The 57,671-nt window shown below is 65.4% G+C and carries 39 protein-coding genes and 2 pseudogenes (2 of these 41 running past the window's edge); 20 read left to right on the top strand and 21 right to left on the bottom strand.

Features of this window, described 5'->3' with window-relative positions; translation table 11 throughout:
* Both H7A87_RS10545 and H7A87_RS10540 read left to right on the top strand, forming a co-directional pair.
* Nucleotides 1–180 carry the 3' end of an NmrA/HSCARG family protein gene (locus tag H7A87_RS10545; protein ID WP_119128745.1) on the top strand. Its footprint begins 690 nt before the window's first position, so the window shows 180 of its 870 coding nt (coding positions 691–870); the start codon falls outside the window, past its left edge; the stop codon is at nucleotides 178–180.
* A gap of 135 nt (nucleotides 181–315) precedes the next feature.
* Nucleotides 316–473: pseudogene (locus tag H7A87_RS10540) on the top strand (AraC family transcriptional regulator); the annotation flags it as partial.
* A gap of 167 nt (nucleotides 474–640) precedes the next feature.
* On the opposite strand, the pseudogene H7A87_RS10535 reads toward H7A87_RS10540, so the two are convergent.
* Nucleotides 641–2,730: pseudogene (locus H7A87_RS10535) on the bottom strand (M13 family metallopeptidase).
* Nucleotides 2,731–2,921: 191 nt separating this feature from the next.
* Between H7A87_RS10535 and H7A87_RS10530 the strand changes: the two are divergent.
* Nucleotides 2,922–3,443: a GNAT family N-acetyltransferase gene (locus H7A87_RS10530; protein WP_232087842.1), complete on the top strand. Its 522-nt coding sequence runs from the start codon at nucleotides 2,922–2,924 to the stop codon at nucleotides 3,441–3,443.
* Between the two features lie 108 nt (nucleotides 3,444–3,551).
* On the opposite strand, the gene H7A87_RS10525 is transcribed toward H7A87_RS10530, so the two are convergent.
* The 3 genes from H7A87_RS10525 to H7A87_RS10515 all read right to left on the bottom strand — a co-directional run bounded on the left by H7A87_RS10525 (nucleotide 3,552) and on the right by H7A87_RS10515 (nucleotide 5,546).
* Nucleotides 3,552–3,860 (bottom strand): hypothetical protein, encoded by a 309-nt coding sequence (locus tag H7A87_RS10525; RefSeq protein WP_119128871.1) that lies wholly within the window; start codon nucleotides 3,858–3,860, stop codon nucleotides 3,552–3,554.
* Between the two features lie 205 nt (nucleotides 3,861–4,065).
* Nucleotides 4,066–5,274, bottom strand: coding sequence for an MFS transporter (locus H7A87_RS10520; RefSeq protein ID WP_104648757.1), 1,209 nt, complete (start codon nucleotides 5,272–5,274; stop codon nucleotides 4,066–4,068).
* On the bottom strand, nucleotides 5,271–5,546 hold the full coding sequence (locus H7A87_RS10515) for a hypothetical protein (protein ID WP_197942514.1): 276 nt from the start codon (nucleotides 5,544–5,546) through the stop codon (nucleotides 5,271–5,273). Before H7A87_RS10515 ends, H7A87_RS10520 begins: the two co-directional genes overlap by 4 nt.
* A gap of 210 nt (nucleotides 5,547–5,756) precedes the next feature.
* On the opposite strand from H7A87_RS10515, the gene H7A87_RS10510 reads away from it, so the two are divergent.
* Nucleotides 5,757–6,698, top strand: coding sequence for a LysR family transcriptional regulator (locus H7A87_RS10510; protein WP_197942513.1), 942 nt, complete (start codon nucleotides 5,757–5,759; stop codon nucleotides 6,696–6,698).
* Between the two features lie 365 nt (nucleotides 6,699–7,063).
* On the top strand, nucleotides 7,064–9,325 hold the full coding sequence (locus tag H7A87_RS10505; RefSeq protein ID WP_180497012.1) for a methyl-accepting chemotaxis protein: 2,262 nt from the start codon (nucleotides 7,064–7,066) through the stop codon (nucleotides 9,323–9,325).
* Nucleotides 9,326–9,448: 123 nt separating this feature from the next.
* Here H7A87_RS10505 and H7A87_RS10500 read toward each other — a convergent pair whose 3' ends face one another.
* The 3 genes from H7A87_RS10500 to H7A87_RS10490 all read right to left on the bottom strand — a co-directional run bounded on the left by H7A87_RS10500 (nucleotide 9,449) and on the right by H7A87_RS10490 (nucleotide 12,785).
* On the bottom strand, nucleotides 9,449–10,477 hold the full coding sequence (locus H7A87_RS10500; protein ID WP_119128747.1) for a Gfo/Idh/MocA family oxidoreductase: 1,029 nt from the start codon (nucleotides 10,475–10,477) through the stop codon (nucleotides 9,449–9,451).
* Nucleotides 10,478–10,587: 110 nt separating this feature from the next.
* Nucleotides 10,588–12,282, bottom strand: coding sequence for an FAD-dependent monooxygenase (locus H7A87_RS10495; protein WP_119128748.1), 1,695 nt, complete (start codon nucleotides 12,280–12,282; stop codon nucleotides 10,588–10,590).
* On the bottom strand, nucleotides 12,279–12,785 hold the full coding sequence (locus H7A87_RS10490) for a helix-turn-helix domain-containing protein (RefSeq protein WP_104582727.1): 507 nt from the start codon (nucleotides 12,783–12,785) through the stop codon (nucleotides 12,279–12,281). The genes H7A87_RS10495 and H7A87_RS10490 overlap by 4 nt, the downstream gene beginning before the upstream one ends.
* Before the next feature lie 410 nt (nucleotides 12,786–13,195).
* Between H7A87_RS10490 and H7A87_RS10485 the strand changes: the two genes are divergently transcribed.
* The 5 genes from H7A87_RS10485 to H7A87_RS10465 all read left to right on the top strand — a co-directional run bounded on the left by H7A87_RS10485 (nucleotide 13,196) and on the right by H7A87_RS10465 (nucleotide 17,905).
* A complete protein-coding gene (locus H7A87_RS10485) occupies nucleotides 13,196–14,191 on the top strand; it encodes an acyl-CoA dehydrogenase (protein WP_180496623.1) in 996 nt (331 codons plus the stop codon).
* Nucleotides 14,179–14,940, top strand: a complete 762-nt coding sequence (locus H7A87_RS10480) for a PIG-L deacetylase family protein (protein ID WP_119128749.1) — start codon at nucleotides 14,179–14,181, stop codon at nucleotides 14,938–14,940. Before H7A87_RS10485 ends, H7A87_RS10480 begins: the two co-directional genes overlap by 13 nt.
* The gene (locus tag H7A87_RS10475) at nucleotides 14,937–15,533 is read left to right on the top strand and encodes a class I SAM-dependent methyltransferase (RefSeq protein WP_119128750.1); all 597 of its coding nucleotides are present in this window, start codon (nucleotides 14,937–14,939) and stop codon (nucleotides 15,531–15,533) included. The genes H7A87_RS10480 and H7A87_RS10475 overlap by 4 nt, the downstream gene beginning before the upstream one ends.
* The gene (locus H7A87_RS10470) at nucleotides 15,530–16,210 is read left to right on the top strand and encodes a glycosyltransferase family 2 protein (protein ID WP_119128751.1); all 681 of its coding nucleotides are present in this window, start codon (nucleotides 15,530–15,532) and stop codon (nucleotides 16,208–16,210) included. Before H7A87_RS10475 ends, H7A87_RS10470 begins: the two co-directional genes overlap by 4 nt.
* 1,326 nt (nucleotides 16,211–17,536) lie before the next feature.
* Nucleotides 17,537–17,905, top strand: coding sequence for a response regulator (locus tag H7A87_RS10465; RefSeq protein WP_104582620.1), 369 nt, complete (start codon nucleotides 17,537–17,539; stop codon nucleotides 17,903–17,905).
* Nucleotides 17,906–18,073: 168 nt separating this feature from the next.
* On the opposite strand, the gene H7A87_RS10460 is transcribed toward H7A87_RS10465, so the two are convergent.
* The 3 genes from H7A87_RS10460 to H7A87_RS10450 form a co-directional block, all read right to left on the bottom strand.
* Nucleotides 18,074–18,760 carry a thermonuclease family protein gene (locus tag H7A87_RS10460; RefSeq protein WP_119128752.1) on the bottom strand — a complete coding sequence of 229 codons (687 nt, stop codon included), beginning with the start codon at nucleotides 18,758–18,760 and terminating at the stop codon, nucleotides 18,074–18,076.
* A 412-nt stretch (nucleotides 18,761–19,172) separates the two neighbouring features.
* Entirely contained in the window at nucleotides 19,173–20,498 is a 1,326-nt protein-coding gene (locus H7A87_RS10455; RefSeq protein WP_119128753.1) for a sorbosone dehydrogenase family protein, read from the bottom strand.
* On the bottom strand, nucleotides 20,495–20,911 hold the full coding sequence (locus tag H7A87_RS10450) for a hypothetical protein (RefSeq protein WP_119128754.1): 417 nt from the start codon (nucleotides 20,909–20,911) through the stop codon (nucleotides 20,495–20,497). The genes H7A87_RS10455 and H7A87_RS10450 overlap by 4 nt, the downstream gene beginning before the upstream one ends.
* Before the next feature lie 267 nt (nucleotides 20,912–21,178).
* Here H7A87_RS10450 and H7A87_RS10445 point away from each other — a divergent pair, with 267 nt between their 5' ends.
* Together H7A87_RS10445 and H7A87_RS10440 are read left to right on the top strand one after the other, a co-directional pair.
* Nucleotides 21,179–21,448, top strand: coding sequence for a hypothetical protein (locus H7A87_RS10445; protein WP_119128755.1), 270 nt, complete (start codon nucleotides 21,179–21,181; stop codon nucleotides 21,446–21,448).
* A 541-nt stretch (nucleotides 21,449–21,989) separates the two neighbouring features.
* Nucleotides 21,990–22,628 (top strand): carboxymuconolactone decarboxylase family protein, encoded by a 639-nt coding sequence (locus H7A87_RS10440; protein ID WP_119128756.1) that lies wholly within the window; start codon nucleotides 21,990–21,992, stop codon nucleotides 22,626–22,628.
* Between the two features lie 90 nt (nucleotides 22,629–22,718).
* Here the strand turns inward: H7A87_RS10440 and H7A87_RS10435 are convergent, their stop codons facing one another.
* Complete coding sequence (locus H7A87_RS10435; RefSeq protein ID WP_104648747.1) at nucleotides 22,719–22,994, bottom strand: hypothetical protein; 276 nt, start codon at nucleotides 22,992–22,994, stop codon at nucleotides 22,719–22,721.
* Between the two features lie 1,011 nt (nucleotides 22,995–24,005).
* On the opposite strand from H7A87_RS10435, the gene H7A87_RS10430 reads away from it, so the two are divergent.
* A complete protein-coding gene (locus H7A87_RS10430; RefSeq protein ID WP_119128757.1) occupies nucleotides 24,006–26,804 on the top strand; it encodes a S8 family serine peptidase in 2,799 nt (932 codons plus the stop codon).
* A gap of 192 nt (nucleotides 26,805–26,996) precedes the next feature.
* Here the strand turns inward: H7A87_RS10430 and H7A87_RS10425 are convergent, their stop codons facing one another.
* Nucleotides 26,997–38,027 (bottom strand): autotransporter-associated beta strand repeat-containing protein, encoded by an 11,031-nt coding sequence (locus H7A87_RS10425; RefSeq protein ID WP_119128758.1) that lies wholly within the window; start codon nucleotides 38,025–38,027, stop codon nucleotides 26,997–26,999.
* A gap of 729 nt (nucleotides 38,028–38,756) precedes the next feature.
* Between H7A87_RS10425 and H7A87_RS10420 the strand changes: the two genes are divergently transcribed.
* Nucleotides 38,757–40,568: an EAL domain-containing protein gene (locus H7A87_RS10420; protein ID WP_104648744.1), complete on the top strand. Its 1,812-nt coding sequence runs from the start codon at nucleotides 38,757–38,759 to the stop codon at nucleotides 40,566–40,568.
* A gap of 124 nt (nucleotides 40,569–40,692) precedes the next feature.
* On the opposite strand, the gene H7A87_RS10415 is transcribed toward H7A87_RS10420, so the two are convergent.
* From H7A87_RS10415 to H7A87_RS10400, 4 genes are all read right to left on the bottom strand, one after another.
* Nucleotides 40,693–41,391: a DUF1349 domain-containing protein gene (locus tag H7A87_RS10415; protein WP_104648743.1), complete on the bottom strand. Its 699-nt coding sequence runs from the start codon at nucleotides 41,389–41,391 to the stop codon at nucleotides 40,693–40,695.
* Nucleotides 41,392–41,524: 133 nt separating this feature from the next.
* Nucleotides 41,525–42,445 carry a M14 family metallocarboxypeptidase gene (locus H7A87_RS10410; RefSeq protein WP_119128759.1) on the bottom strand — a complete coding sequence of 307 codons (921 nt, stop codon included), beginning with the start codon at nucleotides 42,443–42,445 and terminating at the stop codon, nucleotides 41,525–41,527.
* 461 nt (nucleotides 42,446–42,906) lie between these two features.
* Nucleotides 42,907–43,164 (bottom strand): KGG domain-containing protein, encoded by a 258-nt coding sequence (locus H7A87_RS10405; protein ID WP_024940389.1) that lies wholly within the window; start codon nucleotides 43,162–43,164, stop codon nucleotides 42,907–42,909.
* Nucleotides 43,165–43,492: 328 nt separating this feature from the next.
* On the bottom strand, nucleotides 43,493–44,623 hold the full coding sequence (locus H7A87_RS10400; RefSeq protein ID WP_119128760.1) for an NAD(P)/FAD-dependent oxidoreductase: 1,131 nt from the start codon (nucleotides 44,621–44,623) through the stop codon (nucleotides 43,493–43,495).
* Nucleotides 44,624–44,857: 234 nt separating this feature from the next.
* On the opposite strand from H7A87_RS10400, the gene H7A87_RS10395 reads away from it, so the two are divergent.
* The 6 genes from H7A87_RS10395 to H7A87_RS10370 are packed head-to-tail and all read left to right on the top strand — an operon-like array spanning nucleotide 44,858 to nucleotide 50,871.
* Nucleotides 44,858–46,042, top strand: coding sequence for a glycosyltransferase (locus H7A87_RS10395; protein WP_119128761.1), 1,185 nt, complete (start codon nucleotides 44,858–44,860; stop codon nucleotides 46,040–46,042).
* A 52-nt stretch (nucleotides 46,043–46,094) separates the two neighbouring features.
* Nucleotides 46,095–46,868, top strand: coding sequence for a glucose-1-phosphate cytidylyltransferase (gene rfbF, locus H7A87_RS10390; protein ID WP_047125361.1), 774 nt, complete (start codon nucleotides 46,095–46,097; stop codon nucleotides 46,866–46,868).
* 4 nt (nucleotides 46,869–46,872) lie between these two features.
* On the top strand, nucleotides 46,873–47,922 hold the full coding sequence (locus H7A87_RS10385) for an SDR family oxidoreductase (protein WP_119128762.1): 1,050 nt from the start codon (nucleotides 46,873–46,875) through the stop codon (nucleotides 47,920–47,922).
* Nucleotides 47,919–48,500, top strand: coding sequence for a dTDP-4-dehydrorhamnose 3,5-epimerase (gene rfbC / locus H7A87_RS10380; RefSeq protein ID WP_119128763.1), 582 nt, complete (start codon nucleotides 47,919–47,921; stop codon nucleotides 48,498–48,500). Before H7A87_RS10385 ends, rfbC begins: the two co-directional genes overlap by 4 nt.
* A complete protein-coding gene (locus H7A87_RS10375) occupies nucleotides 48,497–49,798 on the top strand; it encodes an SAF domain-containing protein (protein WP_119128764.1) in 1,302 nt (433 codons plus the stop codon). The genes rfbC and H7A87_RS10375 overlap by 4 nt, the downstream gene beginning before the upstream one ends.
* A 50-nt stretch (nucleotides 49,799–49,848) precedes the next feature.
* Nucleotides 49,849–50,871 carry an acyltransferase gene (locus H7A87_RS10370; protein ID WP_232087960.1) on the top strand — a complete coding sequence of 341 codons (1,023 nt, stop codon included), beginning with the start codon at nucleotides 49,849–49,851 and terminating at the stop codon, nucleotides 50,869–50,871.
* A gap of 56 nt (nucleotides 50,872–50,927) precedes the next feature.
* Here the strand turns inward: H7A87_RS10370 and cobA are convergent, their stop codons facing one another.
* The 5 genes from cobA to H7A87_RS10345 all read right to left on the bottom strand — a co-directional run.
* Nucleotides 50,928–51,674 carry a uroporphyrinogen-III C-methyltransferase gene (gene cobA / locus H7A87_RS10365; protein ID WP_180497011.1) on the bottom strand — a complete coding sequence of 249 codons (747 nt, stop codon included), beginning with the start codon at nucleotides 51,672–51,674 and terminating at the stop codon, nucleotides 50,928–50,930.
* A gap of 67 nt (nucleotides 51,675–51,741) precedes the next feature.
* Nucleotides 51,742–54,540, bottom strand: a complete 2,799-nt coding sequence (locus H7A87_RS10360; RefSeq protein WP_180496973.1) for a nitrate reductase — start codon at nucleotides 54,538–54,540, stop codon at nucleotides 51,742–51,744.
* A complete protein-coding gene (nirD, locus tag H7A87_RS10355) occupies nucleotides 54,537–54,902 on the bottom strand; it encodes a nitrite reductase small subunit NirD (protein ID WP_180496972.1) in 366 nt (121 codons plus the stop codon). The genes H7A87_RS10360 and nirD overlap by 4 nt, the downstream gene beginning before the upstream one ends.
* Nucleotides 54,899–57,316 (bottom strand): nitrite reductase large subunit NirB, encoded by a 2,418-nt coding sequence (gene nirB / locus H7A87_RS10350; RefSeq protein ID WP_232087976.1) that lies wholly within the window; start codon nucleotides 57,314–57,316, stop codon nucleotides 54,899–54,901. Before nirB ends, nirD begins: the two co-directional genes overlap by 4 nt.
* 58 nt (nucleotides 57,317–57,374) lie before the next feature.
* Nucleotides 57,375–57,671: the 3' portion of a nitrate/nitrite transporter gene (locus H7A87_RS10345; RefSeq protein WP_180497010.1), read on the bottom strand. Its footprint extends 873 nt past the window's final position; only the last 297 of its 1,170 coding nucleotides appear in the window; its start codon lies off the right edge, out of view; its stop codon occupies nucleotides 57,375–57,377.

Below are 57,671 nucleotides of genomic sequence, written 5' to 3'. Positions count from 1 at the left end.
GCGCAGCTGGCTGCCTATGGCCCATCGTGGCTGGCCTACGACATGCGCCTGATGATGGCCGGCATCCAGATCCACGGCATGCAGGCGGCCGACGGCACGGTGGAACAACTGCAGGCCATCCTGGGGCGACCGCTGCGCAGCTATGCAGACTTCGTGCGCGAGGCGACGGCTCAGGCATGAGCATAGGCGGCGCAACAAACGCGGGGGATTCCTCCGCTTGTTGCGCACCGCAGAACGCGTCGTCTGCAAGACGTGCACAAGTGGCCCGCGTCCCTCCACAACGACGCCACCGGTTACGCGAGCTGCGCATCGATGCGCGTGATCCGCCAGGCACGTCGGCTATTGATCAGGCATGGTGCCAGCGTCACTACCGCGGCAATGGAGGTGGGCGACGAAAGCGCCACGCAATTCAGCCGCGAATATGCGTGCGGCTTCGTGTGCCACCATCACAGGACACGGCACGCGTCGTAAGCGGCTTCCACGCAATCCAGCCATCGTCCGCGACAGGCCCTGCGCGCCAAGCTTCTCCAGCAACACGATTCTGGAAGACACCGGCAGCGTGGCCTTGATCAAAACCTGGACAGGTGTGCCGTGCTACGGGCCTGTCCGGCTGCCAGGTACTGGACGTTGGTGCAGGCGGCTACCAGATCACCACGCGGTCCTTTACTGGGCGCGCCATCTTGTCGTCGGGCTTGCAGGAGAAGGCGGTCGCGAACTGCGGCATATTGGATGGCGCGGCAATGGCGCGCAGCGCGTAAGGTGCATGCAAGTCGCTCACCAGCTCGACCAGCGTTGCCTGCTAACGCACCTGCCCGCGCCAGAAGCGTGCGAATCCCAGGAAGAAGCGTTGCTCCGGAGCATAGCCATCAATGCTGACGGCGCGCTCGGGATGCGCGCGCAGGTCCGCCTGCAATGCATCGTAAGCGACATTCAACCCGCCCAGATCGGCGATGTTTTCGCCCAGGGTGAGTCGACCATTGACGTGGACAGCAGGATGATTCGGCAGCGGCGTATACGCGTCGAACTGTTTGACAAGCTGATCGGCGCGTCGATCGAAGGCCTTGCGATCCTGCGGCGTCCACCAATTGACATTGTTGCCCGCGCCGTCGAATTGGCTGCCCTGATCATCGAAACCGTGCGTGGCCTCATGACCGATCAGTGCGCCGATCGCGCCGTAGTTCAATGCATCGTCTGCGTTGGCATCGAAGAATGGCGGTTGCAGGATTGCGGCAGGAAAGTTGATCGTGTTGGTATTGGTATCGTAGTAGGCATTGACGGTTTGCGGCGTCATCGTCCAGCGCTTGCGATCGGTCGGCTTGCCGATCTGCGCGATGTCGTAGTGATAGTTGAACTTGGATGTCGCCTGGATGTTCCTGTAATAGGCACCCGGAACGATCTCCAGCCCGGTCCAGTCGCGCCACGTGTCCGGATAGCCGATTTTCGGGAGGAACAGGTTCCATTTGGCAAGTGCCTTTGCCTTGGTCTGGGCACTCATCCAGTCGACGTTCTAGATGCGGACCTTGAGCGCGGCATGGATCTTTTCGACCATCTCTTTGGCGCGTTGCTTGCTTTCGGCCGTCAGCACCTTCTGCACGTACAGTTGGCCAAGACCATCGCCCATTTCGTCGTCGATCGTGCGCAATACGCGCTTCCACAGCGGCCGTTGTTCTGTCTACCCTGCCAGGGTTTTGCCGTAGAACTCGAAGCTGTTGTCGACGAATGCTTTGCTGAGATATCTGGAGGCATTGTCAATTGCGCTGAAACGCAGGTAGGCGCGCCATTGTTCTATGGGCGCGGTGGCCAGTTGCCGGTCCAATGCAGCAAAGTAGCGCGGCTGCGAAAGCGAGAAGCCGGACCCGAAATCCACGCCCTGCGTTTCGAAGAACTTGTTCCATGGAAAATGCGGGGTGATTTTATTGGCTTCGGCAATCGTGACGAAGTGGAACTGGTTGTGCGGTTCGCGCGCCTCTACCGGTGTGAGCCTGGCGGCAGCCAATCGGGAATCGAACGCCAGGACATCGCGGGCCTGTGCCGCGGCCACGTCATGAGGACTGCCGGTCAGCTCAAATGACCTGGTGATATAGGCCAGATAGGCCTGACGGATGGGGGCATACTCGGCGGCGGTGTAGTAGTCCTGGGTCGGCAACCTCGAGTCGGCTTCATCGGCGGATGCAACCTGCATGTCGGCGCTGCGGAAGTCTGCAACCGCCCCGAAGACGAACAGTTGCCCGTCGCCTTCGGCATGCCGACGACGGATGTAGTCGGCAACTTCCTGCCCGGACTTCAATGCAGCGATCTCGTCCAGCGTTGCCTGGATGGGCGTGTAGCCTGCGGCCTCTCTTGCGGCTTCATCCATTCCCGCGGCATAGAGCATGCCGATCTTTCGCGCAACCGGATCGGCCTGCTTGTCGGCCAGCATTGCCGCGTTTTCGACGATGTGATGCTGCAGCGTCAGACTCTGCTCGCCCAGTATTTCCCATGTCCCCCAGCTTGTGCGGTCGGGCGGAATCGGGTTTGCCTCAGCCAGCGCCGGTTGACGAACGCGTTCAAGTCCTGGCAAGCATCCGCTGTGCGATCAAGCTCGCCGACATCGAACGCGGGTTTGGCATTGGTGACAACCGGCGCCGCTGCTGCGGCAGGCGCAGGTGGGGCCGCGTCAGGCGTGCGCTTGCAGCCAGGCAGGACCACCAATAGAGCCAGAGCGAGTGTGGACGTCTTCAACGGCGGCATGACCGGACTTCCAATGAGGAAACACGAGCATAAGCGAACACTACCGGGTGGCCCTTCGCCTTGAGCATTGTTGAGGTTCGGCCCTTGTTCCCTAGGCGGTTACGAGAACGGCGGCGCCGGATTGCGATCGATCGGCGACTTGAATGTCATGCCGGTCCATGGCGCCTGCGGGTCTGAGGCAGACTAGGCACATGGACAAGATTCGGCCGTATCAACCGTGGGACTTCGATGCGTGCATGGCGCTCTTCGACGCGAACGTGCCGGCGTTCTTCAGCGCCGGGGAGCGCGTCGACTTCGCCGGCTTCCTGATCCAGCACGCCACGGCATGGCATTACCAACTGCTCGAGCGCGGTAACGAGATCGCTGGCGGTGCCGGTTATGCGATCAATGCCGATGGCATCACGGCAAGCTTGTGCTGGGGCATGGTCCATCCGAGCCTGCACCGCCGCGGCGTGGGCACGCAGTTACTGCTGGCCCGACTCGACGCATTGCGCCAGATGCCGCACGTTCGGCGCGTGGTACTGGATACGAGTCAACATACCCAGCAGTTCTATGCCCGCTTCGGCTTCGTCGTGCATCAGGTGACAGTAGATGGCTATGCGCCCGGACTGGAGCGGTGGGACATGACACTCGACCTGCAGTCCTGTGCAAGGTCTACAAGTGGCGTCCGGTCTGCACCGCCACCAGATTGTTTACCGCTCAGGGAAGCTTGAGCGGCGTGTAGACACGTAAATTCGCCGTCGTGCCGCTTTTTCAGGCTGGTCACCAATTGATCCAGCGAGTACGGCTTTTAAGTAGTTCTTCCGGGCAACCCAGCCCGGTTACCGCGCCGCGTCCTTGTTCACCTGGGCACGCGCGAGCGCAGCGGTTGATACCAGCAGATCCGGCAACTCTTGGCGAAAGGCCTCGGCTCGCCCGGCCTGCAAGACACCGTGAAAGCTCGCGTTGTCGAATACCGGCCTGCCCTGCAGGAAGAAACCATCGCGGCCTTGCACGACGAAATTGAAACATGCCTGCCAGCGCGGGTCCGGGCTGGCCGACAACTGCACCACGACCTCGCTGCCAGCCGATGCTGTGCCTGCCGGGGTGACCGTGATCGTTCGGGCGGTGATCTGAGTACTGCTGTTCATGGCGAGCATGATCAGCCTTGGGGCGTCGTGGCGGAGTGAGTCGGTGATGGCGCGCGAGCCGACACCCGGAGCGGCCCGCGTCCGGTAGCGGTTCAGCGGCCGCAGCGCCATCGCGTGGAAGCCTGCCGTGCGCCGCTACGGGTCAGGAGCCTGTGGCCGCTTCAACCACCTCAACCACATCAGCACCATCCACGCGGCCGCTTGCTCAGGCTTGCCTGCCGACCGCAGGCCGCACCGATGCACGGGCGTGCGGCGCGGCAAAGCCCTGCCGCCTGGCGGCCCATGCCACCGCCAGCGTGGCGCCAAGCAGCACCAACAGCACGGGCGAAAACGCGCGTACGCCGAACTGGTCGAGCAGGACGCCGCCGACCAGACCGCCGCCGGCGATGGCGGTATTCCAGGCGGTGACCAGCATCGACTGGGCGACATCGGCATCGGCGCCCGCCGAGGTGGCCAGCGCCGTCTGAAACAGGGTCGCGCTGCCGCCGAAGGCAAGGCCCCACGCCCCGACTGCCGCGTAGACGGTGGCCGGCATGTCGCCAGCCAGGCCCAACGCCAATGCCGCAGCGCCGAACAGCCCGATGCTGATCAGCGTCAGCACGCGCAGATGGCGGTCGATCAGAACGCCCACGATCCAGATGCCGACTACGGACGCGCCGCCGAACACCAGCAGCACCAGGTCGATGCGCTCGGCCATGCCGGCCTGCGCCAGAAACGCAGCGATATAGGTGTAGAGGATGTTGTGCGCCAGCACGAAGGCCAGCACCACCAGCAGCACCGACCGAATGCCGGGCAGCATCAGCACGCTCCCGAGCCGTTGCTGCCTGTCCCTGGCCTGCCCTGCAAAATCCGCCAGCTGCAGGCGCACCCAGACCATCAATAGCAAGGCCAGCACACTCATGATGCCGAAGCAGACACGCCAGCTCACCAAGGTGCCGAGAAACGCGCCAGCCGGCACGCCCAGCGACAGTGCCAATGGCGTGCCGACCATCGCCACCGCAATGGCACGGCCTTTCTGATGGGCAGGCACCAGGCGCGCGGCATAGCCCGCCAGCAGCGCCCACAGCAGCCCGGCCGAGACGCCGGCCAGAAAGCGCGCCAGCATCGTCAGTGCATAGATGGTGGACACGGTCGTGACCGTATTGGCGATGGCGAAGCCGGCGATGGCAGCCAACAGCAGCGAACGGCGAGCAATCCCCTGCGTGGCGATGGTCAAGGGAATCGCCGCCATCAACGAGCCGATCGCATAGATCGTCACGGTCTGCCCCACCCAGGCTTCGGAGACCTGCAAGCCGTTTGCCATCTGCGGCAGCAAGCCTGCGGGCAGCGCTTCGGTGAGGATGGTGATGAACGCCGCCATGGCCAGTGCCAGCAGCGATGCCAGCGGCAGGCGGTCGTTGCGAGACGACCTCACTGCCCTGCTCCCACTGCCGCACATACCGCATCACGCAGATCGGTGACGAAGCGGCCCGACATGCCTTCGTAGAGATTGGTGAAGGCGACCACGCTCAATCCTGCCGCCCGGTCCACGCACCAGGAATGACCAAAGGCTCCTTCACACCGCCAGCTACCTGCGGACTCGGGCGACGCGGCAAGCACAGGGTCACGCAAGACCGAGAAGCCCAGTCCAAAGCCAACGCCTGGTAGATCCGGCAGTGCAGCGCCATCTGTCTGATCGCGTGCCATCTAACCGCTCCGACCAGGCGCTGAGCGTCCAGTGCCTGTTGCACGACAGCTTCGATGCGAATGGATGACACGGCAGCGCCGAGGTCCGGATACCGTGGAGATGGGGGGAGTGGTCATGAGGAAACGGGTTGTCAGTGACGGGTGCGTGCAGGTTAGACAGCCCTTGATTGCAGAAAAACTGGGGTAGAGTTCCTGAGTGTGCGGACGTGGATGTCCGTAATCAGGAATGCAGTGGAAAGTCTCAGCGGATTCGTGGTGTTCGTGCAGGTCGCCGAAACGCGTAGCTTCGTGGCGGCGGGCCGGCTATTGGGCGTCTCCGCCTCGGCGGTCGGCAAGCGCGTGGTGCGGCTGGAGGACAAGCTCGGCGTACGTCTGTTCCATCGCAGCACGCGCAGCGTCACGCTGACCGCCGAAGGCGCGCTGTTTCTGGAGCGCAGCCGCCGCATCCTTGCCGAGATCGAGGCTGCGGAGCTGGAACTGTCGCAGGCGGTCGCGACACCGCGCGGGCGCCTGCGCGTCAGCCTGCCGCTGGTCAGTTCGCTGATGCTGCCGGTGCTCGCTGAATTCATGCGGCAGTATCCCGAGATCGAACTGGACCTGGATTTCAGCGAACGGATGGTGGACGTGATCGAAGACGGCTTCGATGCGGTGGTGCGCACCGGCGAGCCGAGTGATTCGCGTCTGTCGGCCAGGCGCCTTGGCCGCTTCCAGATGATGTTGGTCGCCTCACCCGATTATCTCGCACAGCGCGGGATGCCACGTCTGCCAGGCGATCTGCTGCAGCATGCCTGCCTGCACTACCGCTCCCCGAACTCGGGAAAGCTGGAAACCTGGCCGCTGCGCCTGCGACGGCATGACACCGAGCTGGTGCTGCCCACTGCGATGATCTGCAACAACATCGAAACGCGCGTGCATTTCGCAGCACGGGGGCTGGGGATCGCCTGCCTGCCGGACTTTGCTATCGGCGATCTGCTTGCAGACGGACGCCTGCTGCCAGTGCTGGCGGATCACGTCGAGCGGACCGGCGTATTCAACGTGCTGTGGCCCGCAAACAAGCATCCATCGCCGAAGGTACGCGCGTTTGTCGACTTTCTCAGTGCCCGCGTGTTCCCCAACGACACAGGCAAGCCGCGCAAGCGAGCCAGGCGATGAGGCGGCACGATTCGCGGCGTATCGGTACTGCAACGTGGCTCGCTCTGCACGCGGTACAAAGCGCTTTGAAGCAGACGACGCGATCTCCCGCACAGGGCTGTCTGCCGTGGTAGTCGTCTGATAAGACTATACAGAAGACAGAGCGCGGTATCGAGGCAAGCAACGTCAGCATTGTCATCTGGATATTCGCGGCGCCGCCAGTCGGTTTTTCCCTGACCTGCGTGAACGAAAATATCAGCTAAATGCGGGCTGGAGCGGAAGGTTTAAGTTTGCCTTTGTCGCGTCGTTATCACGTTGCCGAGGCATTCACGCGAACATCACGCGGTGCCGGCCGGTGCCACCCACTGGACATCAGGACGACCCGCATGACTGCTTATTTGCAACGCTATAACGTCGGCCACCGTCTCGGCATCGCCTTCGGTGCCCTGATCCTGCTGTCGAGCCTGCTGGTGGCAACCGGCCTGGTCACCCTGGCCAACGCAAGACAGCAATTCGATTTCATCGTGCTCGACCGCATGGCCAAGATCCAGATCGGCAACGGCATGCTGGATGCCAACTCATCGATCCTGATTGCGCTTGGCACCTATGCCATGGCCACCAGCGATGAACTCAACAACGAAGCGCTCACCACCATCAAGGCGCAGCGCCAGCGCTACAACGAGTTGCGGGCCAAGCTCGATACGCTGCCCAGCTCCGAGGAAGGTCGCAAGATTCGCACCGAGATGGACGAACGACGCGCGATCTCGGGCAAGATCAACGATCAGGTCATGGCGCTGGCCGCGCAAAACGACAATGCGCCCGCGCAGGCCTTGCTGAGCGAAAAAGCGCGCCCGGCGACGATGGCATGGCAGGACAAGATCCGCGAGCTGGTGACGCGACAGGAAGGCCAGAGCCAGCAAGCCTACGCCGACGCCGTGGCGTCGATGAATCGCGGCAAGCTGCTGATCATCTGCGGTGGCATTGCCGTGGTGGTGATCAGCAGCCTGCTCGCCTGGCTCATCACCCGCAGCCTGACCCAGCCGCTGGCACGCGCAACCCGGGCCGCAGAGGCAATTGCCAACGGCCAGTTGGACAACGACGTGGACAGTGACGCCAGGGATGAAGCCGGCCGGCTGCTGCGCGCCATGCGTGGCATGCAGACGCAGCTGCAATCCTTGCTCAGCGCGCAGAGCGACATGGCCAGGCGCCACGATGATGGCCAGACCAGTTTCCGCATCGACGCCACGGCGTTTCCTGGCGACTACGGCCGCATGGCCGGTGACACCAATACGCTGGTGGCTTCGCACCTGGCGGTGCAGGCGAACCTGGCACGCATCATGGGGCGCTATGCGATCGGCGACCTCAGCGAGAGCATGGAGCGCCTGCCCGGCGAAAAAGCCGTGCTGACGCAGACCATGGACGAGGTGAAGGCCAACCTGTCTGCGATGAACCACGAGATCAAGCAGCTGGCGCAATCTGCGGCCAATGGCGACTTCAGCGCACGTGGCGATGCCGAGCGTTTTCAATACGACTTCCATGTGATGGTCGATAGCCTCAACCAGCTCATGGCCACTGCCGACGGCAACCTGCAATCGCTGTCGTCGCTGCTGCAATCCATCGCCGCAGGCGATCTCACCGCACGGATGACCGGTGACTTCAAGGGCGTGTTCGCGCAGATGCGTGACGACGCCAACGCCACTGCCGCGCAGCTGGCGGAGATTGTCGGCCGCATCCAGCACTCTGCCGTGTCGATCAATGCCGCCGCCAGCGAAATCGCCGCCGGCAATCAGGACCTGTCGCAGCGGACCGAGCAGCAGGCCGCCAACCTGGAAGAAACCGCCGCCTCGATGGAAGAGCTGACCTCCACCGTGCGCCAGAATGCCGAACACGCCCGCCAGGCCAATCAGCTGGCGATCGGTGCGGCGGGCGTGGCGTCGCAAGGCGGCGAGATCGTGAGCAAGGTCGTGGGGACCATGGCCGGTATCGAGGCCTCGTCCAGGAAGATTGCCGACATCATCTCCGTCATCGACGGCATCTCGTTCCAGACCAACATCCTGGCCCTGAATGCGGCGGTGGAAGCAGCACGTGCCGGCGAGCAAGGCCGCGGCTTTGCCGTGGTGGCATCGGAAGTGCGGACGCTGGCCCAGCGCTCCACCGCGGCGGCGAAGGAGATCAAGAGCCTGATCGACGATTCGGTCGAGCGGGTCGCCGAAGGCTCGACGCTGGTGCATACGGCGGGCTCCACGATGGCCGAGATCGTGGCCAGCGTGCAGCGCGTGACCGACATCATGGGCGAGATCTCCGCGGCATCGCAGGAGCAGTCGGCCGGCATCGAACAGGTCAACACCACCGTGACGCAGATGGACGAAACCACGCAGCAGAACGCCGCGCTGGTGGAAGAAGCCACCGCGGCGGCACGCTCGATGGAAGAACAGGCCGTGCAGCTGACCCAGGCAGTGTCGGTGTTCAAGATCAGCGACGACGGCACACGCACCACGCGTCCGGCAACGCCGGTTGCGACACCGCCCCGCGTGATTGCTGGCCGCCCCGCCGTTGCTGTCAAAAACCCGCTACGCCAGGCACCTGCAGTCAACCGGCCGGTGGCCGCAGGCGCTGCGCACGATGCAAACGACTGGCAGGAGTTCTGATCGCGCACGTTGCAAGCGGCCCGGCTCGTCCGGGCCGTTTGCGTTTGGGGATCGAACCTGCGGCCCAACGCGCCAGGCGATGCAATCCAGACGAGAGGATGTGCCCAGGCAGAACGCTGCCTGTCATCCCAGCTGCGCGCGCGCCGCATCCAGGGTGGTCATGATCTGGATCACTTCGTCCAGTGGATGGAGCGGCGATTCCGTGCGCCCTTCCCCGATGTAGCGCGCGGCGGCTGTCGCTTGCCACGACAGGCCTGCGTAGCCGGTGATTCCGGTTGGATCCCTCCACACCGCCGGCGTGCTGGCGTGGTCGTTGCCGACCAGGCTCAGCGGGGTCGGGTTATGGAACTCGCCGGCAAGATCGATGCGGCCTCGGCCGCCGGTGACATAGGCGCTGGAGCTGCTGCGGGCCACGATGGAACTGATCAGCGTGGATTGCGCGGTGCCGCCATGCGACAGCACCATGGTCGAAAAGGCATCCACGCCGGTGTCGGTCAGCGCGCCGGTCGTCGCGATCGCGGTCGGTGCGCCCAGAATCATCGAGGAGAGCTGCACCGCATACACGCCCAGGTCCAGCAGCGCGCCGCCGCCGAGCGCAGGATTGCGCTGTCGATGCGCGGCATCGCCGGGGCCGCGCTGGCTCAGGTCGGCAAACACATGCCGAAGCTCGCCCAGCGCTCCATCGGCCAGCAGTTGTCGCAGCACCGCGGTGTGCGGCAGGTAGCGGCTCCACATGGCTTCCATCAGGAACAGACCGCGCTGCCGCGCCTCCTGCACCAGCACGCGCGCATCGTCGGCGCGCGTGGTGATGGGCTTTTCGATCAACACATGTTTGCCCGCGCGCAGCGCCAGCAAGCCATGTTGCAGATGTTCGCTGTGCGGGGTGGCGATATAGACGATATCGACATCGCGGTCCTCGACCAGCGCTGCGTAGCTGTCATAGGCGCGCTGCATCGCCCACGTTCTTGCAAAGGCCTCGGCATGCGCACGCGTACGCGAGGCCACCGCGAATGGCTGCTGCCTGGTATGGCTGCGCAGCGCGCTCACGAACGCGGAGGCGATTGCTCCAGGTCCCAGCACACCCCATCGCAACGACGGCTCGCCGCGCTCCGGCAGGAACAGCTCGGGCTCGGGAAACACGGTTGGCGGCATGCGCTTGGCTCCTGGGTCGCAGGTGCGCATCCTAACAAAGCGGGATCAGCGTTCCTGGTGGTGCCAGCTTGCGCGCCGGCATCGGCCGGTTCGGACGGGACGCGGCAGGCTCAGCCTGCAGCGCCCTGCACCGCCGTGACAAAGATGCGTTCGCAGTAGGCGCGCAGCAGTTCCGGCGCATCGGCACGGCCGCGGAAGGCGATGTGGCCGTCCGGCCGCACCAGGATCAGCGCGCTGGTGTCCGCGATGCCGTAGGCGGCATGCGCGGCACCATCCAGGTCCGACAATGCGGTGGCATCGTCGGGCTGTGGTACGGCTGCGGCCAGGATGAGCCTGGGCCGCACCCACGGCCATGTGTCCAGCTCGGCAAGCGCCAGGCGCAGCCGTGGCATGGCATCGGGCTGCCGCCCGTCGAAGGCAAGCAGCGACCATCCCCAGCTCCATCCATCCGGGTTGTAGAGATGTGCGAACAGCGTTGTCGAGCTGCCATCGGCAGCGACGATTGCCGCATCGGGTGCGCGGTCGCCGCAGTGCGGGACGCGGCGCTGAAGCAGTTCGCGCAGGCCGCCGAGATGATCGTCGTTGAGCGGGCTTTGCGGATAGGCCACCGACAACTGCTGCAGATCGTCCGAGCCCTGAATCAGCGTGCCGATGGTGGGAATGAGCTTGGCGGCGATGCCCATGGCTGCATCGGTAACCGGGCCGCGGTAGACGCTGGTGTGGAAGCCACGCGCTTGTCGCGCGTCGAGCGCACGGTGCTCGCCGCCGCGCTCCCCATCGTAGGAGTCGAGCACCACCGGCGCGGCCTTGCCTTGCAAGGTCATCGCCAGCCGCCATGCCAGGCCGATCGCATCGTGCAGGCCTGCATTCATGCCCTGCCCGCCGATCGGCAAGGTGCGATGGCCGGCGTCGCCGACCAGCAGCACGCGCCCCTTGGCGTACTGCGCTGCAGTGCCATGCTGGAAGCGGCTGTGCGTCAGCCAGATCGGATCGCTCAACGTCAGTGTCGGGTCCTCGGTCACCTCGCGCGCGATGGCCTGCATTTCCTCCAGCGTCGGGTCGCGTTCCGGGATGCCGGCGTCATCGGCCAGGAAAAACAGGCGGTGGTAGCCGCCCCAGACCGGCAAGACACCACAAAAACCCTTGGGGTAATAGAAAAACCAGAGTTGATCGAAATCGGTGGAGCGCCGCCAGCGCAGCTTGGCATCCACCTGCCGGTTCATGCGGTTGGGCAACTTTTTGGGCTCGAAATCCAGCCCGAGCTGTTTGCGCACGACACTGTCGCCGCCATCGGCGCCGATCAGGTAACGGCAGCGTAGTTGCTCGGTCGGGCCATCGACGTGATCGTCGCTGCATGTTGCCAGCGTGACGGTGACACCGTCGGCATCCTGTTCGAAGCCGACCATCCTGCGGCCGCGCTCGACGCTGCCACCTTTCGCCGCGAGCTGCTCGGCCAGGACGGTTTCGATGACGTCCTGGCCGCTGTAGAGCACCTGCGCGTACGGGCTGGGGACATCGGCAATGTCGACCGGGTCGACGGTCTGCCCATTGAGCAAGGTGCTGACCTTGGTGATCCGATACGACTTTTCCGCCAACGCATCGCGGATGCCAATGCTGTGAAGCAGCTCCTGCGGCCGCGCCCAGAGATTGTTGGCGCGCGAATGCGGCCTGGCATGCACGCGTTGTTCGACGATACGGAAGTCGACGCCGTGATGGGCGAGCGCGCAGGCGGTGGTCAGGCCGATCGGGCCACCGCCGACGATGATGACGTCGGTGTCGACATCGCGGTGCACGGCAGTGTTCATGGCTTGCCCTTTCTTCGGGAAATGCGTGCTGCCTCGGCGCGCGCGGTCGGCGCAGCGAGGTCCTGCGCCATCACCTGGTTCATTTCGCCAAGCACCGCGAGCGCGGTTGCCACGCGCCTGGCTCCGATGCGATCCAGCATCCGCTGGTCGAGCGGAGCGGCGGCGGCTTCGGCGGCGTCCAGCGCAGCGCGGCCCATGCGCGTGAGCACCACCAGCTTTGCGCGCTGGTGATGAGGGTTGGGTTGGAGCGCGACAAATCCCTGCTCCAGCAATAGATCGACGACGCGCTGCACCGCCTGCCGCGTGATGCCCATGTTGCGCGCGATATGCGCCACCGGCAGCGGCATCGGCGAATAGCCCAGGGCGCCCAGCACCTGCCACCACGCGGTTGTCAGCCCGGCCGAACGCACCAGTGCATTACCGGTCTCGACCAGGCGGCCGTTGGTTTCGAAGATCTTGATGACCAGGTTGCGGACAGCCAGTAAATCGTCTTGGGTGCTCATCCGCAGCATGCTGCTCAGTTGACAGGATGTTGTCAATTATCGAATGGAGTCCGCCGCCGGTTGCTGCGGCTGTTCTGCACACGTGGACGCTTCCTGCATCCCGAACCCGAGCGACATTGCAGGGTGCTGGTGTCGAGCACGCAGGCAGGCACGTGCGTCACAGTGTCGCCCTATGGCCTGCGACGCGACTCAGATGGACAAACACTGCACTGGACAGCGCTGCTGAGCCTGGCTGGTCATGCATACAGACGCGTCAGCGGCGCCACGTTCGGCCACAACGAAACGGTCTCCAGCGTATCGATCCGCCCGGCAAGGTGTGACGATCTGCCTGCACTTCTGCTCGCTTCGCTGGTCCAGAACCCGCATCACGCGTCACACCCCTTGCACCGTGTGCTGCTTAGCTTGTTTGAATGAGCGCACGTATTTCATCGAACACCCTTGCCTTCACGGCGAGCACGGATTCAGCCGTCAATGACGGGCTCAAGCATTCGGTTGCGGACAGGTGGCTCCGCACACATCCCACGCTGCCGCTTCCCGGACGCGGCCACACCCTGGAGCGCTGGCAGACGCTGGCCGATATCGCGGCAGAAGACCTGTGCATGGCCAAGTTGCTGGAAGCCCATTACGACGCACAGGCCATCTGCGCCGACCTGGGCGTGGATATCATGACGCCGACACAGCGCTGGGCGGTGTGGGCGGCCGAGCCGCCGGGGTCCGATATGCGTTTTTCCGGGCAGACGCTCAGCGGTACCAAGGCGTGGTGTTCCGGCGCCGCGCAGGTGACGCATGCGCTGGTGACCACGTCCCATGCAGGCAGCAGTTGCTTGTTTGCGGTGGCACTGGATCAGCCCGGTATACAGATCGACAGCAGTGCGTGGCAGGCAGTGGGGATGCAAGGCATCGAGACGGCCAATGTCCGCTTCTCCGATACGCCGGCGCGGCAGATCGGCGCGGCCGACGCGTATCTGACCCGACCTGGCTTCTGGCATGGAGGCGCCGGCATCGCTGCGTGCTGGTTCGGCGCCACCGCCGCAGTTGCCGATGTGCTGCGCGCCTCTGCACGCCTGAGCAAGGACCCGCACGCGGCCGCGCATCTGGGCGCCATCGATGCAGGCCTGGCATCTGCCGCTGCGTTGCTGCGTCAGCTTGCCTCGCGCATCGATGCGCAGCCGCAGCAGGCACATCTGCGTGGCGTCCTGCAGGTCCGCAGCGTGGTCGAAGCGGTCGCACGCGATACGCTGGACCGGGTCGCTCGCGCATTGGGGCCAGGGCCGTTGTGCAACAACCGCGCACATGCGCAGCGCTGCGCCGACGTGTCGGTATTCATTCGGCAACATCATGCCGAACGCGACCTGCAGGCCTTGGGCGAGCTGTGCCAGCAGGAGGCATCGCCATGGAAGATCTAGCCGGGCGGCCCATCGAAGGCGCAGGCACGCCGGAAGCGGCATGGCGCGCCGCGCCGTTTCTGAGTGCGCTGCCACGCGTCACCCTGCCGCAGCTGCTGCAAGGCAGCCAGCGCCTGGTGGTGGTCGCGCCACATCCGGACGATGAAGTGCTCGGCTGTGGCGGATTGATTGCTGCCGCGCGTGCCGCCGGCATGCCGGTGTTGATCATCGCGTTGACCGACGGCGAGCAGGCCTATCCGGATGAACCCGGTTGGCGTCCGCAGGTGCTGGGCCCGGCGCGGCGCCTAGAACTGGATGCAGCGGCGCAGCAGCTGGGCGTATTGCCGAGCGCACTGATCCACCTCGCCTTGGGCGATGGTGCGCTGGCAGCGTCCGAAGCGCGCATGGCAGAAACCATCGGCAGTCTGATCACTGCGCAGGACACGGTGCTGGTGACCTGGGAGCGCGATGGCCATCCCGATCATGAGGCGGCGTCGCGTGCGACCCGTGCCGCGTGCAAGGCGCAGTCTGCCCGGCGTCTGCAATACCCGGTCTGGGCGTGGCATTGGGCGCGTCCGGAAGACGCCGTATTTGGCGATGGCTCTGCGGTGCGCCTGGATCTGGCGCCTGCAGTGCTGCGTGCCAAGCAGGATGCCATCGCCTGCTTTGCCACCCAGTTGGGCCATTGCACGCCGGCGGTTGCAGACCCGATTCTGCCGCCGTCGGTGCTGGAGCGCTTTGCGCGGCCGTTTGAGGTATTCATCCGATGACGGTGCTGAGCGTTGAGCACTTCGAGCAGATGTATGCCGATGAAGACCCGTTCGGCTATCGCTCGCGCTGGTACGAGCAGCGCAAGCGCGACATCCTGCTCGGTGCCCTGCCCTACGCAAGGTTCGCGCGTGGCTGGGAATTTGGATGTTCCAACGGCGAGCTGACCGCGCAACTGGCACCGCGCTGCGACACGCTGCTGGCCACGGATCTGTCGCAGCAGGCGGTCGAGCTGGCGAGCGCGCGCGTGCAGGGGCTGCCTGCGGTCACGCTGCAACAGGCGGCGCACCCGTCGGACTGGCCGGAGGGTCTGTTCGACCTGATTGTCTTCAGTGAGGTGGGCTATTACCTCGAAGCTCCGGCGTTCGAAAAAACCATCGCGCTGTTCGCCCGCTCGCTCACCGCCCGGGGCTGCCTTGTGGCGTGTCACTGGCGGCATGCCTTCGAGGGTGCGTTGCGCAGCGCCGAGCAGGTCCACGGCGCGCTGAATCAGGCACTGGCAATGGACACGTTGTGCGTCTATCAGGACGCGGACTTCGTGCTGCAGGCCTGGATGTCGGGCCCATCGATTGCGCAACAGGAGCAACTGCGATGATCGCGGTCACCATCCCGGCGCATAACGAAGCAGATCTGATCGGCGACTGCCTGCAGTCCATTCTGGTGGCAGCCGCGCACCCGCACCTGTGTGGAGAGCGCGTGGAAATCCACGTCGCGCTTGATCGCTGCACCGACGGCACCGGCGCGATCGCCCGCGCGCATGGCGCAAGAACCGTTACTACCTGCGGGGGCGTCGGCATTGCGCGTGCAGCGGCGGCCTCGGCCGCGATCGCGCGCGGGGCGCGCTGGCTTGCGTTTACCGATGCCGATACCTGCGTGCCGCCGGATTGGCTCTCGGCGCAGCTCGATTGCGCCGCCGATGTGTTCTGTGGCGTGGTGGAAGTGACCGATTGGCACGATTTCCGCCCCGAAACACGGCAAGCCTTCCTGGTCAAGGAAATTCGTCGCGACGGTCACCCGCATGTGCATGGCGCCAATCTGGGCATGAGTGTGGCCGCTTACGTAGCAGCCGGTGGCTTCTCTGCGCTGAAGTGCAGCGAAGACGTGGCGCTGGTGTCGGCATTGGAGCGTGCGGGCATGCAGATTGCCCGCCTGGTCAAGCCGGTCGTCAATACCAGCGCACGCCGTATCGCCCGCGCGACCGGCGGATTCAGCGATCATCTGGCGCGCCTGGAGATGGCGGTGCTGGCAGGCGAGCCGGTGCTGGGTAATTAGTATCGTCGCCGAGTGCCGGACCACGTCATGCGACAGCAAGCAGCCGAACCGCCAGCCCGTATCGATCGCTTGCCCACGTTGGAAGCGATCGCGTTTGCAGGCAGCGTAGATAAATCAGTTTATCCCGCTGATCGCTAGTTCGATCACCGCCAGCTGCCGCTCCACAAGACACTATGTTTATCTGTATAAGCGGGCTGTGCATATACTATTGCGGTCGCGTTCTTTTGATTCCATTGCCGCCTGCAGATTATTCTCCATATCGCTTGCATATTGAAAAAATAGCGATCAAGGTGCAACTGCGTATTGACTGACTGCAACCGGCAAGGCGGCCACTGCCGCTACCGAGGTTATGATGGCCCCCACGATGTTTCGGCAAATCGGTCGTTACCGATTGACTGCACATACGTTTCCGGTGGACGGCGTTTTCTCCCCGGAGATCCTGGTGTCGTTCGATGATGGAATCACCTTGTACGGCCAACGACATGCAGTGCGATTCGACACGCAGCTTGCCGCGCACCATTACGCCAGACAATGGATGGACCGATGCACGGTGACGCCGCTGGGCATTCTCGAGAGCGTCTAGCTGTTTCCGGCATGTCTGATGTCGTCAACCAGGCAGCGTTGCTGCCGGCCAGCACGTTGTTTCAGGGTAAGGACGACACCGACCAACGGTTAAGCAACCGCCTCGCCGTGCTACGCACGTTCGCTTGGTCAGACCCTGCGTGGCCATGCAATCTCCAGCTCGACCTTGATGCCTGGAAGCCAGGCGGCTGTACCCACACGCGCTGGTTCGTGCGTAGCGACCGCAAGGTGTGCATCGTGCCTGGTTGCAGACGCGGCCCGCGTCTGCATGTCGCTGCGTGGGCGTAGCGCCTGCTGTGGTTGCCGGTGGATGATGCTGCGATTGACTGCCCGTACGCCCTTGATCCGGCCATCAGCGTTGCACAACGTGGCTTGCGCCACTACTCAACACTGCCACTGCCGTCTGCACTTGTAGATCCGGCCCAGAATTGCGGCAACGCGCCGCGCTCGGCGGCAGCGACTGCTTGCTGCACGTGTCGCCTGAACCGCGTTGGCCATCATGCTGCCCGGAGCCGCCCCACTACAGGCGCCATCGACACGCGCCAGATATGCCAATGCATGCACGTTGACGTCGCTGACGCGTCCATCCAGGGCACTTCCCTGGTGGAATCCAGCAACGGCTCGACGACTCGCCCAGAGCGATGGACGGGAAAATCCTGCGCGCTGTTCAGTGTGGCCGAATCGATCACGCGTTTTTCGCGTGGGAAACGTAGTGTGGTGCATGCATTTTCGGAAAACTGCGTTATGGGCTCTCACAACGAAAAACTGATCCTGATTGTCGAGGACGATGCCGATACCCTCGAGATCGCCACCTTGTTGCTGACCGAAAGTGGCTATGCGGTCGTGACTGCCAGCGATGCCCAAGGTGCGCTGGAGCAAATCGATCATTGTCCTGCGATAGCGCTCGTGTTCACCGACCTTCAGATGCCGGGGCTCCTGGATGGATACGGCCTGATTTCGTATCTGCGTGCCGACGGCAACAATCTGCCGGCAATCCTGACATCGGGGTTAGGGCATTCTCCCAAGGGATTGCCCAGCCGGACGATGTTTTTAAGCAAGCCTTACAATCGCCGCAGCCTGGTCCAGAATATCGAGGCATTCGTCGGCCACTAGCGTGGGCGGCTGGCGAGGCAACCCTACCCTCGTCCTGATCGAGCATGCGCAGGTTTCAAGGCAGGGGCATTGCGCAGACCGGATCGATCGATCGCGACAACCCGGTGAAACCATCGCCGTCGTCGTGGAATCCGTGGATCACGATCGGTCCCCGATCGCTGCCCGGCATCATCTTGCCGCACGTCGCCAGCCTGCATTGATGGCTTCCTGGCTGGTGCAGAAAAAGCGCTCGCCCTTCGCAGGCGAGATGCTGGTCCGCTGGTAGTCGCGTTGCCCGGGCATGTGGAAGATCTTGCTGCCCTTGCTCGAGATATTGCCCTTGATGGCGCAGTGCGAAGGCAGCTGCGTCTGTGCTGCCGCCTGAGCCCGCCGTGCCGATTGGTTGCGTTTGCCGCGACGGTAGTCGGCTGGCATCTGGAAGGTGCCGGCCCAGAGGTTGCGCCGCTGTTGCTGCGCGGTGCGTTCGTCGGCGACAAACGCGGTGGCGTATTCGCGGTAGGCCACCGCCCAACCGGACTGCACCATCCAGCGGTTGACCGATTGTCCCTGCACGTAGCACTCGGCAACGACCCGTCCGTAGCGATCGGTATCCTTGGGTTGGCAGCGAACCGTCTTGTCACGCAGATAGCCATCCAGGGCAGCGGCGGAACGCCGGCCGCAAGGCCACGCGCTGCCGGTATCGCTGGTGCATTGCTGCGCGCTTTCGGGGGCATCGACGCCCCACAGGCGGATACGCTTCTGCGCGAGCGTGATGGTGTCACCATCGGTGACGGTTGCCCGGCCAACCAGCTCTGCTGCGATAACGGGTGAGGCGAACAGCGCAACAACAACAACCACCGAACATCTGGACAACATCAACAACAAGCCTCGGGTGATCGGCAGAGCGTGGTCCGTCTGTTCTTGCCTGGGTGACAGCGTCTAGCCGATTGGCTCACCGGCTTCCATCGCGCTGGTGCCCGCATCGACCAAGCGACGCGGGGCGGCACTGTATGCCAATGGGAAGGCGCTGCCTATCCCTTGCCGCGGCCTGCGAGAAGGCCATGGCATGGGGCGTTCATCGAATCACGTTCAAACCGCCGCATTCAAGGCCGGGCACACGCGGTGTGCCCGAGGTAACGGACAAGGTGTCATTCCTTGTAGATGTGTATCTCTGGACGGTTGTTTCGCCATTGCCGAGAGACAGGTCATCCCTGCCCCAGTGCGCCGTTGGCGCGCGCAAGCACCACGCGGCGCCCGGTCCCTTGCGGAACCGGGCATGCAGGCAGACTTATTGCGCTGCCGGTTGTGGCGACACAGGCGCCGCATCCGGCGTCACGCGCCAGATCGTATTGGCCAGATCGTCCGCAACGATCAGCGCACCCCGCGGGTCGAGCGTCACGCCGACCGGACGGCCGCGGGTCAGGCCATCGTCGCCATGGAAGCCGGAGACGAAGTCGATCGGGTTGCCCGCGGGGCGGCCATCGCGGAACGGTACGAACACCACCTTGTAGCCCACTGGCGGGTCGCGATTCCAGCTGCCGTGTTCGCCGACGAACACGCCGTCGGCAAACTGCGTCCCCATCGCGGTCGACGAGAACGCCACACCGAGTGCGGCGACATGCGAGCCCAGCGCGTAGTCGGGCACGATGGCCGACGCAACCTTCTGCGGATCCTGCGGCATGACCCGCGTGTCCACATTCTTGCCCCAGTAGCTGTAGGGCCAGCCGTAGAAACCGCCTTCGCGCACCGAGGTGAGGTAGTCGGGCACCAGATTCGGACCGATCTCGTCACGCTCGTTGACCACGGCCCACAGTGCGCCGCTACCTGGCTGTATTGCCAATGCGGTGGGATTGCGCAAGCCGGTCGCATAACTCTTGTGGGCGCCGGTTGCCGGATCCACCTGCCAGACCTGGGCGCGGTCGACCTCGGCAATCATGCCGCGCTCGGTGATGTTGCTGTTGGAGCCGATCGCAACATACAGATAGCGTCCATCCGCACTGGCGGTCAGGGCCTTGGTCCAGTGGTGGTTGATGGCCGACGGCAAGTCGGTGACCTTGCTGGGCGCAGTGCTGGCCTTGGTCTGCCCCTGCTGATAGTCGAAACGTACCAGTGCGTCCTGATTTGCCACATAAAGTGCGTTGCCGATCAGTGCCAGCCCATAGGGTGCATTGAGCTTGTCGGCAAAGACGGTCTTCAGTTCATACGTGCCGTCACCATCGGCATCGCGCAGCAAGGTCAGGCGGTTGCCGCTCTTGACCGAGGTGTTGCCCTTGGCCTTGATCGCTCCGGCAATCACGTCCTTGGGCTTGAGGTTGGGTGCGCTGCCGCCGCGGCCTTCGGCAACCAGGATATCGCCGTTGGGCAACACCAGCGTCTGGCGTGGAATGCCCAGCCCGGTGGCGATCGCAGCGATGCGGTAACCCGCAGGCACGGTGGGCTTGCGATCGCCCCAGGCAGTCGGCTTGGCGATGGTCATGTCGGGCAACAGGCCACGATCCGGTGCTGGCAGTTCGGGGCTGGCGCCATGTTGCGCGAGCTCGGGGGCCTTGCCGCAGGATGCAAGCGCGGCAGCAAGCACGGAAATCGACAGGATGGTCAGGGTATGACGTTTCATCGGGCACCTCCCACGCGCAGGCTGGACAGCCCCGACCAGGTTGCAACCAGCGCGAACGCGGTCGCGATCAACGAAAACGCCAACGCCGCCGGCATGGTCGCCCAGGCGTCACGCGCATGATGCAAGGCGTCGAAGAAGCCGACGATCCATGCGGCGCCGAGCGCGATCACATAGATCACGTTGCGGCTTCCGCGAACGAAGCCGACGATCGCACACAGGAGCGCGATGGTCGTCAACACCATCGCACCGATCAGCAGCCATGCGGCGAAATTGGCCCACTGGATCTGATGGCTGCTCCAGTACGCGTAGTCGCTCAGCAAGGTACCGAGAAACAGCGGCCACACACCGCCGAGCACGGCTGCGTGGAACGGATGGATGGCCCAGGATCGGGCAGGCATGGCAGTGGAATTCATGGCGGACTCATTGGGAGCGTTGGTGAAACGTGCCCCGATGCTGCCAGCTGCCACGTGATGAGCGCGGTGATGCTGGGTCTTTTCTGTGCGATGGACCGCACCGACAAAAGTCGGAAGCCTAGACCACTCATCCCGCCGAGCAACTCCTGGATCGCCGGCGCGACCGTAGGTCGTAGAACGTAGGTCATGGAACCCTATGTGTGCTCCAGGCCGCTCCCTACGCTGGGCTCCATCCACTGAAGGAGCAGGCAGAGGAAAGCAGTCGCAATGATGTTGCCGGCAACCGCGTCGACCATGGACGGCACGGCCAGCGCGACCGACACCGCGGCCACGACGCGTACGGTCGCCGCACTGGCGCGTGAGGCCGTTACCTTCTTCGACGGCCATCGGCCCGGCGATGTCGTGCTGGTCACCCCCGGGAACGAGGTCGTAGTGCGCCAGACCTCCGCAATGACCGATGTCGGGAATCGGGAGGCGATGCAGCCCGATGCCGCACTACCTCGCGTGCGGCACGAGGGGAAGACACCGACGCGCTGAGCCTGACAAACGACTTCAAGGATCTGCCACCGGGAGTCGATCCGGGCACGCAATTTCGCTACAGCGATTCCAACTAAAGCGTGCTGACCCACCCGATCGAGCGCGCATCCGGCCAGCCCTATGCCGCCTACATGCAGTATCGGCAGCAGGCTTTCAGGATGGTTTGAAGTCCGATGCGGGTCTGCAGTGATGAGCACCGCTCATAGGACCATGCAAGCTGGATGGATGGCGCGGCGTTGCATCTGCCTCATGCTGGCTGCCGGCATCCATGGCAAGGCAACAGCGATAAAAAAGCGCAACCGTGATGCGTTCGATTCGGCGTGATGTGTGCATCGCCAAGGCGCTCTCTACGCCGGACGGTTTGGCGTCGGATGCTTGGATTCGCGCTGCCTTGCCCCTAGATCGGTGGAGGGATGCGATGCCATGTGCGAGCGCGCTGCGTCGCTCTCTCCTGTCCACGGCTGCGCTGGTGTGGAGCGCAGCTGCCTCAGTTCTCTGTTGCCCCTCCCCCACGGCAGCACATCCTTCGGAGATTACGTCCATGACGACCCACGCCACCTTGTCGCCAAGGCAGCAGGCCATTGCACCGATTGCCGCGTTTGCGGCCACTGGCGACATCGAGCGCTTGAACACTGCATTGGAGGCGGGCCTTGATGCAGGCATGAGCATCGGCGACTGCAAGGAACTCTTGGTCCAGCTGTATGCCTACGCCGGCTTTCCACGCAGCCTCAATGCACTGGCCGCGTTGATGCAGGTCACCGATGCACGCAAGCTGCGCGGCATCGCCGATGCGCCGGGACACGACCCTGGCCCGGTACCGAGCGGCGATGCGCTGCTCGCACTGGGCACCGCCAACCAGACCCGCCTGACCGGCGCGCCAGTGACCGGGCCGTTGTTCGTGTTTGCGCCGGCAATCGACCAATACCTCAAGACGCATCTGTTCGGCGACATCTTTGCCCGCGACAACCTGGACTGGGTGAGCCGTGAACTGGCCACGATCAGCGTGCTCGCCGCCCTGGAAGGCGTGGAGGCGCAACTGCAATCGCATTTGAAGATCGGCTTGAACATCGGTGTGACCGAGGCGCAGCTGCACGCGCTGGCCCAGGTGCTGGACAAGCGCGTCGGTGCGGCCGCGGGCACGCGCGCCAAGGCGGCACTGGCCAAAGCCAGGGCGCAGTGAGCCTGCGGCACGCTGCGATGACCGCAGCGCCTGCTGCCGCTGCGCACGCAGCTGCCGATGGCGGCGCCGGGTCGACTCGGTCGCACGCTGCTAACGCGGCGCCGGGCCCGCTGCCAGCGCAGACCTTGCGCCGGCCTGCTTGACGATCAACTGGCCGATGTACTGCTCGGCCAGCCTGGTGCCGATCTCCAGCGCGGTTTGCAGCGAGCCGAACGTGGGCGCGGTCGGCAGCGGCACCGGATGTCCACAGACCTGCAAGGTCTCCAGGACGATGCGCCGGTGCCCGAGCTGTCGAGCGACCACGCGGTACGGCAGGCCCTGGTCGGTGCCTTCGGCTGACATGCTTTCGGTGCTGTGGGTACTCATCGGACTCGAGCATAGCTGCCATGCCCAAATTCGGTGGCAGCGGAACTTGAACCATTTATGCAGACGCTAGCGCTGCGACAGCGGCTTACTGCCAACGTGGGCATGCGCCCAGACCGGCCAGCCCGTGCCGGGATGGCACTGTAGCCACGCCCCACTCGTGGATGCGCCCCCTCTCGACGAGCTGAAGACCGCTGAAAACCTGGTGTAGGGGAATGCAGAATTTCGCGTACGAACCCCGAAATACCGGCTTGAATATTCCCCCTGTATTCAGCTTGACGGTTTCAGAACGACACGTACCAGCGCCGGAGGAACGCCGCATATCCATTGCTTCATCGATTGCGGCCCCCGCGTTTTTTCGCGGAATATGCGCGGAATCAAGCACAATGGCCGGGGCCGCTCGCTTTCGGTCAGTATAAATCGAGCGGATATAATGATTCTTCGGCAATAAGTGAATATAACGCCGAGGCGATTTTCGATAGGCCAAAATCCTGCGAACGCATTACGGAAGAGTCTGCCAGAATTGCTAACTTACAGTCGAATTCGCTACAACGTGTGGGTCATTCACCGACATCTTCGACGGATTTCCTGATTACTTGCGATATGCATCGCATCTAGGATTGCCGCCCCCGGAGATTCGTGACCATTTATTGTTGTGTTCGCTCCGACATTTCTTTGCGGTTGGGCTTGGTAGCGGGATTTTAATCCAATTTAGCTATGGATTGGATCGTTGAATCCTATGCGTAGCGTTTTTCTCTGAATAGCAACTGTCCGTTCAGGTTTTAGAGTTTATCGCTAGCGCCGTTAAACAATCTCGCAAGCACACGGTCGAATGCATTGGCGCATTACCGTGTTATCCGGAGCGCTTATCTGAGGGGACAGATTCGCGGCGGATAAAGTGAATAACGCGTGAAACCAATATGCCACGCCGGCGATCGCCGGTGCTGGAATCGTCTGCGCCAAATTTTAGGTTTTTTGCAGTTGCGGCGCGCCACTACCGGAATCGACCAACCCATGAATCGCTCGCTACTCGCAACCACCATCGCCTCCTGCCTTGTCCTGACCGCCTGTGGCGGCGGTGGCGGTGGCGGCAATGTCCGCAGTGATCCGCCACAGACCACGGTGGTCGCTCCGACCCCGTCGACGCCTGCACCCACCACGCCGACGACGCCGACCGCGCCAACGCCCCCCACGACCCCGACGCCGTCGGAAACGCCTACAGCCGATCCGCTGCCCAAGGCCGCCCCGGCGCCTGCACCTGCGCCCGCCCGCTACCAGGGCCTGGGCAGCAACCTGCTGGTGCCGACCAACGCAGATCTGGCGCAGCAGGCCGGTGCCAAGGGTCAGGGCGTCAAGCTGGCCGTGCTGGACGACAATCTCTACGGCAGCTACGCGCCGGTCAGCGGCAAGGTCGATGCGTTCACCGATTACACCGCCAGCCCCGGCACACCGGAATCGGCGTCGAACGCGCTGCGCGGCCACGGCACCGTCATCTCGGCATTGGTGCTGGGCAATGCGCAGGACGGCTTCGCCGGCGGCATCGCCCCGGATGCGGACCTGCTCTATGCGCGTATCTGCGCCGAAAATTCCTGCGGCACCCAGCAGACCCGCAACGCTGCGGTGGACCTGGCTGCTGCCGGCGTGCGCATCGCCAACCTGTCGATTGGTGCCTCGTATGCGGATGCGGCCAGCAGCGCGAATGCTGCATTGGCCTGGAAGTACGCGCTGGCCCCGCTGGTGCAGGCCGATGCGTTGATCGTGGCCGCCACCGGCAACGACGGCGCGGCAGAAGCCTCCTACCCGGCCGCGACGCCGGTGCAGGAAGCCAGCCTGCGCAACAACTGGCTGGCCGTGGGCGCGGTCAACATCGACAGCGCCGGCAATGCCGCCGGCCTGACCAGCTATTCCAACCATTGCGGCGCCGCGGCGCAGTGGTGCCTGGTGGCGCCGGGCAGCTACTTCGCACCGGCGCTGGCCGGTACCGAACTGCAGGGCCAGATCGCCGGCACCTCGTTCTCCACTGCCGCAGTGAGTGGCATCGCGGCCCAGGTGCTCGGTGTGTATCCGTGGATGAGCGCCTCCAACCTGCAGCAGACCTTGCTGACCACCGCCACCGACCTGGGCGACCCCGGCGTGGACGCCTTATACGGCTTCGGCCTGGTCAATGCGGCCAAGGCGATCAAGGGCCCGGCGCAGTTCATCAACAACTGGTCGGCCAACGTGACGTCCGGCTACGACAGCACCTTCAGCAACGACATCTCCGGCGCCGGCAACCTGACCAAGAACGGCGCCGGCAAGCTCACGCTCAGCGGCAACAACAGCTACACCGGCGGCACCAGCGTCAGCGACGGCGTGCTCGCCCTGTCCGGCAGCCTGCGCTCGGACGTCATCGTGCTCAACTCGGCCACGTTCGAATCGCGCGGCGGGGTCATCAACGGTGGCTACAGCCTGGCCAATACCACCGGCACCACCGCCATCGAATTGGGCAAGGGGCTGACCGTCACCGGCCAGGCCAGCTTGAAGGGCAACCTGCTGTTGCTGCCGGAAGCGGCTGGCTACAGCGTCGGCAGCAGCGAAAGGATCGTCAAGGCCGGCGCGCTGCAAGGCAGCTTCGACCGCGTGCAGTACGCCAACAACTTCTTCTGGACCGCCTCGCTCGCCTACGACCCCACCACCGTCACCGCCACGCTGACCCGCAATGCCTCCGCTGCCAGCGCGCAGGCGGCCGGTGCGCCGCAGTCGGTGGTCAACGGTGCCACCCAGGCCGATACGCTGGTCAAGGTGCTGGACACGCGTGTGGCCGCCGGCGATACCGATAACCTGGGTGGCCTGATCAGCGCCACCGGCGCGCTGCTGGCCGCCAATGATGCGCAGGTGGCCGCATCGCTGCCGACCCTGGCCGGTCAGGTGCACGGCATCGAGCGCACGCTGGGCTTCCAGTCCGCGCTCAACGATGCGCGCGTGGCAGCCGATCGCCTGCCCTATCTGGCCGACACCAGGTCACTGACCACCTGGATGCAGGGCAGCTATCTGGACGGCGAATTGGGCGGCAAGGGGTTCGACTCGGCCGATTACACCCAGCAGGCCACCACCGTCGGTGTGGATCTGCCGATGGGCAGCGCCGGCACCATCGTGGGTGCGGCGCTCAGTTCGGGTCAGGATCGTGCGCATATCGACGCATCGGCCAGCCGCCTGCGCTCGGACCGCTATGCGATGACCGCGTACCTGTATCAGCCGATCGGCCAGGCATATGTGTCCGGGATCGGTTCCTACGGCATGAGCAACGTGGACACCGAACGCACGGTGCAGGCCGGCAGCATCGGCGAGCGCCTGCAGGATCGCCGCCACGACACCAACTGGTCGCTACGCGCCGAAGTCGGCCTGATGCCGCAGGCTGGGCTGTCGCCGTTCATCGCCGCAGGCGTGGTCAGCCAGACCCAGGATGCCTTCAGCGAGGCATCGGCCACCGGCCTGGGGTTGAGCGCCAACAGCGATATGCTGCGCGCCGGCTACGGCGAGGTGGGCGTACGCGGCCATCTGGTGCGCGGCAAGTGGGGCTTCGATGGCTTGATCGCCTACCGTTCGCTGCTCGGCAACCCGAACTCTGATTTCACCGCGTGGTTCACCGGCCTGCCGGAAGCGCGCTTCAACGTGGCCGGTGAGCCGCTGTCCAAGCAGTCGGCACGTGCCTCGGTCGGCGTGCGTTACCAGCTCAACGATGCCTTCTCCATCTACGGCAACGTGGGCGCCGAGCGCGGTCGTTCGGATGCCAACAGCATCAATGCCAATGTCGGTCTGCGCTGGCAGTTCTAAGCGCCGGCCGCAACCCGCGGTGCAGCGGCAAGGCTGCGTGGCTGGCGTGCAAAATCGGTACGCGCTACGCCCGGGGTGCGGTTGCCGAGGCAGCCGACCCGCACCTGGCGGTGCAGTCGTTGCGATGGGCGTGCCTGCGCTGGTGTCGAAAAAAAGCCCCGGCAGTGCCGGGGCTTTCTGGTTTGCAGTGCATCAGAAGTTCCAGCCCCAGGTGACCTGGCCGCCGTATGCGGTCTGGCCATCGCCGTTGAGTCCTTGCAACGACAGCGCCATGCGGCTGTTGGGCGAGGTGATCAGGCTCACGCCCAGTTCGCCGACCACCGCGTTCTTCGCCAGCGTGACGCTCTGCACCGAGAACTGCGAACCGGTGCCGATGAAACCGGCCGACCGCTGCACGGCGCGGTCGCCGAATGCATGGCGCCACCCGACCGAGGCATACACCCCGGCGGCCGGACCCAACTGCCAGCGCCCGCGCAGACCCACCGTGCTGGTGGTGTACTCGTCCTTGGCACTGTCGACCAACAGCCCGGCAACCCCGCCACGCTCGTTGAAACCATCGGTCTTCAGATGCGTGTAGTCCGCCGCGACGAAGGGGCTGTACACCGCATTGCCGGTGCGCAGGTTCCATGCCGCTTCCATCGACACGGTGATGGCCTTCGCGTCGTAATCGCTGGTCAGCCGCTCTTCGAGCACATCGGGCAGCATCACCCGGCGGCTGCTGTCCACGCTGTAGTCCGCGTAGTCGACCGACGCCTGCAGAGCGAACGCGGACCAATCGGCCTGGCCGTAGATGCCGGCATGGGTGCCATCGATATCGGAACGATCGAGGGACTCGCGCGAGCGGGTTTCGATGTCCTGGTTACCGACCGCGATACCGACCACACTGCGCTCGCCGATGCGCCGCTCCGCACCAGCCATGATGCCGTTGTCCTCGCGTCGCACCGAGGCGGCGTTGGCATCGCCATCGACACGGTTGGGCAGGCTACGGCCGGTGATCCAGACCGTGGTGTCACCCACGCGCGCATCCTGAGTGTCGCCACGCAGGTGATTGCCGACCCCGCTCTGCAGGAAGCGGCTATCCAGCAAAGCGGTCGCCGTGCTGGCATGGCTTTCGCCCGACAACGAGGCAAACGCCGTGCTGATCGCCTGCGGGTCGTCGGGCAGACGCACCACCGCCTGGTAGACCGGGCTGGTGGTTGGCAAGCCATCCACGGCCGCTGCGGCAGCCTGCTGGTTCGGCGCGGTGACCGCATCGACCATGGCCTCGGTGTTGCGGCCGAACGACACCGACAGCGCGGTGGCGCTGGCGCTGACATTCGGTGAAACGAAGGCATAGTCGGAGACGACACTGCCGAACTGCCCGGTGAGCCCGCCAGTGGCGTTGATGACCGGAATCTCGGTAAACAACGGCAGATCCGTCGCACGCACCAGTTGCAGGGTGCTGCCCGGCGCCAGCGTGGCCGCACCGCCCACACTGATGGGTGTGACCGCACCGCCTGCGCCCGGCGTGACCTGCAAGGTGGACCCGCTGCCGAGCGTGGCATCGCCGCCGACGCTGATGGTGCCGACGCCGCCACCGATCGCCACGGTACCGCCCGAGCTCAGGCCACCGACGCTGCCGCTGCCGGTGAGCGTGCCGCCCGGGCCCACCGTGACCGGCCCGCCCAACGCGGCACCCGGATTGGCCGGATTGCCCACGCTCAGGGTGCCCGCAGCAACTGTGATCGGCCCGGTGAAGCCGCCGCTGTTTGCAGTGACCAGCAAGGTGCCCACGCCATCTTTGAGCAGGCTGCCGCTGCCCGACAAGATTCCCGCGTAGGTGCCATTACTGGCTTGCTGGAACACCAGCGCGCTGTTGTTGGCAATGTTGCCCTGCAGGCTGTCGGTATCGCCGATCAATGTACCGGCGTTGATCGTGGTGCCACCGAGATAGGCGTTGACACCATCCAGCGTCAACGCACCCGCGCCGTTCTTGATCACCGTACCGCTACCGGTGATGTTGCCGGCGAACGTGCCATCGCCGGCCTGGTCGAACACCAGTGTCGCGTTGTCGACGATATTGCCCTGCAGGCTGGTGGTGGTGCCGATCAGGCTGCCGCTGGCAATGGTGGTGCCACCGCTATAGGTATTGGGTGCCACCAGCGTCAACGCCCCCGCCCCCTGCTTGACTACGCTGCCCGTGCCGCTGACCGCGCCGGCGAACACACCATCGCTGGCCTGATCGAACACCAGCGTGGCGTTGTCCACGATGTTGCCCTGCAGGCTGGTGGTATTGCCGATCAAGCTGCCGGCGCTGATCACGGTGCCGCCGGTGTAGGTGTTGGGCCCGAGCAGTTGCAACGCGCCGGTGCCGGCCTTCTGCAATGAGCCGGTGCCGCTGAGCGTGCCGGCATACACGCCGGCGGTGTTCTGGTTGAACACCAGTGCCGCGTTGTTGGCGATATCGCCCTGCAGGCTGGTGGTGTCGCCGATCAAGGTGCCGGCCGTGATCGTGGTGCCGCCGGTGTACCCGTTTGCACCGTTGAGCAACAACGCGCCGGCGCCATCCTTGATCACGCTGCCGGTGCCGGTGATCGACCCGGTGAACACGCCATCGGCCAGCTGGTTGAATGCCAGCGTCGCGTTGTCGACGATGGCCCCCTGCAGGCTGGCGCTGTCGCCGACCAGCGTGCCGGCATTGACCGTCGTGCCACCGCTGTAGCTATTGCTGCCGTCCAGTGTCAGCGTGGAAACACCATTCTTGATCAATCCGCCGGTGCCGGTCACCGGACCGGTCAAGGTCAGATCGTTGCTGCCCGCAACCGCGACTGCACCTGTCAGCTCGACCGCGTTGGCGACTGTCAGTGCCTGATCGGTATCCAACGTGGTGCCGCTCGCGGCGGTCAACGTCCCGGTGCCCAGTGCTTGTGCATCGCCCAGCACCAAGCTGCCGCTGGCAAGCGCAGTGCCGCCGCTGTAGCTGCTGGCCTCGGCAAGCGTCAACGCCCCTGCCCCCTGCTTGACCACGCTGCCGGTGCCGCTGACTGCACCGGCGAAGACACCATCGCTGGCCTGGTCGAACACCAGCGTGGCGTTGTCGACGATGTTGCCCTGCAGGCTGGTGCTGTTGCCGATCAAGCTGCCGGCGCTGATCACGGTGCCGCCGGTGTAGGTGTTGGGCCCGAGCAGTTGCAGCGCGCCGGTGCCGGCCTTCTGCAATGAGCCGGTGCCGCTGAGCGTGCCGGTATAGACGCCGGCCGTGTTCTGGTTGAACACCAGTGCCGCGTTGTTAGCGATATCGCCCTGCAGGCTGGTGGTGTCGCCGATCAAGGTGCCGGCCGTGATCGTGGTGCCGCCGGTGTAGCCATTCGCACCGTTGAGCAACAACGCGCCGGCGCCATCCTTGATGACGCTGCCGGTGCCGGTGATCGAACCGGTGAACACGCCATCGGCCAGCTGGTTAAATGCCAGCGTCGCGTTATCGACGATGGCCCCCTGCAGGCTGGCGCTGTCGCCAACCAGCGTGCCGGCACTGACCGTGGTGCCACCGCTGTAGCCATTGCTGCCGTCCAGGGTCAGCGTGCCGGTGTTGGTCTTGATCAGCGCGCCGCTGCCACCGATATCGCCGGCAAGCGTGAGGTCTGCCGGGTTGTCGACGCGCAGCGCAGCGCCCAGGGTGAGCGCATTGCCCACGGTTGCGGCAACAGGGTTGGTCAGCACCGCATCGCCGACCACCGCCAACGTGCCGGTGCCCAGCGCGGTGTTGCTGCCGATCGACAAGGTGCCATCGCTCAGCACGGTCCCGCCGGTATAGCTGTTGTTGCCGCTGAGCGTGAGCGTGGACGCGCCGGCCTTGATCACGCCGCCGGCACCGCTGATCGCGCCGGTCAGGGCCAGATCGTTGCTGCCGAGCAGCGTCACCGCACCGTCGAGCACCACCGCGTTGCCCACGGCCAATGCCTGATCGGTATCGAGGCTGGTGCCGGCTGCTGCGGTCAAGGTGCCAGTTCCCAGTGCCTGCGCATCGCCCAGCACCAGCGTGCCGCCGCCGAGCGCGGTGCCGCCGGTGTAGGTATTGGCGGCGCCCAGCACCAGCGTGCCGGTATCGAGTTTCTGCAGCGTGCCCGTGCCGCCGATACCGACGTCGATGGTGCCGGTGACGCCGGGATCGACCCGGATGATGGTGGTGGCCGCATTGGCGCTCACTGCACCGGCGCCGGCATCGCTCAGCACATACCCGTCGCTGGCGAACTGCATGCCGGTGATGCCTTGTGTGCCCTGCACGCCCACGTTGCCGGCGGTACCGGCGAACACGGCAAAACTGTTCTGCCAGTTGCCGTTGCTCAGCCCATCGATCGAGGTCCAGTTGCTGGGGCCGGCCGCCCAGATGCCTGCGCCACCGTCGATGCTGCCATTGGCGATCGTCTGCGCACCGTCCCAGAACTGCACGTTGCTGCCGGGCGACACCAGCACCACGTTGACCTGCTGGGCCAGCGCGGTCTGCAGCGTCAGCTGGGCCGGGTCCACGCTGCCGGGCAGCGTGCCAACGCCCAGCCCGTTGTCGGTCAACCCACCGGTGTAGTCGATCAGGCGATACACGCCAGTGCCGAACCCGCCGATGTCGGTGATGTTGAGCGTGCCGTCCAGGGTGAGATCGCCATTGACCGCCAACACGCCGGTCTGGCTGGGGACGCCCAGGAACGCGTCGAGCGTGGCGTTGGGAGCCAGGCTCAGGCTGCCGGTGGTGAGCACTGCGCCACTGCTCACCACCAGGCGGCCGCCATCACTCACCGTGACCGCCGCATCGACCACACCGCTGCCGCTCAGGCTGCCCCCGCTGCCCACGGTCAGGCCGCCGGCACTGGCCAGCGTGCCATCCACATCCAGCGTGCCGGCGGTGACCTGGGTGGTGCCGCCGAGCGCGCTGGTGCCGGTGAGCTGCAAGGTGCCGGTGCCGACCTTGTCCAGATTGCCTGCATCGCTGAGGTTGCCGGCAAAAGTACTGCCGACGTTGTTGGCGCCAAGCTGCAGCGTCGTACCGCCCGACACCGCGACAGTGCCCTGCCCGGTCACCGCGCCCAAGGCCGTATCGCTGCCGAGCGACAGCCCGGCACCCGCGGCGATGTCCACGGCGCTGGTGTTGCCCAACGCGCCAGGGGCCGCAGTGGCGAGTACGCCGGCCTGCACCGAGACCGGGCCGGTGAACGTATTGACGCCGGACAGGGTCAGGGTGCCCAGCCCCGTCTTGGTCACGGCACCCGCGCCACTCAGCACCCCGGTCAATGCCAGATCGTCCGCGCTGGCAATGGTTAGATCCGCGCCCAGGTTGACGTTATTGCCCAATGCCAGCGCAATCGCATTGCTCAAGGTGGCATTGCCCAGCACCGACAGGCTGCCGACGCCCAGCGCGGTGTTGCTGCCCACCGCCAGGGTGCCTGCGTTCAACACGCTGCCGCCGACGTAGCTGTTGGCACCATCGAGCGTGAGCGTGGAAGCGCCGTTCTTGATCAGGCTGCCCGCACCGCTGATCGGGCCGGACAGGCTCAGGTCGTTGCTGCCGACCAGGGTGAGCGCACCCGTGAGCGCCACCGCATTGCCGAGCGCCAATGCCTGGTTGCTATCGAGGCTGGTGCCGGTTGCGGCGGTCAACGTGCTGCTGCCAAGTGCCTGCGCGTCGCCCAGCACCAGGGTGCCTCCGCTGAGTGCGGTGCCGCCGGAGTAGCTGTTGGCCGCATCGAGCACCAGCGTGCCGGTGTCGAATTTTTCCACGCCACCGCTGCCGGAGATCGCCACGTCGATGGTGGCGGTTGCACCTGGATCCACCCGAATCGCGGTCAGCGGGGCGGTCACCGCCAGCCCACCCGCGCCGGCGTCGGTCAACTGATAGCCATCGGTGACGAACTGCAGGCCGCCGATGTCCTGCGTGCCCGCCACGCCCACCGCGCCGGCGCTGCCGGCAAAGACCGCGAAATCGCCTTGCCAGGTGCTGTTGGCAGTGCCGTCCTGGGTGGTCCAGTTGGTCGCCGCCCCCCACGTGGCTGCACCGCCATCGACAGTGCCGTTGGCCGTGGTCTGCACCCCATCCCAGAACTGCACGATGCTGCCCGGCGCCGTCACCACCAGGTTCAGTTGCTGGCCGATGGCGGTCTGCAGCGCGAGCTGGCTGAGATCCACGCTGCCCGGAAACAGGCCGATCGCCAGGCCGTTGTTGGTGAGCAGGCCGGTGTAGTCGATCAGGCGGTACACGCCCGTGCCGAAGCCACCGAGGTCGCTGATGTTGAGCGTGCCGTCCAGGGTGAGGTCGCCGTTGACCGCGAGCAGCCGCGTAGTGCTCGGCGCTGCCAGTGCGACGTCCAAAAACGCACCCGGTGCCAGGGTCAGGCCACCCACGCTGAGCGAGGAGCCACTGCTCAATGCCAGCCGGCCGCCGTCGGCGATGGTCACGTTGCTGGCCACGCTGCCGGTGGTGCCGGTGCCGGTCAGGCTGCCGCCCAGCGCCACGTTCAACGCGCTGGTATCCAGGCTGCCGATCACATCCAGGGTGCCGCCGCTGACCTGGGTGGCACCACCAATCGCGCTGCTGCCGAGCAGGCGCACCGTGCCCGCGCCAACCTTGTCCAGACTGCCGCCGCCGCCCAGGCTGCCGGCAAAATCGCCGCTCCCCAACTGCAGCGTGGCGCCGGCATCGGTAGTGACGCTGCCGGCACCGCTGAGCGCGCTGATCAGGCCACCGGTGCTGAGATTCAGCACCGCCCCTGCAGCGACATCGACATTGCTGGCGTTGCCGAGCGATGCGGCCGTGCTGGCCACCAGCGTGCCGGCCTGGATCGCCAGCGGGCCGGTGTAGTTGTTGCTGCCATTCAAGGTCAGGGTGCCGGCGCCGGTCTTGATCAAGTCGCCGGGCCCGCTGATGGCGCCGCTGACCAGCATGTCCGCACCGTTGTCCACGGTGAGCGCTGCGCCAAGCGCGATGTCGTTGCCCAATGCCACTGCAATCGCATTGCTCAACGCCGCATTGCCGACGACCGACAGGCTGCCGGTGCCGAGTGCGTCGTTGGCGCCGACCGCGATGGTGCCGGCCGTCAACGTGGTGCCACCGCTATAGCTGTTGCTCGCGTTGAGCGACACCGTGGTGGCGCCATTCTTGATCAGGCTGCCGGTGCCGGTGATGGCACCGTTCAAGCCCAGATCGTTGCTGCCGACCAGCGTGAGCTGATCGTTCAACTGCAGCGTATTACCCAGCGTCAATGCGGCGGTGGCATCCAGTTCGGCAGCACCGCCGACCAGCAGCGTACCCACGCCCAAGGCAGTGTCGTTGCCGAGCACCAGACGCCCGGCATCGAGCGCAACACCGCCGCTGAAGGTATTGGCATTGGCCAGGGTCAGCGTGGCAGCGCCTTGCTTGTCGAGGCTGCCGATCCCGCTGACGACGCCATTGAGCGTGATGTCCTGCGTGCCTGGCAGCGTAAGGGCGCCATTCAAGGCAAGCGCATTGCCCAGTGTCACCGCCGTGCCGGCATCCAGCGTGGTGCCGTCCGCGGCGCTGAGCGTGCCCAGCCCCAGCGCGGTGTCGCTGCCGACTACCACTGCGCCGCCCTGCAGCTGCAGGCCGCCGGCCCAGGTATTGCTGCCGTTGAGGGTGAGCGTTTGCGCGCCGTTCTTGATCAGGCTGCCGGCGCCGTCGACCACGCCATCGAGCGTGAGGTCCTGGCCATCGATACCGACTTGACCGGTGAGGTTGACCGCGTTCTGCAAGGTCACTGCAGTGCTGGCAGTGAGCTGCGTGCCATCGGCAGCCGTGAGCGCGCCGGTGCCCAGTGCAGTATCGCTGCCGACCACCAGGGTGCCGGTGTCGAGCAGGGTACCGCCGGTGTAGAGATTGTTGCCGGTGAGCGTCAGTGCACCGGCACCCTGCTTGATCAGGCTGCCCGCGCCACTGACGATGCCGGTGACGCCAAGGTCGGTATTGCCGGTGAGCGAGAGCGCACCGTTCAGTGCGACGTCGTTGCCGATCGTGGTCGCGACGGTAGCCTGCAGCTGCGTGCCATCGGCAGCGGTCAGCACACCGGTGCCCAGTGCTGCGCCGTTGCCGAGCAACAAGGCGCCTGCATTGAGATCCACGCCACCGGCAAAGCTGTTGGGTCCAGTCAACGTCAAAGCAGCGGCGCCGTCCTTGATGACGCCACCCACGCCGCTGACCGCGCCGGTGAGGGCGAGATCCTGGCTGCCGCCGAGTTGCAGATCCGCTTCCAGCGCGACGTTATTGGCGAGCACGCGTGCGGCGGTGCTGTCGAGCAGCCCGCCGCCGACGGTCAGGGTGCCAAGCCCCAAGGCCGTGTCACTGCCCAGGACCAGGCTGCCTGCGCTCAGCCGCGTCCCCCCGGCATAGCTGTTGTTGCCGGCCAGGGTCAGGCTGGCGGGACCCAGCTTGTCCAGGCTGCCCACACCGGTGATGGCGCCACTGAGTGTGAGCGCGTTGCTGCCCCCCACATCGACCAGGCCCGCCAATGCAATGGCATTGGCCAGCGTGCTGACGGTTGCAGTGTCCAGGGTGGTGCCAGCCGCTGCGTTGAGCGCGCCGGCACCGAGCGCGGTGTCGCTGCCCACCGTCAACTTGCCCGCGCTGAGCGTGGTGCCGCCGCTGTACAGATTGTTGCCGCTCAGCGTGAGATCGCCGCTGCCGGATTTGACCAGGCTTCCGGTCCCGCTGACCGCGCCGCTCAGCGTCAGTGCCTGCGCCCCGCTGAGTGTCAACGCACCCGGGGTCAACGCGATCGCGTTGCTCAGCGAGGTGGCCGCCGTGTTTTGCAGGGCCGCATTGCCGGTGACGTTCAAGGCACCCGTGCCCAGTGCGGTGCCGCTGGCCACCTGCAAGGTGCCGGCATTGAGGTTGGTACCACCGGTATAGGTATTCAGGCCGCCCAGGGTCAGGGTGCCGGTGCCAAGCTTGGTCAACGCACCGGTGCCGCCGATGGCGCCGGTCAGATTCACGGCATTGCCGCTGCTGCCCACGCCCAAAGCGCCGGTGAGTGCAATCGTGTTGCCCAGGGTTGCCGCTGCGGTGGCATCCAGCTCGCCGCCGCTTGCGGTCAATGTGCCGGTGCCCAGTGCCGCGTTCGCGCCTACCACCAGGCGCCCGGTATTCAAGCTGGTGCCGCCGGTGTAGGCGTTGTTGCCGCTCAGCGTGAGGTCGCCCGCGCCGCTCTTGATCAGGCTGCCGCCACCGTTGATGGCACCGCTCAACGTCAGCGCCTGCGCGCCGGTCCAGTTCAACGGCCCGCCCAGGCTGATGCCGTTGGCCACCGTCAGTGGCGCACTGCTGCTGAGGTTGGACGCGCCAGTGACATTCAAGGCACCGGTGCCCAGTGCCGAAGCAGTACCCAGTTGCAAGGTGCCCGATGCCAGCGTGGTGCCGCCAGTGAAGGTGTTGGTACCGCCGAGCGCGAGCGTGCCGGTGCCGGTCTTGTTGATGCCACCGGCACCGGCAAGCGTGCCGGTCAACGTGAGCGCGTTGCCGCTGGCGCCCACGCCCAGTGTGTTGGTCAGTGCAAAATTGTTGGCCAGGGTCAGCGGAGTGCTGGTCTCCAGCTGTCCACCGGCGGCGGTCACCGTGCCCGCTCCGAGCGCGGTATTGGTTTCGATCAGCAGCGTCCCGGCACCCAGCGTCGTGCCCCCGGCGTAGGTGTTGTTGCCGCCAAGGGTGAGCGTGCCGGTGCCGATCTTGTTCAGTGCTCCGGCGCCACTGACGCCGCCGCCGAGCCGCAGGTTGCTGGCACCGCCGATGCCGATGACGTTGTTGAGCACGAACGCGTTCGGCAGGTTGACGGCCGCACTCGCAAGTACGCTGCCGGCAGATGCGTTGACGGTGCCTGTTCCCAACGCGCTGTTGGTGCCCACGGTCAGTGACCCGCCGAGCAGGTTGACGCCGCCGCTGAAGGTATTGGTGCCGGTCAGGCCTAGCGCACCGGTACCGGTCTTGGTCAGCGCACCGGTGCCGTTGATGGGGCTGGCCACGGTCAACGCATTGGCGCCCTGCAAGGTCAGGCCACCGGTGCCCAACGTGATACCGGTGGCCGGCGACAGGCTCAGGCCGGCGGCTGTTGCCTCCAGCGCACCGCCGTTGGCGCTGATGGCAGTCCCCAGCTGCGCGGGATTGGCGAACTGCAATACGCCGCCATTGAGCGCGCTGCTGCCGAAGTTGCTTGCGCCTCCCACCGACCAGGTGCCGCTGTTGACGCGCAGGCTGCCGAAATTGATGTACTGCGCCGTGCTGAGCGTTCCTACGCCGGTGCTGCCGCTGCCGGTTCCGCTGGCCGAATTCTGCAGGATCAGCGTATTGGTACCGCCTGCACCGCCATCCACCACACCGGTCTGCGCAAAGCTCAGCAAGCCGCCTGGTCCAAGCAATTCGAGCGCCAGCCCGCCGCCGCTGTTGACGCTGCCGCCGGTCACCGCAGTGAAGGTATTGGTGCTGCCTGCCCCCAACGACACGCTGCCGTTGATGGTGCCGGAATTGACGAAGCTGTTACCGGTGGCCGAGCTCTGGAAGCCCACGCGCCCGTTGATGGTGCCGGTGTTGACCGCATTGACGGTACCGCCGCCGCTGACCGCAATCACCGGCGTATCCGCACTCAGGACCGACAGGTTCAACAACGCACGGCTATCGATCAGGCCGGCGTTGTTGATCTGCACGACGCCATTGCTGGCCGAGGTGATGCCGAGCGCCATACCGTCGAGATTGAGCAGGTTGGCCCCAAGCACGCCGCCGGTGCCGTAGATCGCGCCGCCGGCGAGATTGTTGGCGGTCACCGCGGTGGAACTGGCATTGCCCATGGTGACGCCGGTGCTCAGCACCGACAACAGGCCAAGCACGGATGGATCGATCGTCCCGCTGTTGTTGAGGGTGGAATTGGTGCCGCTGAGCGCAACGGCGGTGCCGCCAAGCAAGCCGGCGGTCATTTGCGTGCCTGCCGCCACGTTGACGGTCAGGTTATTGGTGCCGCTTGTGAAGCTATTGCTGGTGATTGGCAGCCCGGTGCAGGTGACGGTTGCGCCCGCTGCAGGAACCGCAGGCGTGCATGCTCCCCAGGCCAGCATCGGTGCGGCCACTCCCACCGCCAGGACGACAAGGCTCGGCACACTGCGGCGGGTTGCCCCGGACTTGCGCCGCCGACGCACCAGTTCGTGCGTCACGACCCAATTGCCAATTGCTGCGTTCCAGACCAGCGCAAATGCACGATTCATTTTATTCCCCCTGTATCGCCGTGCAGAGACTCACGCACACATACACGCGCTCTCCAACAGCAGAAAGTTGATTTACTGTCGAGTCGGTTTAAAGCAATTAAAGCTGCGCCCGCTTTTATCGTCTTGCGGATGAGTGCGTTTAATACCACTCCCTGCGAACAATAGTGGGAGATTAATAAGAAAATCGCCATGCTTGAAACTGTGCTGAATATCACTAACCACAACACTGCCCACGACGCACGTCGAAATTGTCGATTGGTTTGCTCGTGCCCGCCAACGCTCTCCAGCCGCCTCATGCGACGGTCGCCGCACGTCTGCCTGGTTGTATCTCGCTAAAAAACAGGCATTTTCTCGCATACGGAGCGAACCATGCCTGGAAGAGTCCGAATACCTGACGGTGATTTGATGCGGCCACCGAGCTGCTGGCGAACCGGACCATTTGATTGACGATCGCGCACTTGATGCTGCGCTGCAGGAGCACTTTCCGGAATCGACTATCAAACTCTGCCGATGAATGAGCCCGCTTCCATCATTAAGACCACCGCCAACCGTCGACGCCGATCAGCGATTACGGTATTTGTGTGCAGGCGCTCCGCCGGTCCGGTTTATGGTCGTGCTCGATAGTGCGGACGGAGTTTATTGAAGCGAGCCGGATTGCTTCAACGGCGTGACACCGGATGATCGTCACCTGTCGATGACCTCGGTTTGTTTCTAGTAGCCATGCGGTGTGTGATGTTCAACACGGAATCTGACGACATGACGCTTGCTTTGGACCCCAAACGGCAGGAACAGCACTTCGACTGGTCAGGTGTGCCGATCGACCTGGGCGGCATGGAGCCGCTCGATCAGATCGCGCGCCTGCTCTGCCATGCACTGGTTGCGCCCGCGGCTGCATTGACCATCGTCGAAGGTGGTCGCGTGCGCGTGCTGGCGGCGCGCGGCATCAGTACCGAGCATGTCGAGCAAGCCATCGAACTGTGCCGGCATGCGTCTGCCGCGGCCAACGGGGTGAGGGAACTGATCGAACCTGCCGCACTTGCGCCGATCCAGTTGGGCGACGCTGCCTTTCCGGGCCTGCCGGCACGGTTTATCGCGTGCGTCCCGGTGGGTGCGCCGCAGACCGGCGTGTCCGGCACCTTGTGCGTGATCGACACGCGCGAGCGTCTCCTGGCCAGCCAGGAACACCAGCAGCTGTTGATGTTCGCCAACGTGGCAGCGGCGCAACTGGAGCTGCAGTTCGGTGCCGGGCGGCGCGAACCGCATAGCGGCTTGCTCAATGCACGCCAACTGCAGTCGGATCTGGATGCCCTCGCCTTCGGCAGCCACTGCGTGCCCACCATTGCCGCCTTCATCGAGGTCTACGACACCCAGGCGGCCAATGAAGCGCGTCAGGCGCTGGGCATGCAGCCACTGGAAGAACTGGTGCGCCACGCCAGCTATGTGCTGACGCGCGCATTGCGCGGCAAGGCCACCGTCTATCACGTGGCACCGATGCGTTTTGCGTTCTTCCTGTTGAATTCCGCGCCCGACGAGATGGAAGACCTGTTGCTCGATCTGCGCGACATGTTGCATGCACCGATGGATGCGGCCGGCATCCCGATGTCGTTGACCTTTCATGCCGGCGTGGTGCGCTTTGCACCGCAGCAGCCGGACACCAACGATGTCATGCGCAAGGGGTTGGTGGCGCTGGGCGATGCGATCAGCAACCACGCCATCGTGTGCTGGTACAGCGCCTCCCACGACGATGCGATCCAACGCTCGTACCGGCTGGCGCTGGACGCCGAAAAGGCCCTGGAAGCCGGTGATTTCCGCCTGGTCTTCCAGCCCCGGATCAATCTCGAGGACCTGTCGGTGACCGGCTTCGAGGCACTGCTGCGCTGGCGGCATGCCAGCCTGGGCCCGATCGGCCCGGACGAATTCATCCCGCTGTTCGAAAAGACCGCCCTGATGTGCACCGTCACCAACTGGGTGATCGAGCACGCGTTGGTGCAATTGGCCAGCTGGCGCGCGCAGGGGCTGGATTTTTCCATGTCGATCAATCTGTCCTCGCGCGATTTCGGCAACCTCAATCTTGCCGCAGACCTCATCCACCGCTGCCGGGAACTGGCCATTCCCACCCAGCGGATCGAGCTGGAAATCACCGAGGGCCGCTGGCTGCGCAGCAATGTGGAGGCGGTGCCGCGACTGCGCACCCTGCGCGACGCCGGCGTCAGTGTGGCCATCGACGACTTCGGCACCGGCTACAGCAACTTCGGTTACCTCACCGAGCTGCCGGTCAACGTCCTCAAGCTCGATCGCTCGTTGGTGACCGGCATCGCCACCAAGGCCGGCATGCAGATGCGCGCCGAGGCGGTGGTACGCCTGGCCAGTGCGCTGGGATATCGCACCGTGGCAGAAGGCATCGAACACGCCGACGAAATTGCACTGCTGCGCAGTTGGGGATGCGACGAAGCACAGGGGTATCTGCTGGCCCGGCCGATGGAGGCGGAGCTGGTCGCCGCGTATGTGGCAAACGCGGTGGCCGAGCAGCGCTTGCCGTGATGCGATCTGTTCGATGCGCGCCATGTGCGCGCATCCGCAGTGATCGATGCGCGCAATACCGCCCTCGCCTCTTGCAGTGAGACACGTGGCAACGCAGCGCGCATGCTGCGTTGCCACGCGGCGATCAACTCAGATCGTGCAGGTCCTTGCCCAGCGGCGGACCAAGCGTCCAGTCGGAAAAACGCACCTTCAGCCCGGCACGCTCCGGCGTGCAGCACATCGGCCCGACCTGATATGCCTCGGCAACGGGAAACGGGCAAAGCCTCACCAGCGGCCAGGTCTTTCCGTCGGCCGATACCTGCAGACGCAGGACGCCGTCGGCAACGGTGGCGCGGATCCAGAAATCCTTGGGGTCGCCTTCGTAGGGGCCGGTCGCCCAATCGGAGACCGGGTTGGTCAACACGCTGCTGAGCATCGCACGGCCATCGCTGAGCTCGATGCCCGCCTTGACCCAATGCTGCTCGTCCACGCGCACCATGATGCCGGCCTGATCGTAGAGCGACTCGTATTGCGCGCGCACCCGCAGCTGTGCAGTGAAGCGCGCCGCGGCGGTGAGGCCGAGAAAATGCCCGCTATCGCGGGTAAACCCGTAATGCGTCTTGCGCCAGAAATCGGTGGCCTTGTCGGTGACCACATCCAGTGTGCCGCCGTCGATCGCGACGGTGCGTGGCCGATTGAGCCAGCTGCCATCCTGCCACTGCGTGTGCTGTGCCATCGTGTTCTCCGTGTTGGGTTGCCTGGCAAGCACGCCACCGCTGATGGCCATTCCCATCGCGCCGCCCAGCAGGCGTCTGCGTGCACTGTCTATCGCATCGTGGGTCATCCAGTGTCTTCCATGCATTTGACGAACTGCATAGTCTAGCCGCGCAGTGGGTCAACGCGCATGCGCTTGCGTAGCGGTGCAGATGCTGACGTCGCCGTGCCGGCAGCTCCGATGCGCGCTGCCGGCCCGTGTGTCAGTGATGTGCGAGCGCGTAGTCCAACGCCGCGCAGATGGCCGCCACCTGCGCGGCATTGCACTGCGCAGGTGTCGCGCGTGGGCTGTCCGGATACACCTCGGTGGTGGTGCGATACCGTGCGCCGGTGACGCCTGCGCACAAACCCAGACGCCGCACCGGGTAATTGATGAGGCCATGCGCGACAACCGCTGCGCCGATGATCTGGCCGTTTGCATCGGCAGGTGCGATATGGGTGACCTCGGCGACGGCGGCAATGATTGCCTGCTGAAACTGCGGTTGCGGATCTTCGCTGTCGCCCACCAGGTAGAAGCCATCGGGAATGCTGCCAGGCACGAACTCGACGCCGTCACGTGCGGCCAGGGCCGGGCGAAATTCGCTTTCGTCGCTGTCGGTGGTTTCGTGCAGGTCGATATGCACCAGCGCCTGCCCGGCCACTGCGGCGACCAGCTGCATCAATGCCGCCGACTCGGCGGCCGGGCTGTCCGGGCGAAACGCACGATTGGGGTCGATGGCCTCGGCATTCCAGCGCTGGACCCGCTCGTAGCCCCACGGATTGACACAGGGCGCCACCAGCAGATTGAGCTTGCCTGCGTAGGCTGCGGCACGGTGCTGCAGGAATTGCAGCGCACCTTGCACGCCGCTGGTTTCGTAGCCATGCACGCCACCGGTCACCAGCGCCCAGGGCAACGCGGCGTCCCAGCCGGCGCTGCGCAGCGCAATCAGCGGATAGTGCTCGGACGCCGCCTGGATCGTTCCGTAAGGCACGCGCTCGAGGCTGGCATCCAGCGTATCGATCACCTGCACCACATCCGTCGCATGACTGCGCTGACGCCGCTGGCGTGCCCGCCATGCGGCGCGTTCTGCATCGCCCCAGGGTTGCCCTGCAATGCCGATCGGATACGCCATGCGGTCTGTCATTCCAGGTGCCGTCCATTGAAAAGACGGCCAGGGTAAGCGCTTCACGCTGGGTGGTCCATTCGGCGGCTGGCGCGATGCCCATGGCCCGCAAGGCCGAGTCCGGTTGCAGGCTGGCGCTGCTGAAAACTCTGCAGCGGATGCAAATCCTGCATTCGCTTGCGAAAACACAGCAGGCAATTGCGAAATATTTCCCTGCAATCGATAGCGTGCGCACGGCAATCAGTGAAAAAACTTCCGACACCCCGGTGATGCATTGCACATCAACATCTGCGTCACGTCTGGAACAACTCAAGCAAGGCGAAAGTCGTCGAACACGCTGCGCAGCTGCAATCGATTGTTCATGCCTTTCTGGTGGCCTGGCGGCCACGTCCGCAAAACGATGCAGGCCCCGCACGTCGCGTGCAGGGCCTGCGGTCCCGCTGCAGCAAGAACGGCGCGCCGGATGCGCGCCGCACTCTTGCCTAGACGGCCTCTTCCTGAGGTTTGGCCTGCTTGGAACGCCCCCCCTTGCTGCCGATCCGCGACATGTGATCGCGATCGCGGCTCACGGCCTGGCCGCCCTTGCGGCCCGCTTCGCGTGCTTCGTCGCTGGTGAATTCGTGCGCATTGCCACTGGCATGCGCTGCCTTGCCGCCACTGCTCGCCAACACGCGGCGCTTTTCAGGATCCAATGCGGCAAAACCGCGCCGGCTACGAGTACTGCTTTGTCCGTCTTCCACTGTGCCTCCTCTCGATGCGTCGATCACGCCACTGGTAGGGGGGGTAACGCAACTATCGTGCCAACACGCAAAGCCAGGCGAGACGGTGCAGGGCCGCACGTTGCAGGAAAAAACAGCTGCGCTCGCTGTGCAAATCTTGCACTACCGGTGATGGCTGGCCGACGCGTCGCAGGCCAGATGTAGATAGCGCTACCAGTGCCCCGGCGCGCGCGCCTCATCGCGCCGATGCTGCCCGACACCATCTCGGCATGCAGCATCGGCAGAGCATCGATGTCCTCGCTCGCCCAAGGAACCAGCGAGCCGGAATCAACGCCAGGGCGCGGCGACGTCAGGCCGGCAGCGCGGGAACGGTGCGCCCGGCAGCCAGCAATGCGGCCACATGCCGCGCGATGCTCAGGCAACAGGTCAGGCCTGGCGACTCGATGCCGAACAGGTTCACCAGACCGGCGATGCCGTGCATGGACGGACCATCGATGCGGAAGTCGACCGCCGCCTCGCCTGGTGCGCTGATCTTCGGGCGGACGCCGCAATAGCCGGGCTGCAACGCGCCGTCCGGCAGGCCAGGCCAGTAACGCCGGATCGCTGCGGCAAACCGCGCGGCATGGCCTGGCGCGCAGTGATAGTCGGGCTGCGCGACCCATTCCACGTCGGGGCCGAAGCGCGCACGCCCGTGCAGATCCAGCGTGAGATGCACACCCAGGCCACCGGGTTCGGGCATGGGGTAGATCAACTGCTGGAATGGCGAGCGCCCTGCCAGCGTGAAGTAACTGCCCTTGGCGAAATAGCCGCGCACCTGTGCATGCGCTGGCAAGCCATCGATCCGCGCGGCCAGCGGCGGTGCACCATGACCTGCCGCGTTCACCAGCCAGGCACAGGTCAGCCGCGCCGATGGCTGACCTGCGACGGTCACGCGCAGCCCTTGCGCAAGCGGCTCGACCTGGTCGACGTGTGCACGCAGCGCCACGGTGGCGCCATGCGCTTCGACATCGCCCTGCAACGCCAGCATCAGCGCATGGCTGTCGATGATGCCGGTGGTGGTGGACTCCAGCGCCGCGACGCAGCGCAGGGCCGGCTCGCGCGCCTGCATGTGTGCCGCGTCGAGCGGCAGCAACCCGTGCGCGCCGCTGGCAATGGCGCTACGGTGCAGCCGATCAAGCTGCTCGCGCTGGCCGTGGTCGCAGGCGATGATCAATTTGCCGCAGCGCCGATGCGGCACGTGGCGCTGCTGGCAGTACGCGTACAACAGTGCATTGCCGCTGATGCATAACTGCGCCTTCAACGAACCGGCCGGATAGTAGAGCCCGGCATGGATCACCTCGCTATTGCGTGCGCTGGTCCCGGTGCCGATGGCGGCTTCGGATTCCAGCACCAACACCTCGTGCCCCCGCATCGCCAGCTCGCGCGCAATTGCCAGCCCTACCACTCCGGCACCTATCACGATGCACTCGACGTCTTGCATGGCCGTTCTCACACGAGGGTCGATCAGTCTATCCGCCTACTGGAACGCACAGGGTTGTTGTGATCGTCATCACTTTTTTCTCACAAACCAACCCTATATTCGGCTCGACACATGACGTAAATCACGTTACTCGACGCTACAGACGTTTCCCGCATTTGCGGTGTGCATTCTTCCCCCCACCCGAGCGCGCGCTGTCGCGTCCGGTTCGAAGCTGCAATCACCGAAGGAGTTTGAATGGACGCAACGCGTTCGGTCCTGCTTGCCTCCAATTACGAGGCATGGCCAGAGGCCTTCAATGGGCAGGCGTATGCGTTGCTCAACGTGATCCGCAGCCTGGAACACGCGCAGTTGCTGTGTCCGCCCGCGGCTGAGTACACCCGTGGACGCGGCGTCAATCCCGGCGTGTCGTATCTGCTCAACGAACTCACACACCGTGGCGTCTCTGCGCTGCAACGGCTGAGCGGGCGGCCTGCGCTGTCCAACGCACAGCCCCGGGTGGTCGAACAGGACCATGACCTGTTCTTCTACGTGTGCCAGTTCCCCAGGGAATTGGGCACGCTGGCCCGCATCAAGGGATGGCGCGAGCGCTGCCGTACCCGCGTGGTGTATCTGCTGGAAACCTGGCCGGAATTGCTGGACTCGCAGAAGGCCGAGTTGAAACTGCTGGACCAGTTCGACCATGTCTTCGTGCTCAACGCCAGTTGCGTCGATGCGCTGCGCCGCTACACCAGCACCCCGGTGTCGTTTCTGGCCAGCGCCTGCGACACACTGCTGGCGACGCCACTGCCGCGGCCGCCACAGCGCTGCATCGATGTGGTCAGCATCGGCCGGCGCATGCCGCAGGTGCATGCGCACTTGCTGGCACATGCACAGGCCAATCCCGATTTCTTCTATCTGCACGATGTGCTGCGCGGCGGCGCGGTGCAGGACTGGGCGGCACATCGGCTGCAGTCGGCCGCCATGATCAAGCGCGCCAAGTTCTTCATGGCGCACGACTTCGTGGTCGACACCCAGGGATTCTTCAAGGGTGTGAAAAAACAGGCGCTGGCAACACGCTATTTCGAAGGTGCCGCCGGCGGCGCGGTGATCCTCGGCTCCGCGCAGGCATGTCCGGAATTTGCCCAGTACTTCGATTGGGAAGACGCCGTGATCGAGCTGCCGGCCGATGGCGCGGAGATCGGCCCGTTCCTGCGCGATCTGGAGCAGCAGACCGAGCGCCTGGAGCGTGCCCGTCTGCACAACGCCGTGCAGTGCCTGCGACGGCACGACTGGGCACACCGGTGGGCGCAGATCCTGCAGACGCTGCAGTTGCCGCCCCCACCGCTGATGGCCGAGCGCCTTGCCATGCTCGACAACCTGGCCACGATGGCCGAACAGGCGGCCTGCCCGCCGGCGATCGCGCTGAGCATGACCGCCTAGCGCCTTATCGCACTGCGCCGCGACCAGCGGCGCCTCAGTTCAAGGATCAGCAATGAAAGCAGTCATTCTGGCAGGCGGCCTGGGAACGCGTATTTCCGAGGAAACCGCCATCCGCCCCAAGCCGATGGTGGAGATCGGCGGCAAGCCGATCCTCTGGCACATCATGAAGATCTACGCGCACCACGGCATCCAGGATTTCATCGTCTGCCTGGGCTACCGCGGTGAGGTGATCAAGGATTTCTTCATGAATTACCACATGCGCGAATCCGACGTCACCTGCGACCTCGGCAGCAACACCACCACCTTGCACAACACCCGCGCCGAGCCCTGGCGTGTGACGCTGGTCGATACCGGCGCACAGACCATGACCGGCGGCCGGTTGCGCCGCGTGCGCGAACATCTGCGCGAGGAGGCCGCGTTCTGCATGACCTATGGCGATGGCGTGGCCGATGTGGACATCACTGCCGCCATCGCGCTGCACCAGCGCGAAGGCCGCATGGCCACGGTCACCGCCGTGCAACCGCCCGGCCGCTTTGGCGCCCTGCGGGTGGAAGGCGAGCAGGTCACCGGATTCCGCGAGAAGCCGCTGGATGGCGATGGCCTGATCAACGGCGGTTTCTTCGTGCTCGATCCGCGCGTGATCGATGTGATCGAGGGCGATGCCACCGTGTGGGAGAACAGCCCGCTGGAAACGCTGGTCGATCGCGACGAGCTGAGCGTGTATCGCCACGACGGCTTCTGGCAGCCGATGGACACGCTACGCGACCGCAATCATCTCGAAACCCTCTGGTCGTCCAATCGCGCGCCCTGGCGCGTGTGGGAGTAACAACATGCGTATTCTGATCACCGGCAACATGGGCTACATCGGCCCGGTCGTGGCCGCGCATTTGCGTCAGCGCTATCCGCAGGCCTGGTTGGTCGGGCTGGATCGCGGCTGGTTCGCGCACTGCCTGTCCGACCCACGCCGCCTGCCGGAAGTGGTGCTGGACCAGCAATGGTTCGGCGACGTGCGCGATCTCACCGCGCAGCAGCTGCAGGGCTTCGACGCGGTGGTGCACCTGGCGGCGATCTCCAACGATGCGATGGGCAAGCGTTTCGAGCTGGTCACCGATGCAATCAACTGCCGCGCCAGCGTGGCGGTGGCGCAGGCGGCCGCGCAGGCCGGCGTGGGGCACTTCGTGTTCGCCTCCAGCTGCAGCGTGTATGGCGCCGCCGCCGATGGCACGCCACGTTCGGAAACCAGCGCCATCGCACCGCTAACGGCGTATGCGCATTCCAAGATCGATACCGAGCGCGCGCTCGCACAGCTGGACACCGACATGGTGATCACCTGCCTGCGCTTTGCCACCGCCTGCGGTGCCTCGCCGCGTCTGCGGCTGGATCTGGTGCTCAACGATTTCGTCGCCAGCGCGGTGGCCAACGGCACCGTGGAGGTGTTGTCCGATGGCTCGCCCTGGCGGCCGTTGATCCATGTGCGCGACATGGCGCGCGCCATCGACTGGGCAGTGAGCCGTACGCCCGCGGCCGGCGGGCAGTTCCTGTTCGTCAATGCCGGTTCGGAGCGCTGGAACGTGCAGATCCGCGATCTGGCCCATGCAGTCGGCGTGGCGATTCCCAGTGCGCACGTTGCAATCTCCACCAGCGCGCCGACCGACAACCGCTCCTATCGCGTGGACTTCTCCCTGTTCGAACGCCTGGCGCCGGAACATCAGCCGCAGGAAACCCTGCGCTCCACCATCACCGAGCTGCGCGACGACCTGCAGCGCACCGGGTTCAATGATGGCGACTTCCGCCAGCGCTCGGACTTCATTCGTCTGCGCATCCTGCAGCAGCTGGTCGACACAGGCGCCCTGGCAGCGGATCTGAGGGTGGCTGCATGATCTTCCACCCCACCCCGCTGGCAGGCGCGTTCGTGATCGAGCCGCAGCAGCGTGGCGATGAACGCGGCTGGTTCGCACGCGTGTTCTGCACCCAGGAGATGGCGCAGGCCGGCCTGGTCGATCAGTTCGTGCAGGTCAACAACTCGTTCAATGCGCAGGCCGGCACCTTGCGCGGCATGCATTACCAACTGCCTCCGGCCGCCGAGGTCAAGATCGTGCGCTGCATCCGTGGTGCGCTATGGGATGCGATCGTGGATCTGCGCCCGGATTCGCCCACCTACCTGCAGTGGTACGGCACTGAATTGACTGCCGACAATCGCCTGGCCCTCTACGTGCCGCGCGGCTTTGCGCATGGCTTCATCACCCAGCAGCCGCAGACCGAGGCGTTGTATTTCGCCAGTGCGATGTACACGCCGCAGGCCGAGCGTGGCTTGCGCTGGAACGATCCGCGCCTGGGCGTGCAGTGGCCGCTCGAACCAGAGCTGGTGTCCGACAAGGATGCTGCCTGGCCGGACTTCAACGAACACCAACACGGCATCCCCACCCTTTCCGGACTCACCCAGCGGGAGCGCGCATGAACATCGATCGTCTATTGCAGGCCCGTGCTGTCGAAGGCCGCCCATTGCGTGTCGGCCTGTACGGCGCCGGCTTCATGGCACGCGGCATCGTCAACCAGATCGCGCACTCGGTGCCGGGCATGCGGGTGTCGGCGATCTGCAACCGCAGCGTGGACAAGACACTGGAGGCCTACCGCCAGGCCGGCCAACACGCGCGCGTGGTGGATGGCGCCGGCGAGTTGAAGCGCCAGATCGCTGCCGGCATTCCTGCGGTGACCGACGACCCCGCACTGCTCTACGAATGCGATGGGCTGGATTGCCTGATCGATGCCACCGGGGCCATCGACTACGGCGCGCGCATCAGCCTGGGCGCCATCGCCCATGGCCGCCACATGGTCACGATGAATGCCGAACTCGACGGCACCGTCGGCCCGCTGCTCAAACGCAAGGCCGACGCGGCCGGGGTGATCTTCAGCGCCTGCGATGGCGACCAGCCCGGCGTGCAGATGAACCTGTACCGGTTCGTACGCTCGATCGGTCTGACGCCGCTGCTGTGCGGCAACATCAAGGGCCTGCAGGACCCGTATCGCACACCGGCCACACAGGCCGGTTTCGCCGCGAAATGGGGCCAGGACCCGCATATGGTCACCAGTTTTGCCGACGGCACCAAGATCAGCTTCGAGCAGGCGATCGTGGCCAATGGCACCGGCATGTCGATCCTGCAACGCGGCATGACCGGCCATGAGCATCGCGCACATGTCGACGAACTGACCCGGCGCTACGACATCGAGGCCCTGCGTGCGGTCGGCGGGGCGGTGGATTACGTGGTCGGCGCCCTGCCCTCGCCCGGCGTGTTCGTGCTGGCCAGCCACGACGATGCCAGGCAGCAGCATTACCTCAATCTCTACAAGCTCGGCGAAGGTCCGCTGTACAGCTTCTACACGCCGTACCACCTGTGCCACTTCGAGGTGCCGCTGTCGGTGGCGCGGGTGGTGCTGCTGGGCGATGCAGTGCTGCAACCCCTGGGCGCGCCGTTGGTGGAAGTGATTGCCACCGCCAAGCGCGACCTGGCCATCGGCGAAACCATCGACGGGCTCGGCGGCTACATGAGCTACGGCCAGTGCGAGCGCGCCGACGTCACCGCAAACGCAAGGCTGCTGCCGATGGGCGTGGCCGAAGGCTGTGTGCTCCGCCATGCGGTGCCCAAGGACCAGGTGCTGACCTACGACGACGTGCAGTTGCCGGCCAATCGCCTGATCGATCGCCTGCGTGCCGAGCAGGCCAGCGTCTTCGCCGACGCTGCGGAACTGGCTGCCTGAGCGCGCAGACAGCGGACTGCGGCCGCGTGCCGATGCCGCAGCCGACGGCCGTGCTGCCTGCCCGTCCCACCATCGGCGTGCTGCAGGCCGGGCGTGCGCTGGCCGCCACGATGGTGGTGCTCAGCCACAGCGTGCTGCCCACCACGCACCTGGTGCAGCCGTTACCGGCATGGCTGGCCGCGGCGCTGGCGCACGGCTACCTGGGCGTGGATTTCTTCTTCGTGCTGTCGGGCTTCATCATCTACTACGTCAACCATGCCGGTGCGGGCACGCCGGGCTGGAGCCGCGATTACGCCGGCAGCCGTCTCAGCCGCATCTATCTGCCGTACTGGCCGGTGGGGATCGCGCTGGCGCTGGCCTATACGTTGCGGCCCAGCCTGGATGATGGCGACACCGGCTGGTCATGGCTTGCCACGCTAACCCTGCTGCCGGTCGGCGGGCAGTCCGCATTGGGCGTGGCGTGGACGCTGGGTTACGAGCTGATGTTCTACGCACTGGCGTGGCTGTTCTTCCGCAGCGGGCATCCGCTGCGCTGCGCGCTGCTCTGGGCGGGCCTGACGCTGCTGCATGCCGCCGTTGGCGCGCCGTTCGCGCAGCCGGTGGAGCTGTCCTGGCGGGCGTTGCTGCTGCATCCCATCACGCTGGAATTCGTGTTCGGCATGCTGGCGGCACGCGCGGTCTTGAGCGCTGCACCGTGGATGGTGTGGGTCAGCCATGCAGTTGCGGTGGTCGCGTCCGCGTGCTTCGTGCTCGATGGCATGCAACGCGTGCATTCGCCGCTGTTCGGCCTGGCGATCGCCGGCGCAGTGGTCGGCCTGGTGCGCGCGGAGTGGCGTGGCTGGCTACGTATCGGCCCGGTGCTGCTGTTGCTCGGCAATGCGTCGTATGCGATCTACCTGGTGCACATGCCGCTGATGTCGCTGGTGGCACGCACCACGCGGCGGATGGGGCCGCTGGCCACCTGGCCGGTGAACCTGCTGCTCAGCGTGGGCGCCGCACTGCTGCTCGGCGTGCTCTATCACCTGTGCTACGAGCGCATCGCGTTGCGGCATGCGCGCCGCCTTCTGCGTTGAAGCGTCACGATGCCGCCGCGCGTGGATTGGCGCGCGCGGCGGTCCGCAGGTCGCGCTCAGCCCACCGCCTGCTCCAGCACCATGCCGGCGCGATCGTCGCACTGCGCTGCCGCCTCGGATAAGGCAGCGCCCACCAGCAGCAGGGTCGGCAAGCCGGGCAGCATTGCCGCAGCGGTAATCCCCAGCTCGCCCAGCGTGGTGAGCCGGCGTTGCTGCTCGGGCCGGGTGACGGCCTGCACGATGGCCGCCGGCGTGCTGGCCGGCAGATGCACCAGCAAGGCGCTGGCCAAGGCCTCGGCACGCCGCAGGCCCATGTAGATGCCCAGCGTCGTGCCGCTGGCGGCCAGTGCGCCCCAGTTCGGTTCGCCGTGATCGTGCGTATGCGCGGTGACGAAGGTGATGCCATGGCAATGGCTGCGATGGGTCAGCGACACCTCCAGCGCGGATGCCGCGGCGAATGCGGCACTGACGCCGTTGATGATCTGCACGCCCACTCCGGCGCGGCGCAGGAAGCTGATCTCCTCGCCGGCGCGCCCGAACAGCAGCGCATCGCCGCCTTTGACGCGCACCACGCGCAGGCCCTGCAAGGCGTAGCGCCGCATCAGCCGGCAGATGAAATCCTGCGGCGTCGAGCGGCAACCACCACGCTTGCCGACCCGGATCACCCGCGCCTGTGGCGCGAGGTCGACGATCTGCGGGTTGGCCAGATCGTCCAGCAACACCACTTGCGCGGCCGCCAGCGCCTTGACCGCCTTGACGGTGAGCAGGTCCAGATCGCCGGGGCCGGCGGACAACAACACCACATCACGTACGCAGGAAGGAAGGACTGACATGAGAAGGTCTCGCAGGATGTGAGGTCAGGAAGGCCGCTCAGGCGTGCCGTGGTTGCCGGCACAGCCGGGTGAGTTGCGGGACACAGGAGCCGCAGACCGTGCCGCAGCCAAGGCGTTGCTTGAGCTGGGGCAGATCGGCACCGTCGTCGATGGCGGCATGGATCGCAGCAGTCGAGACCTGCATGCAGCTGCAGACGATCGGGTCGCTGGGCGCGCCCTGCGTCTGCGCAAACACCGCCAGCCGCGGACCAGGCCACGGCAGGCCTGCCAATGCGGTGCGCAGTAATGCCTGGTTTGCCTCGCTGGGCTGCGCCGCGGTGAGCAGCAGGCCGTCGATATGGCTGTAGCCATCCTGCATGCGCCAGCCCACGCGACGCATCAGCCCGCGGCGCAGGTCGCGGTACTCCAGCACGTCGGCGCCGGCCGGCAGCTGCAGTGCCGCAATCAGACGGTCGAGCCAGCCGGCATCCGGGGCGCGCTCGCAGGCCGCATGCAAAACCGCCCAGTGCCCGCCGGCCCCGGCCAGCGGCTCGGCATGCAGCCGCAGCGATGCATAGCCGCAATCGCGCAACAGCGGCTGCAGCGCCCGTTGCAGGGCCAGCGCATCGCCGCGCCGCGCCGCCAGCAGATGCCAGCCGAACACCGCCTTCTCCACCCGCACCGCCGCATGCTTGAGCTCGGGCTGCTGCGAGCGCGCGTCCACCGCCGGGCTGCTGACTTCGTTGATGCCGCCGCTGGACAGGTGCTGCCCGCTCCAATGCATCGCAGCGAACACGGTGCCCGAGCGCAGCTCGTCGGAGAGTTCCAGCGGCAGCACCAGCGCACCGCGCTTGCTGGCGATCTGCACCAGCTCGCCAGCGACCAGGCCGCGTCGCGTCGCATCGTCCGGATGCATGCGCAAGGCCGGTTCGGGGCTATGCGCAAACGCTGCCGGCACGCGTCCGCTGCGCGACATGCCATGCCATTGGTCGCGCAGCCGTCCGGTCAGCAGCCGCATCGGGAAACGTGCCGAGGTCGGCTCGGCCACCTTGCGATACGGCGTGGCGTGGAAGCGCGCGCGCCCGTTGCCGGTGGCGAACACGCCGTCGGTATAGCGCCGTGCCTGCCCGTGTGCGGCGCCGGCAGGGAATGGCCACTGCTGCGGCCCGCCATCCAGCATCGGGTAGTCCAGCCCGCCGATATCCAGGTCACGGCCCACCGTCAACGCGCGATGCTCGTCGAAGATCTGCGCGGCGCTGTCGAACCCGAACAGGCCTGTGCCGCTCGCTGGTGCAAGACGCGCCTCGAGCCGGCGCGCCACTTCACTGCCGATCCACCAGTCCGCGCGCGCCTGGCCCGGCGCGTCCACCGCCTTGCGCACGCGGGTGATGCGACGCTCGGAGTTGGTCACGCTGCCGTCCTTCTCGCCCCAGCTGGTGGCCGGCAACAGCACGTCCGCATATGGCACGGTGTCGGTGCCGGAGAACGCGTCCTGCACGATCACCAGCTCGGCCTGTTCCAGTGCGGCGCGAATGCCATCCACCTCCGGCATCGAGTGCACGGGGTTGGTACACACGATCCACACCGCCTTCAGGCTGCCGGCACGCAGGCGCTCGAACAACTGCACGGCCGGTGTGCCGGCCGTGGCACTCAGCCGGCCGGCCGGCAGATGCCACAGGCGTTCCAGCTCCGCACGGTCCTCGGCATTGCCGATCTCGCGATGCGCCGCCAGCATCGTCGCCATGCCGCCGACCTCGCGCCCACCCATCGCATTGGGCTGGCCGGTCAGCGAAAACGGGCCCGCCCCCGGCTTGCCGATCTGCCCGGTCGCCAGATGCAGGTTGATCAGCGCCAGGTTCTTGTCGGTGCCCTGCGCGGACTGATTCAGGCCCATGCAGTACAGCGACAAGGCCGCCGGGCTGCGCCCGAACCACTCGGCCGCCTGCACCAGGTCCTCATGCGAGATTCCGCAGATCTCGGCGCTCATGCGCGGGGTGTATTCGCGCAGCAGGTGCTTGAGTGCGTCGAAGTCCTCGGTATGGGCCGCAACGAAACGCGCATCCACCAGACCCTCCCAGATCAGGTGATGCAGCATGCCGTTGAACAGCGCGACGTCGGTTCCGGGCTCGATCGCCAGGTGCAGGTCGGCCATGGCCGCGGTGTCGGTGCGACGCGGGTCGATCACGATCCAGCGAATCCCGGGATTGCGCGCGCGTGCATCTTCCAGGCGGCGAAACAGCACCGGATGCGCATACGCCATGTTGCTGCCGGCAAACAGCACGGTCTGCGCCAGCTCCAGATCCTCGTAGCAGGTCGGCGGGCCGTCGGCGCCCAGCGCGAGCTTGTAGGCGGTGACCGCGCTGGACATGCACAGGCGCGAATTGGTGTCGATGTTGTTGGTGCCGAGCAGGCCCTTGGCGAGCTTGTTGAAGACGTAATAGTCCTCGGTCAACAACTGGCCCGAGAGATAGAACGCCACCGCATCCGGGCCATGCTGCTCGATGATCGCCGCCAGCTTGCCGGTGACGTGGTCGAGCGCCTGATCCCAGCTCACTACCGCCCGCGGCGCCTGCCGATGACGACGCAGTTCGGGCGCGAGTACGCGCCCCTGGGTGCTGGCGACGGTCTGCGGCAAGGCCAGGCCCTTGCTGCACAAGCGGCCATGATTGGCCGGATGCAGCGGGTCGCCTTCGATCGCGACGATGCGTTCGCCAGTGGCATCGTGCTCGCTGTGGATCAGCACCCCGCACCCAACGCCGCAGTAGCAGCAGGTCGAACGCGTGATGCGGTGCAACGGCGCGGGCGTCTGCGGCAGCACCGCCCCACCGGTCAAGGGTCGCTGCTGGCCGTCGCTCATGCGGCCGGCTCGGCGACGACATCCGGCAGCGATACCGGCTGCAACACGATCCACACCGCCTCGGCCTCCACCTTGACCGGGTAACGCGGCGCGCAGCCCACATCCGGCGCGCAGGCCTGGCCGCTCTGCAAGGCAATCGCCCAGCCGTGCAACGGGCAGGTCACCGTTTCGCCGGCCACGATGCCCTGCGACAACGGCCCGCCCTTGTGCGGGCAGCGGTCGCGCAACGCAAACACCTGGTCGCTGGCGGTGCGGAACAAGGCGATCGGCGCAATGCCGTCGACTTCGAGCACGCGCGCGCCCAATGCAGGCAGGTCCTGCAGCGCGCACACGCGGATCCACGGGGTCTGCTGCATGTTCATTCCTCCACCGTCGCGGCCGGCGCGGCGATGCGCAGCGGTTGGTACTCCTGCCGACGTTCGCCGGCGATGCGCGCCTTCCACGGGTCGACCAGGCCTTCCAGCGAATACAGCAGGCGCTCGTACAAGGCACGCCGGTTGGCCGCGTCGTCCACCACCTGTGCGCGGATGTAATCCAGCCCCACCCGTGCGATGTAGTGCACGGTGCGATCCAGGTAATACGCCTGCTCGCGGTACAGCTGCAGGAACGCACCGGTGTATTCGCGCACGTCCTCGGCGGTGCTCACCTTGACCAGGAAGCGGGCGACCTCGGTCTTGATGCCGCCATTGCCACCGACATGGAGCTCCCACCCCGAGTCCACCGCGATGATGCCGACATCCTTGATGCCGGATTCGGCGCAGTTGCGCGGGCAACCGGACACCGCCAGCTTCACCTTGTGCGGGCTCCACATATTGGCCAGCATGGTTTCCAGGTCGATGCCCATCTGCGTGCTGTTCTGGGTACCGAAACGGCAGAACTCGCTGCCCACGCAGGTCTTCACCGTGCGGATCGACTTGCCGTAGGCGTGGCCGGAGGGCATGCCCAGATCGCGCCACACATCCACCAGGTCTTCCTTCCGGACCCCGAGCAGATCGATGCGCTGGCCACCGGTCACCTTGACCATCGGCACGGCGTACTTGTCGGCGACATCGGCAATGCGGCGCAGCTCGCCGGCATTGGTCACCCCGCCCTTCATCTGCGGAATCACCGAGAAGGTGCCGTCCTTCTGGATGTTGGCGTGCGCACGCTCGTTGATGAAGCGCGACTGCGGATCGTCGATGGCCTCGTGCGGCCAGCTCGACAACATGTAGTAGTTGATCGCCGGCCGGCAGGTCGCGCAACCATTGGGCGTGCGCCATTCCATGAAGGCGTAGGCCTGTGCATGGGTCAGCAACCTGTGCTCGCGAATGGCGCGACGCACCTCGCCATGGCTCAGATCGGTGCAGGCGCAGACGGCCTTGGTTTTCGGCGTTTCCTGGAAGTTGGAGCCCAGGCAGTTCATCAGGATCTGCTCGACCAGCCCCGTGCACGAGCCGCAGGAACTGGCCGCCTTGGTGTGCTTCTTCACCTCATCGACGGTGAACAGCCCCTGCTCGCTGATGGCTTTGACAATCGTGCCCTTGCACACGCCGTTGCAGCCGCAGACCTCGTCGCTGTCGGCCATCGCACTGGCGCGGTCCTGTCCGCCGGTGCCGGCATCGCCGAGTGCGCTCTCGCCGAAGATCAACTGGTCGCGCTGCGCCTGGATCGGCGTGCCGTCCTTGAGCAGCTTGAAGTACCAGCCGCCATCGCTGGTGTCGCCGTACAGGCAGGCGCCGACCAGCACATCGTCGCGGATCACCAGCTTCTTGTAGACCCCGCCGGCCGGATCGGACAGCACGATCTCCTCGCAGCCATCGCCGCCCATGAAATCGCCGGCCGAAAACAGGTCGATCCCGGTGACCTTGAGCTTGGTCGAGGCCACCGAACCGCGGTAGATGCCGATGCCGAACTGCGCCAGGTGATTCGCGCACACCTTGGCCTGCTCGAACAACGGTGCCACCAGGCCGTACGCAATGCCACGGTGGTTTGCGCACTCGCCCACTGCGTACACGCGCGGATCGAAGCTCTGCAGGCTGTCGTTGACCACGATGCCGCGCGAGCAATGGATGCCGGCGTCTTCGGACAGGCGGGTGTTCGGGCGGATGCCCGCTGCCATCACCACCAGATCGGCCGGGATCTCGCTGCCATCGGCGAACTTCACGCCAATCACCTCGCCCTGCGCATTGCCCAGCAAGGCACTGGTCGCGGTACTCAGCTTGAACTCCAGCCCGCGCGCGCGCAGTGCCTGCTGCAGCAGATTGCCGGCCACCGGGTCGAGCTGGCGCTCCAGCAACCACCCGGCCAGATGCACCACGGTCACGTCCATCCCGCGCAGCTTCAGGCCATTGGCCGCTTCCAGGCCGAGCAGGCCGCCACCGATCACCACCGCATGCTGCTTGCTGCGCGCGGTCTCGATCATCGTGCGCGTGTCCTGGATATCGCGGTAGCCGATCACACCGTTCAAATCGTTGCCGGGGATCGGCAACACGAACGGCACCGAACCGGTGGCGATCAACAAGCGATCGTAGTCGGCCTCGGTGCCATCGGCGGCGATCACGCGGCGACGCACCCGATCGATGCGCGTGACTTCCTTGTTCAAATGCAACTGGATGCCATTGTCCCGATACCACTGCAATGGATTGAGCACGATGTCGTCGAACTCCTGCTCGCCGGCCAGCACTGGCGACAGCAGGATGCGGTTGTAGTTGGGGTGCGGCTCGGCCCCGAACACGGTGATCTGGTACATGCCCGGCATCAGCTTGAGCAGTTCCTCCACAGTGCGGATGCCGGCCATGCCATTGCCGATGACGACGAGTCTGGGTTGCTTCATTGCCTGGTTTCCTGTCGACATGTCAGACCCGCGCCGCGCCGGCGCTGGACCATTCGCTACGCCACTGCGTCTTGACCCCGGCCAGCAACGCCCAACCACCGAGTGCGAACGCAGCGAACACCCACATGCCGATCGCGTAGCTGCCGGTGTGCTGCTTGAGCACGCCCAGGCCTGCAGCCAGCGCAAACCCGCCGATGCCGCCGGCCATGCCGATCAAGCCGGTCATCACGCCGATGTCCTGCGCAAACCGCTGCGGCACCAGCTGGAACACAGCGCCATTGCCGGCGCCCAGGCACAACAAGGTCAGCACGAACAAGGC

It is taken from the genome of Xanthomonas sp. CPBF 426 (genome assembly GCF_903989465.1).
In the GTDB taxonomy this organism is placed as follows: Bacteria; Pseudomonadota; Gammaproteobacteria; order Xanthomonadales; family Xanthomonadaceae; genus Xanthomonas; species Xanthomonas euroxanthea.
Note: the sequence above shows the minus strand (reverse complement) of the source record. Positions and strands in the feature narration are given on the sequence as shown.

Coding starts and splice junctions, on each gene's coding strand:
- H7A87_RS10530 (WP_232087842.1), top strand. CDS start 2,922: ATGGACAAGATTCGGCCGTATCAACCGTGGGACTTCGATGCGTGCATG.
- H7A87_RS10525 (WP_119128871.1), bottom strand. CDS start 3,860: ATGAACAGCAGTACTCAGATCACCGCCCGAACGATCACGGTCACCCCG.
- H7A87_RS10515 (WP_197942514.1), bottom strand. CDS start 5,546: ATGGCACGCGATCAGACAGATGGCGCTGCACTGCCGGATCTACCAGGC.
- H7A87_RS10510 (WP_197942513.1), top strand. CDS start 5,757: ATGTCCGTAATCAGGAATGCAGTGGAAAGTCTCAGCGGATTCGTGGTG.
- H7A87_RS10505 (WP_180497012.1), top strand. CDS start 7,064: ATGACTGCTTATTTGCAACGCTATAACGTCGGCCACCGTCTCGGCATC.
- H7A87_RS10500 (WP_119128747.1), bottom strand. CDS start 10,477: ATGCCGCCAACCGTGTTTCCCGAGCCCGAGCTGTTCCTGCCGGAGCGC.
- H7A87_RS10495 (WP_119128748.1), bottom strand. CDS start 12,282: ATGAACACTGCCGTGCACCGCGATGTCGACACCGACGTCATCATCGTC.
- H7A87_RS10490 (WP_104582727.1), bottom strand. CDS start 12,785: ATGAGCACCCAAGACGATTTACTGGCTGTCCGCAACCTGGTCATCAAG.
- H7A87_RS10485 (WP_180496623.1), top strand. CDS start 13,196: ATGAGCGCACGTATTTCATCGAACACCCTTGCCTTCACGGCGAGCACG.
- H7A87_RS10480 (WP_119128749.1), top strand. CDS start 14,179: ATGGAAGATCTAGCCGGGCGGCCCATCGAAGGCGCAGGCACGCCGGAA.
- H7A87_RS10475 (WP_119128750.1), top strand. CDS start 14,937: ATGACGGTGCTGAGCGTTGAGCACTTCGAGCAGATGTATGCCGATGAA.
- H7A87_RS10470 (WP_119128751.1), top strand. CDS start 15,530: ATGATCGCGGTCACCATCCCGGCGCATAACGAAGCAGATCTGATCGGC.
- H7A87_RS10465 (WP_104582620.1), top strand. CDS start 17,537: ATGGGCTCTCACAACGAAAAACTGATCCTGATTGTCGAGGACGATGCC.
- H7A87_RS10460 (WP_119128752.1), bottom strand. CDS start 18,760: ATGTTGTCCAGATGTTCGGTGGTTGTTGTTGTTGCGCTGTTCGCCTCA.
- H7A87_RS10455 (WP_119128753.1), bottom strand. CDS start 20,498: ATGAAACGTCATACCCTGACCATCCTGTCGATTTCCGTGCTTGCTGCC.
- H7A87_RS10450 (WP_119128754.1), bottom strand. CDS start 20,911: ATGAATTCCACTGCCATGCCTGCCCGATCCTGGGCCATCCATCCGTTC.
- H7A87_RS10445 (WP_119128755.1), top strand. CDS start 21,179: ATGATGTTGCCGGCAACCGCGTCGACCATGGACGGCACGGCCAGCGCG.
- H7A87_RS10440 (WP_119128756.1), top strand. CDS start 21,990: ATGACGACCCACGCCACCTTGTCGCCAAGGCAGCAGGCCATTGCACCG.
- H7A87_RS10435 (WP_104648747.1), bottom strand. CDS start 22,994: ATGAGTACCCACAGCACCGAAAGCATGTCAGCCGAAGGCACCGACCAG.
- H7A87_RS10430 (WP_119128757.1), top strand. CDS start 24,006: ATGAATCGCTCGCTACTCGCAACCACCATCGCCTCCTGCCTTGTCCTG.
- H7A87_RS10425 (WP_119128758.1), bottom strand. CDS start 38,027: ATGAATCGTGCATTTGCGCTGGTCTGGAACGCAGCAATTGGCAATTGG.
- H7A87_RS10415 (WP_104648743.1), bottom strand. CDS start 41,391: ATGACCCACGATGCGATAGACAGTGCACGCAGACGCCTGCTGGGCGGC.
- H7A87_RS10410 (WP_119128759.1), bottom strand. CDS start 42,445: ATGACAGACCGCATGGCGTATCCGATCGGCATTGCAGGGCAACCCTGG.
- H7A87_RS10400 (WP_119128760.1), bottom strand. CDS start 44,623: ATGCAAGACGTCGAGTGCATCGTGATAGGTGCCGGAGTGGTAGGGCTG.
- H7A87_RS10395 (WP_119128761.1), top strand. CDS start 44,858: ATGGACGCAACGCGTTCGGTCCTGCTTGCCTCCAATTACGAGGCATGG.
- rfbF (WP_047125361.1), top strand. CDS start 46,095: ATGAAAGCAGTCATTCTGGCAGGCGGCCTGGGAACGCGTATTTCCGAG.
- H7A87_RS10385 (WP_119128762.1), top strand. CDS start 46,873: ATGCGTATTCTGATCACCGGCAACATGGGCTACATCGGCCCGGTCGTG.
- rfbC (WP_119128763.1), top strand. CDS start 47,919: ATGATCTTCCACCCCACCCCGCTGGCAGGCGCGTTCGTGATCGAGCCG.
- H7A87_RS10375 (WP_119128764.1), top strand. CDS start 48,497: ATGAACATCGATCGTCTATTGCAGGCCCGTGCTGTCGAAGGCCGCCCA.
- H7A87_RS10360 (WP_180496973.1), bottom strand. CDS start 54,540: ATGAGCGACGGCCAGCAGCGACCCTTGACCGGTGGGGCGGTGCTGCCG.
- nirD (WP_180496972.1), bottom strand. CDS start 54,902: ATGAACATGCAGCAGACCCCGTGGATCCGCGTGTGCGCGCTGCAGGAC.
- nirB (WP_232087976.1), bottom strand. CDS start 57,316: ATGGCCGGCATCCGCACTGTGGAGGAACTGCTCAAGCTGATGCCGGGC.